This window comes from Streptomyces sp. DT190, from assembly GCF_049846985.1.
Lineage (GTDB): Bacteria > Actinomycetota > Actinomycetes > Streptomycetales > Streptomycetaceae > Streptomyces.
On the sequence record NZ_JBNCNM010000003.1, the window covers coordinates 407507 to 465177 of the forward strand.

Genomic DNA, 57671 nt, shown 5'->3' on the forward strand with positions numbered 1-57671 from the left:
TCCGTCGCTGGTGCTGTGGAACGGCAACAACGAGAACCTGTGGGGCTTCCGCGACTGGGGGTGGGAGCCGCGGCTGGCCGGTGAGTCCTGGGGCGAGGGCTATTACCTGGGCGTGCTGCCGCGGGTGGTGGCGGAGCTGGACCCGACCCGGCCGTACACGGCGGGCAGCCCCTGGTCCGGGTCGTGGCGGCACCACCCGAACGACCCGGCGCACGGCACGCACCACTCGTGGGAGGTGTGGAACCGCGAGGACTACGCCGGCTACCGGCGCAGTGTGCCGCGGTTCGTCGCCGAGTTCGGCTGGCAGGCGCCGCCGGCGTACGCCACCCTGCGCCGCGCGCTGCCCGGGGAGGATCTCGCGCCGGACTCCCCCGGCATGCTGCACCACCAGAAGGCCGACGACGGCAACGGCAAGCTGGAACGCGGACTGGCCCGCCACTTCGCCCTGCCGGACGGGGACTTCGGCCGCTGGCATCACCTCACACAGGTCAACCAGGCCCGGGCCGTCGCGGCCGGCATCGAGCACTGGCGCGCGCACTGGCCGGTCTGCGCGGGCACGATCCTGTGGCAGCTCAACGACTGCTGGCCGGTGACCTCCTGGGCGGCGATCGACGGGGACGGGCGCGAGAAGCCGCTGTACCACGAGCTGAAGCGGCTGTACGCCGACCGGCTGCTGACGCTCCAGGAGGCGCGGGACGGCCGGCTGGAGCTGGTCGCGGTCAACCAGGCGGCCGGGCAGTGGACGGGGACACCGGCCCTGCGGCGGATGTCCGTCGAGGGCGAGGTGCTGGGGCGGTGGGAGGCGCCGCTGGCGGCCGGGGCGCGGAGCGTGGCCCGGGTGGGGGTGCCGGGCGAACTGCTGCCCGCGGGGCCGAAGGAGTTCCTGGTCGCGGACCTGGACGGGCTGCGGGCCCTGCACTTCCCGGTGCCCGACCGTGAGATCGCCCTGCCGCGGCCGGAGTTCGAGGTCGCGCTGGCCCCGGAGGGGATCACGGTGACCGCCCGCACGCTGGTGCGCGACCTGCTCCTGCAGGTTGACCGGCTCGACCCGGGAGCGCGGGCGGACCGGGGGCTGGTCACGCTGCTGCCGGGCGAAGAGGTGACCATCGGGGTAAGCGGCTGGAAGACTCCGGACCCGGAACGTGCTCGATCCGCCCTGTACTGCGTGGAGCCCACCCGATGACGGCAACGCCTGCCCCCCGCGTCACCATCAAGGACGTCGCCGCGCGCGCCGGCGTGTCCAAGGGGGCCGTATCCCTCGCCTTCAACCACAAGCCCGGCCTGTCCGAGGCGACCCGGGACCGGATCTTCCGGGCGGCGCGCGAGCTGGGCTGGGCGCCGAGCCTCACGGCCCGTACGCTGGCCGGGTCGCGGGTGGACGTGGTGGGCCTCGCCGTGTGCCGGCCGGCCCGGATGCTCGGTCTCGAGCCCTGGTACATGGAGTTCGTCTCGGGCGTGGAGAGCGTGCTGGCCGAACACTCCTGTTCGCTGCTGCTGCGGCTGGTGCGGAGCCTGGACGAGGAGGTGGGCGTGCAGGAGGCGTGGTGGCGGGGGCGGCAGGTCGGCGGGTCGATCCTGGTGGACTTCCGGGCCGACGACCCCCGGGTGGGTCTGGTGGAGCGGCTCGGGCTGCCGGTGGTCGCCGTCGGGCACCCCTCGCTGACCGGCGGGCTGACCTCGGTGTGGACCGACGACGCCACGGCCGTCAGGGAGGCGGTGCGGTATCTGGCCGCGCTCGGGCACCGGCGGATCGCCCGGGTGGGCGGCGCGGCGGACCTGGGTCACACCTCGATCCGGACGGCGGCGTTCGACGAGGCGGCCGGAGCGCTGGCGCTGGCCGGGGCGTGGCAGGTGGCGACGGACTTCTCGGGGGACGCGGGGGCGCGGGCGACGCGGTCGCTGCTGACGGCCGCGCCACCGGACCGGCCGACGGCGATCGTGTACGACAACGACATCATGGCGGTGGCGGGTCTTTCGGTGGCGGCGGAGATGGGGCTGCGGGTGCCTCAGGACGTGTCGCTGCTGGCGTGGGACGACTCGCAGCTGTGCCGGCTGACGCATCCGACGCTGTCCGCCATGAGCCATGACGTGCACGGATTCGGGGCGGAGGTGGCCCGGACGCTGTTCTCGGTCCTCACGGGCGGTGCGGCCGCATCGCATCCCGTGCCCACTCCGGTCCTGACGCCCCGGGGCTCCACGGCGCCGCCGGAGGTGTGACCTTCACCGCTCCGCCCGTCAGGACTGTGCAGCTACGTTACCCACAAGTAGCATGGGCCTGAGCGCGCGCTCAGCGCACCGCAGCAGCACTGCAATCCTGACCCTGGAGGAGAGCCATCGTGCCTCGTACCGTCAGGGACGTCGTCTTCGTCGACGGCGTCCGCACCCCGTTCGGCAAGGCGGGCCCGAAGGGCATCTACCACGAGACCCGAGCCGACGACCTCGTCGTGAAGGCGATCCGGGAGCTGCTGCGCCGCAACCCCGGCCTGGACCCCAAGAAGATCGACGAGGTCGCCATCGCCGCGACCACGCAGATCGGTGACCAGGGCCTGACCATCGGCCGCACCGCCGGGATCCTCGCCGGCCTGCCGCAGTCCGTCCCGGGCTACAGCATCGACCGCATGTGCGCCGGCGCCCTGACCGCCGTCACCACGGTCGCCGGCTCCGTCGCCTTCGGCGCCTACGACATCGCCATCGCCGGCGGTGTCGAGCACATGGGCCGTCACCCCATGGGCGAGGGCGTGGACCCGAACCCGCGGTTCGTCTCCGAGAAGCTGGTCGACGAGTCCGCCCTCTTCATGGGCATGACCGCCGAGAACCTGCACGACCGGTACCCGCAGATCACCAAGCTGCGCGCCGACGAGTACGCCGTGCGCTCCCAGGAGAAGGCCGCCAAGGCCTACGCCAACGGCAAGATCCAGGCCGACCTGGTGCCGATCTCGGTGCGCCGCACCAACGCCGAGGCCGGTGAGACGGGCTGGGGCCTGGTCACCGCCGACGAGCCGATGCGCCCGGGCACGACCCTGGAGAACCTCCAGAGCCTGAAGACCCCGTTCCGCGTCCACGGCCGGGTCACCGCGGGCAACGCGGCCGGTCTGAACGACGGCGCCACCGCCTCGCTCATCGCCTCCGAGGACTTCGCGCGGGAGCACGACCTCCCCGTGAAGATGCGCCTGGTCTCCTACTCCTTCGCGGGCGTCGAGCCGGAGGTCATGGGCTACGGCCCGATCCCGGCGACGGAGAAGGCGCTGGCCCAGGCGGGCCTGTCGATCTCCGACATCGGCCTGTTCGAGATCAACGAGGCCTTCGCCGTCCAGGTCCTGGCCTTCCTGGACCACTACGGCATCGCCGACGACGACGAGCGCGTCAACCAGTACGGCGGCGCCATCGCCTTCGGCCACCCGCTCGCCTCCTCCGGCGTCCGTCTGATGACGCAGCTGGCCCGCCAGTTCGAGGAGCAGCCGCACGTCCGCTACGGCCTGACCACCATGTGCGTCGGCTTCGGCATGGGCGCGACGGTCATCTGGGAGAACCCGCACTTCGAGGGGGACAAGTGAGCACCACCGCCGAGCTGTTGAAGCAGGCTTCCGAACTGTTCCCGGACGAGGTCGTCACGAGTGCGCACGTACGCCACTTCGACCTGCCGCTGGGTGCCGGGCGCTTCGCGCTGATCACCCTGGACAACGGCCACGACCACACCAAGCCGACCACCTTCGGCCCGGCCTCGCTGGCGAACCTGAACACCGCCATCGACCAGGTCGAGAAGGAGGCGGCGGACGGCGAGATCGTCGGCGTCGGCATCACCGGCAAGCCGTTCATCTTCGCGGTCGGCGCCGACCTCAAGGGCGTGGAGATCCTCAAGGAGCACGAGCACGCGCTCGCCATCGGCAAGGGCGGCCACGAGGTCTTCAAGCGGCTGTCGAAGCTGGCCGTGCCGACCTTCGCCTACTACAACGGCGCCGCGATGGGCGGCGGTGTCGAGGTCGGTCTGCACTGCACCTACCGCACCGTCTCGGCGGCCGTGCCGGCGTTCTCGCTGCCCGAGGTCTTCCTCGGCCTGGTCCCCGGCTGGGGCGGCTGCACGCTGCTGCCGAACCTGATCGGCCCCGAGAAGGCCGTCTCGGTGATCATCGAGAACAGCCTCAACCAGAACAAGCAGCTCAAGGGCCAGCAGGTCTACGAGCTCGGGATCGCCGACGCGATCTTCGAGGGCGCGGACTTCCTGGAGCAGTCGCTGATCTGGACCTCCGCCGTCCTCAAGGGCGAGCTGCAGATCGAGCGCCCGGTGATCGACCGCGGCGAGGGCTGGGACCAGGCCGTCGCCAAGGGCCGCTTCATCGCGGACTCCAAGGTGCACGGCGCCGCCCCGGCCGCCTACCGCGCCCTGGACATCATCGCGGCCGCCAGGAACGGCGACCTGCAGCAGGGCTACGACGCCGAGGACCAGGCCCTCGCCGACCTCATCATGGGCGGTGAGCTGCGTGCCGGCATCTACGCCTTCAACCTGGTGCAGAAGCGCGGCAAGCGCCCCGCCGGCGCCCCGGACAAGTCCCTGGCCCGCCCGGTCACCAAGGTCGGTGTCGTCGGCGCCGGTCTGATGGCCTCCCAGCTCGCGCTGCTGTTCCTGCGCCGCCTGGAGGTCCCGGTCGTCCTCACGGACATCGACCAGGAGCGCGTCGACAAGGGCGTGGGCTACGTCCACGCCGAGATCGACAAGCTGCTCGGCAAGGGCCGCATCAACCAGGACAAGGCCAACCGCCTCAAGGCCCTGGTGACCGGTGTCCTGGACAAGGCCGAGGGCTTCGCGGACGCGGACTTCATCATCGAGGCCGTGTTCGAGGAGATGGGCGTCAAGCAGCAGGTGTTCGCGGAGGTCGAGGCGGTCGCCCCGGCGCACGCGATCCTCGCCACCAACACCTCCTCGCTGTCGGTGTCGGAGATGGCGTCGAAGCTGAAGCACCCCGAGCGGGTCGTGGGCTTCCACTTCTTCAACCCGGTCGCCGTGCTGCCGCTGCTGGAGATCGTCCGCGGCGAGCAGACCGACGACGCCTCGCTGGCCACGGCGTTCGGTGTCGCCAAGAAGCTGAAGAAGACCGCGGTGCTGGTGAAGGACGCCCCGGCGTTCGTCGTGAACCGCATCCTGACCCGCTTCATGGGCGAGATCCAGAACGTGATCGACGAGGGCACCCCCGTCGAGGTCGCCGAGAAGGCCGTCGAGCCGCTCGGTCTGCCGATGTCGCCGCTGGTCCTGCTGGAGCTGGTCGGCCCGGCCATCGGTCTGCACGTCTCCGAGACGCTCAACCGGGCGTTCCCGGACCGCTTCACGGTCTCCCCGAACCTCAAGGCGGTCGTCGAGGCGGGCAAGCGCGGCTTCTACGTCTACGACAGCGGCAAGCCCGAGCTCGACCCCGAGGTCGCCGCGCTGCTGAAGCAGGGCGACACCGTCCTGACGGAGGAGCAGGTGCGCGAGCGGGTGCTCGACGCGGTCGCGCAGGAGATCGGGCTCATGCTCGACGAGGGCGTGGTCGCCGAGGCGCAGGACATCGACCTCTGCCTCATCACGGGCGCCGGCTGGCCGTTCCACCTGGGCGGCATCACGCCGTACCTGGACCGCGAGGGTGTCTCCGAGCGCGTCAACGGCAAGCGGTTCCTGGCGCAGGGCGTCGCCAGCGTCCCGGCGTAACGCGTAACCCCTGAGGGGGGTGGGGCGTACGGTAACAATCCGTGCACCCGCCCCCCTCGTGGTATGTCCGCACGGATAGGATCCTCACACAATCCGACCATTGTTTACCTGGCTCTGACGGTCTCCACCCCGGGCCGCCGGTGTCTCAGAAGGAGTCTTCCGTGGCGTCCTCCCGCCGCCGACCGTCCGGACGACGGGTGTGGCCCAAGATCAGGCTCCTGCTCCTGGTGGCCGTGGTGGCGGCCGGCGGAACCGCGCTCTACCCGGTGTGGAAGGCGGCCAACCCGGACCCGCCCGAGCTGAAGGTCCGCTACCGCACCGACACCCCGGCCACGGCCGCTGCGGCCAAGCCGTCGCTGGAGGTCTTCAACGACACCGGCACGCCACTGCCGTTGAGCGACGTCACGCTCCGGTACTGGTTCACCGCCGACGGCTCCGCCTCGTACGCCTTCAACTGTGTGAACGCCGTCTTCGGCTGCTCGAACGTGGCCGGGCGGATCGTCGCCATGGACAAGCCCACCGACACCGCCGACCACTACCTGGAGCTCCGCTTCACGCAGGCGGCCGGCGAACTGGAGCCCGGCGCCAACAGCAAGGGCATCGACGTCCAGCTGTTCCGCACCGACCACAAGAAGCTCAAGCAGTCCGACGACCGCTCCTTCGACGCCGAGAAGACCTCCTACAAGGAGGCCGAGAAGGTCACCGCGTACAAGCGGGGCGTCCTCGCCTGGGGTGAGGAGCCGGACGGCACGAAGGCGAGCGACGAGAAGAAGGCAACGGCGAAGACGGCCCCCGGCCCGCTTCCCGCGCCGCCCGCCGGGGTGCTGTTCGACGACTTCTCCTACCTGGGCCCCAAGGACCCCGCCCTGTTCAAGCACGGCTGGCTGGTCCGCACCAGCAAGGGCGGCCCCGGCATCGAGAACACCTGGTCGGCCCAGGGCGTCAGCTTCCCCACCGCCGAGGGCTCCCACGCCGACGGCCAGGTGCTCAACCTGCGGGCGAGCACGGACGGGACCAGGGCCGGGACGAAGCAGGCGAGCCTCGGCACCGCCGCGAGCAAGTTCCGCGACGGCACCTACGCGGCCCGCATCCACTTCAGCGACGAGCCGGCCACCGGCGACGCGGGCGACCACGTCAACCAGACCTTCTACACCATCGGCGGCAAGGGCTCGAAGTACAGCGAGCTCGACAACGAGTACATGCCGAACGGCGGCTGGGGCCGGCCGGGCCCCAAGCTCGACACCGTGACCTGGTTCGACCACGAGAGCAACGACCGGGTCTACGAGACCACGAACAAGAGCCTCGACGCCTGGCACACGGTGCTGATCCGCGTGAAGGACGGCGTGGTCGCCTACTGGCTCGACGGCAAGAAGCTCTTCCTGAGCAACGGCAAGTACGCGCCGCGCGCGAACATGTCCGTGAACTTCAACCACTGGTTCATCGACCTGCCGTTCAAGGGGGAACGCGCCTGGGACATGAAGGTCGACTGGCTCTACTACAACGCGAACGACACGCTGTCGGCGGCGGAGGTCCAGGCCGAGGTGGCGGACTTCACCGGCGAGGGCAGGAACTACTTCGACACGGTTCGGGAGACCCGGTGAGGAACAGGCGGTCCGGCGCCCACAGGCACGCTGCCGAGGCAACGGAGAACAAACCGGTGGTGAGCAGGCGCTCCGCGCTGCTGATGGGCGGCGCGGGAGGCGTCGCGATGGCCGGTGGCGGCGCGTGGATGGGCAAGGTGATGGCCCAGCCCGCCGCGGCCCCCGCCGCCGAGGGAGCCATCGGAGGTCTCACCACGCCTCCGCTCTACGCCCCCTCCGGGCGCCGCCCCAAGTACCGCCGGGCCAGCTGGTCCCAGCAGTTCCAGTCGGGCCACGGCTGGACGCCCGGCGGCGCGGGCACGGCCTCGGCCGAGGCCAACGACACGACGCAGTTCGTGCGCGGCACGCAGTCGGTCCGGGTGACCACCAACGGCACCGGCAAGCAGTCCTACGTCCGCAGGACCGGCCTGAGCGCGATGAGCCTGAGCGGCAAGATGATCCGGCTCGTCTTCCGCGTCGACGACGTCACGAACCTGGCCAAGATGGTCTTCTACCTGGGCAGCGGCTCTCTCGCGAACCACTTCGCCTGGACCTTCCACGTCCACTCCAAGACGTCGGCCAACTACGTCCAGTCCGGCGAGTGGGTGACGGTCCACCTCCAGTGGGCGGACGTCAACGCGGCGGCCGGTACGTACTCGATCGGCGCCGACGGCAAGCCGTCCACGAAGACCGGCTTCACCGACATGTCGTTCGCCGTGTACGACAACGCGGGCGGCCCGGTGACCTACCGGCTGCAGGCCGTGGAGCTGATCCCGGACACGGTGTCGGTCTTCCCCAAGGGCGTCGTCTCCATCACCTTCGACGACTCCCACAAGTCGATCCACGACCTGGCCCGGCCGATCATGGACCGTTTCGGCTTCCCCGGCACCGTCTACAACATCGCCGACGCCATCGGCACCGGCAGCTTCCTGACGATGGGCCAGATGCGCTCCATGCAGGACTTCTCCGGCTGGGAGATGGCGGGCCACTCGTACGCCAACGCCGTGCACACGGCCAGCTACCCCAAGCTGACCGCCGAGCAGGCCGACGACGACTTCCGCAAGCTGCGCGAGTGGCTGGTGTCCAACGGCTTCACCAGCGAGCACTTCGCCTACCCGCACGGCGCGTTCCAGAAGACGTCCGACGGCATCCCGGTCGACCAGATCGCGAGCCGGCACTTCACCACCGCCCGGTCGATCATCTCCGAGACCATCGAGTCCTTCGCCCCGGCGATGCCCTACCGCCTCAAGGCGCTGACCGGCATCAACGACGGCACGGGCATCGGCGGTACGGCGCTGTCGAAGCTGACGGGCCCGGGCGGCCGGCTCGACCGGTGCGTGAACAGCGGCGACTGGCTGATCCTCTGCCTGCACAAGGTCACCGAGGGCGCGCCGGCGACCAGCACCGAGATCGGCAAGGCCGGTCTGGAGACGCTGATGAAGGCGATCGACGACCGGGACATCCCGGTGCTGACGGTCGAGGAAGCGATGGCCTCGTACACCTGAGACACCGGACGCACAGGAAAGGGGCGGCCCCCCGGCCGCCCCTTTCCCCGTTCCGCCGCGGCTCTACCAGCCGCCGCCCTGCCCGTAGCCCTGGCCATGCCCCTGCCCCTGCCCCTGGCCCTGCTGCCAGGAGGGGTCCTGGTAGGGGTAGCCGCCCTGCTGCGGGTCGGGCCCTTGGCCGGGGTACTGCTGCTGGTACGGATCGGGCCGGCCGTAGCCGCCGTCCTGCCACTGCTGCTGGCCGGCGGGTGCCGGGGCTCCCCAGCTGACGCGCTGCTGCGGCACGGCCGCGTGGTGCTGCTCGTCGTAGCCGGGGATCGGCTGCGGCTGGGAGGGGATGCCGCCCGCCGGGCGGGGCCGGGTGCGCAGGGCCACGCCCTCCAGCCGCATCAGCTGGAGCGTCTCGGTGACCTTCTTGTCGGAGTACGGGTCCTCTTCCTCGAAGATCTCCGTCACGTCGTGCTCGTGGTCACCGGCCACGGACACCTCGACGCCGCCCTGGCGCGTGCCCCAGCTGCCCTTGTGCAGGGTGAACAGGGCGTAGAAGCGCAGCGGGGTGAGCAGCGTCAGCTGGATCACGCCGTAGATCGGCGCGAGCAGGAACATGCCGAAGCGCTTGACGAAGCCCATGCCGCGGCGCGGGAAGTCCAGGTAGCGGACGTTGCGCAGGTACCCCATGAGCACCATGAAGATCAGGTAGTCCCCGATGTGGTTCAGGAACTGCTGCGGCTTGATGATGGGCAGGATGACCATCGAGTAGAACATCGCCGAGCCGAAGACCAGCCAGAGCGCGAGCTCCATGCAGGTCAGCCAGAAGGCCGGACGGTACTTCTTCTGATGGCGGAAGGCCCACAGGGACTCGCGGAAGAAGGACTTGTTCCAGCGGACCTGCTGGCGCAGGAAGTGCGGCAGCTTCTCGGGGACGGCCGTGTAGCCGACGGCCGTCTCCTGGAAGACGACCTGGCCCTCCATCAGGCAGTAGTTGGTCATGCGGCGGTCGTCGCCGAAGACGGCCGGCTTGCCCAGGAACTGCTGGTTGAGGAAGTCCGGCAGGTACTTGCGCACCAGCGTGCCGCGGTAGGCGGAGAGCGCGCCGCAGCAGCACAGCACCGACTTCAGCCGCGAGTAGGCGGCCCGCTCGAAGAGGAAGGAGTTGCCGTAGCGCAGGTCCTGCAGGCGCGTGAAGATGTTGCTGTCGTGGTTGAGCGCCAGCACCATGCCCGTGGAGGCCATGATCTTCTCGTCGGCCAGCGGCAGCAGCAGCTCGCGCACGGTGTCCCGGGACAGCACGGTGTCCGAGTCGACGCAGAGGAAGATGTCGGAGTACGGCGCGGCCTCGAAGCCCAGCGCCAGCGCCTCGCGCTTGCCCTTGTTCTCGGGCTGGACGCTGACGGTGTACTTGACGCCCTTGGCCTCGAACTCGCGGCGCAGCTTCTTCGCCGCGCGGATGCCGGAGTCGTTGGCGCTGGCGTCGTCGATGATGTGGATCTCGTTGGGCAGGCGGCTCTGCGCGAGGAGGCTGCGCATGCCCTGCTCGAACATCACCGGGTCCTCGTTGTAGATCGGGATGACCGCGGTGACCCAGGCGTTCTCCAGGTACTCCAGCTCCTCCCGCCCGGCCTTGGCCGGACGGTAGAACAGGGCGCCGATCATCTTCAGGGCCAGCAGGCCCATGGCGCCCATCGAGTACAGGTGGAGCGAGCCGGCGTCGAGCCGGGTGGCGATCAGCGCGGCCAGGCCCAGGAAGACGAAGTACGAGACCTTCAGGTGCCGCCGCTTGCGGTGGGCCCGACGGCCACCGGAGTCGACGGCTCCCGGTATGTACGTATCGTCGGCAGTCACAGCTTGACCACCCGCGGATGGTCGGCGGACCTGCCCCGGGTGTCGAACAGGGCCCGGGCCCGGTCGGCCAGCGCGTCCAGGTCGATCTCGCGGTGCGGCTGGAGCAGGATGGTGAGGTCCGCGTCCTCGGCGGCGGCGAGGTAGTCGCCGGCCCGCTCGACGGGGGCACCGCCGACGCTCCAGTCCTCGACCCGCGGGTCGAAGTAGGCCAGTTCGGCGCCGCGCGCCAGGAGGTTCTCCGCGACGGCCAGCGCCGGGCTCTCCCGCTGGTCGGATATGTCCGGCTTGTAGGTCACGCCGAGCAGCAGCACCCGGGAGCCGCGCACAGCCTTGCCCTGGTCGTTCAGCAGGTCGGCCGCGCGGTTGACGACGTGCACGGGCATCCGCTGGTTGATCTCCTGCGCCAACTCCACGAACCGGAACGGGATGCCCAGCGAACGCACCTTGTACGACAGGTAGTTGGGGTCGATCGGGATACAGTGCCCGCCGACGCCGGGGCCGGGGTAGAAGGGCGCGAACCCGAACGGCTTGGTGGAGGCGCACCGGATGGCGTCCCAGAGGTCGACGCCGATCTCCCGGCAGAACATCGACATCTCGTTGACGAGCGCGATGTTCACGTGCCGGTAGGTGTTCTCCAGCAGCTTGGCCATCTCGGCCTCGCGGGTGCCCTTGGCCTCGACGACGCGGTGGACGAAACGCTCGTAGAGGGCGCGGGCGGCCTTGGTGCAGTCGGCCGTGATGCCGCCGACGACCTTGGGCGTGTTCTCCAGGCCGAAGGAGGCGTTGCCCGGGTCGATGCGCTCCGGGGAGAAGGCGAGGTGGAAGTCGACGCCGACGCGCAGGCCGCCGGCCTCCAGACGCGGGCGGACGACTTCGTCGGTCGTGCCCGGGTACGTCGTGGACTCCAGCACGACGAGCGTGCCGGCGGTGAGGTGCGCGGCGATGTCGTCGACGGCGGCGTGCACCGCGCCGAGGTCGGGGGCGCCGTGGTCGGTGAGCGGGGTCGGGACGCACACGACCACCGCGGCGGCGTCGGCGATGACCGCGGCCTCGTCGACGGCCCTGAAGCCCTGCTCCAGCATGGCGCGTACGTCGGTGCCGGTGATGTCGTCGACGTGCGAACGGCCGGCGTTCAGTCCGTCGACCACGCGCCGGCTGCGGTCGAGACCGACCACCTTCAGACCCGCCGCGGCGGCGGATCTCGCCAACGGCAGCCCCACGTAACCGAGTCCGACAACGACAAGATCCACCGTGGAGGATCTGCTCACGACATCATTTCCCAACCCCGTTGCCACGGCGTCGGCCAGACGCAGCAGCAACCGGCCCCCCGAGCAAATCGAACAAGTCCGAGGAGGTTAACAAGACCTTCACTTTTTCACCATCTTGATACGAGGTGCCTCTTGTCACGTCCACATCCATACAACCCTTGACACACCTCGGGTGTCTGGTGCCACAAGACCCTCGGAACGAACGGCTCCCTTCCGTTTCCGTGCGGGCCGGAGACTCGGCTCAGATCTCCCGCCAGGCCTCCAGCGCGAGCCCCGGCTCGTCCTTGCGGCGGGTGAGCAGCAGGGTCCCGCTGGAGGGCGACAGGGCGGCGGCGACGACCTCCTCGTGCTCGTCCAGCGATACCGAGACCAGGGCGTCGGACGGCAGCCGCGGCCCCGACTCCGTCCACCAGGCCCCCGCCGACTCCTGCTCGGTCGGGTACGCGGCGAAGGCGACCCGGCCGCTCGCCGAGCGCTGCGCGAGCACCGTGCAGTCGTGCCCCTCGATGACGCAGCGCACCGCGGAGACCGGCCCCGGCCCGGCTGCCGCGAGCAGGGGCACCGGCTTCTCACCGGGACGCCAGGCGCACAGGTCCCCGGACGTGTCCGTGAAGAAGACGGTGGTGTGCTCCTCGGACGTGGCGAGGGCGCGCAGCGTCCCGGGGTGGACGTCGGCCTCCACCTCCTCGGCCCGCGCCGGCTTCTTGCCGTCGCTCTCCTGCCGCCAGTGCAGGATCGCGCCGGGCACGGAGGCGTACAGCTCGATCAGCCCCGACTCCCCCGCCACGGGCGCCAGCTGCTCGCCGACGTCCTGCCCGCCGAGGTCCAGCCAGCCGCCCCAGCCGCCCTTCACCTTCTGGTTGCGCAGGCTCACCCCGCCGCCCGCGTTGCGGACGAAGACGTAGCCCCGTCCCACGCCGTCGACGGCCACGGCCGGTGGTCCGGTGCGGTCGCCCTTCTTGTCGGGGTGCCCGATCGGCACCCAGTCCAGGGGGGCCAGCAGGGGCCGGAAGTGCGTGGTGTGCACCAGGCCCGACTCCCCCGGCACGGTGGGCCGCCAGGCCGCCAGGTGGGCGTAGCGGTCGGCGCCCTGTCCGACCGCCGCGCCCGGGTGCACCTTCTGGGTGCCGCCGACGGTCCGCGGGGCGTCCTCCCAGGGGCCGCCGGGGCCACGCTCGGCCCGGCACAGGACGGCTTCGCCGGAGGGCAGGTAGACGGTGAGGCGGCCGTCACGGCCGCGCAGGAGCCAGTCGCCGTTCACCAGTTCACTTTATGCGGGCTCCGCCGCCCCGTGTGTGCCGCCCCTGGCGTGGCGGGGCACCCGTCGTGCGACCCTGGCCGCATGAACGCCGCTGAGCCCCTCCTCGTCGTGGTCGACGCCGCGAATGTCGTCGGATCGGTGCCGGACGGGTGGTGGCGGGACCGGCGCGGGGCCGCGGAGCGGCTGCGGGACCGGCTGGCCTCGCACGGCGTGCCGGGGGTGCCGGGGCCGGTGGAGATCGTCCTGGTCGTGGAGGGGGCGGCCCGGGGCGTGGAGTCGGTGCCCGGAGTGCGGGTGACGTCGGCGCCCGGCAGCGGGGACGACCACATCGTCGAGACGGTGGCGGCCGCCGGCGACCGCTCCGTGCTGGTGGTCACGGCGGACCGGGAATTGCGCGGGCGGGTCGCCGCCCTGGGCGCGGAGACGGCCGGGCCGCGTACGGTGCGCCCGTAAGCGGCCCGATCGACTCCGGGCCGTGCGGCGCGCCGGGGTGACTGCGGACCGTGCGGCGCGCCGGCGGCAGTCCGTGAGCCGCGTGGCCACACCCGGTGGCGGCCCGGGGCCGTGCGGGGCGCACACCCCCGCGACCGACAGCGGCCAGGGGCGATGCCGTGCACCTGCATGACGGTGCGGAGAGGCTTCGGGACCGTGCGGAGCGTGCGTCACGACCCGGCGGCGGCTCAGGACCCCTCGCCCGCCCGGGCAGTGCCCGGCGGCGGCTCCGGGCCGGGTGTCCCCGGCGGCCCGGAGCCGTGGCGGCACTAGGGGGCCGTCGTGCCCCCGCCCGCGGCAGGCTGCTCCTCGGCCGCGCCGCGGCCCAGGCGGCTGTGGCCGCGGCCGTAGAGGAAGTACACGAGGAAGCCGGCGGCCATCCAGATGCCGAACCGGACCCACGTCTCGGCGGGCAGGTTGATCATCAGCCACAGGGAGGCGCACACCGACAGGATCGGGATGACCGGGACCCACGGAGTGCGGAAGGCCCGGGGCAGGTCGGGGCGGGTCCGGCGCAGGACGAGCACGCCGATCGCGACGACCACGAAGGCGAACAGCGTGCCGATGTTCACCAGGGCGGCGAGTTCGGTCAACGGCGTGAACCCGGCCAGGATCGCGATGATCACACCGAGCAGGATGGTCGGCCGGTGCGGCGTCTTGAACCGGGGGTGGACGCGCGAGAAGAACCGCGGCAGCAGCCCGTCACGGCTCATCGCGAAGAACACCCGGGTCTGCCCGAGCAGCAGGATCATGCACACCGTCGTCAGACCGACCGCGGCCCCGAAGCTGATGAAGCCCGCGTACCACGGGTGTCCCGTGGCCTTGAACGCGTCGGCCAGCGGCGCGTCCACGGACAGCCGGGTGTAGTTCTGCATGCCGGTGACCACGATCGAGACGAGCACGTACAGCGTGGTGCAGATCAGCAGGGAGCCGAGGATGCCGCGGGGCATGTCGCGCTGCGGGTTCCGCGTCTCCTCGGCGGCCGTGGCCACCACGTCGAAGCCGATGAAGGCGAAGAACACGACCGAGGCGGCGGTGAAGATGCCCATCACGCCGAAGTTCGACGGCGCCCAGCCGAACATCAGCTGGATCAGCGGCGAGTCGAGGCTCGCCCCGGCCTCCACCGGCTTCTCCTTCGGGATGAACGGGTCGTAGTTCTCGCCCTTGATGAGGAACGCCCCGGCGACGATCACGACGAGCACGACCGTGACCTTGATGGCGACGACGAGCGAGGTGATGCGGGCCGAGAGCTTCATGCCGAGGACGAGGATGACCGTGAGGACCAGGACGAGCACGGCGGCGAGGATGTCGAAGCCGAAGCCGTCGGCGCCCTCCCTGCTGCCCAGCGCCGCCGGCATCTGCCAGCCGGCGTTGTCCATGAGCGACTGGACGTACCCGGACCAGCCGACGGCCACCACCGCCGTCCCGAGCGCGAACTCCAGGACCAGGTCCCAGCCGATGATCCAGGCGGGGAGCTCCCCGAGGGAGGCGTACGAGAACGTGTAGGCGGACCCTGCGACCGGGACCGTGGAGGCGAACTCGGCGTAACAGAGGGCGGCCAGCGCACAGGCGATGCCGGCCGCCACGAACGCCAGGGCCACCGCGGGCCCGGCGTTGTCCTTGGCGACGGTCCCGGTGAGGACGAAGATGCCGGTGCCGATGATCACGCCGACGCCGAAGACGGTCAGATCCAGCGCGGACAAGGACTTCTTGAGCGCGTGCTCTGGCTCCTCGGTGTCGAGGATGGACTGCTCGACCTTCTTCGTCCGGAAGAGGGTGCTGCTCACGGGGTACCTCCCACGCTTGTCGTCCTCGACATGATCGAGAGGGGGCGTCCTCCATATGCCCCGACAGCGATGGAATCACGCCAATGGGCCGATTTCACCACCCTTGACGGGGGTGAAACCGGCCCATTCAGCGGTACCGGGGTGGGCGTCAGTCGCGCGCGGGCTCCACGGAGTCGACCGTGGCCCGCTCGTAGCGTCCGTCCAGCTTGGCGACCAGGCCGGTCACCTGCCGGGCGATGTCCGGCGCGGTGAGGCCGATCTCGGCGAGCACCTCCGCGCGGGAGGCGTGGTCGAGGAAGCGCGGCGGGATGCCGAAGTCGCGCAGCGGCACGTCGACGCCCGCGTCGCGCAGCGCCTGCGCGATCGCCGAGCCGACACCGCCGACCCGGCTGTTGTCCTCGACGGTGACGACCACGCGGTGCCGCTCGGCGAGCGGGGCCATGGCCTCGTCGACGGGTTTCACCCAGCGCGGGTCGACGACGGTCGTGGAGATGCCCTGCTTGTCGAGCAGGCCGGCGATCTCCAGGCACATCGGCGCGAGGGCGCCGACGGAGACCAGCAGGACGTCCGGCCGGTCGGTGCCGGGCTCGCGCAGCACGTCCATGCCGCCGACCCGGCGCACGGCCGGTACGGCGGGGCCGACGGCGCCCTTGGAGAAGCGGACCACGGTCGGCGCGTCCTCGACGGCGACGGCCTCGCGCAGCTGCGCGCGGACCTGGTCGGCGTCGCGCGGCGCGGCCAGCCGCAGCCCGGGCACCACCTGCAGGATCGACATGTCCCACATGCCGTTGTGGGAGGCCCCGTCGGTGCCGGTGACACCGGCCCGGTCCAGGACGAAGGTGACGCCGCACTTGTGCAGTGCCACGTCCATCAGCACCTGGTCGAAGGCGCGGTTGAGGAAGGTGGCGTACACCGCGAACACCGGGTGCACTCCGCCCGTCGCCAGGCCCGCGGCCGAGACGGCGCCGTGCTGCTCGGCGATGCCGACGTCGTAGACCCGCTCGGGGAAGCGCTTGGCGAACTTGTCCAGGCCCACCGGCTGGAGCATGGCCGCCGTGATGGCGACGATGTCCTCGCGCTCCTCGCCGAGCCTGACCATCTCCTCGCCGAAGACGGAGGTCCAGTCGGCGCCGGAGCTGGCGATCGGCAGGCCCGTGTCGGGGTGGATCTTGCCGACGGCGTGGAAGCGGTCCGCCTCGTCCTGGAGGGCGGGCTGGTAACCGCGGCCCTTCTCGGTGAGGCAGTGCACGATGACCGGCCCGCCGAACCGCTTGGCCCGGGCCAGGGCGGACTCCAGGGCCTCGATGTCGTGGCCGTCGATCGGGCCGACGTACTTCAGGCCCAGGTCCTCGAACATGCCCTGCGGGGCGATGAAGTCCTTCAGGCCCTTCTTCGCGCCGTGCAGGGTGTCGTAGAGCGGCCGGCCGACGACCGGGGTGCGCTCCAGGACCTCCTTGGTGCGGGCCAGGAAGCGCTCGTAGCCGTCGGTGGTGCGCAGGGTCGCCAGGTGGTTGGCGAGGCCGCCGATGGTGGGCGCGTAGGAGCGCTCGTTGTCGTTGACGACGATGACCAGCGGGCGGTCCTTGGCGTCGGCGATGTTGTTCAGCGCCTCCCAGGCCATGCCGCCGGTCAGGGCGCCGTCGCCGATGACGGCCACGACGTGGTCGTCGCGCTTCATCAGCTGGTTGGCCTTGGCGATGCCGTCGGCCCAGCCGAGGACGGTCGAGGCGTGCGAGTTCTCGATGACGTCGTGCTCGGACTCGGCCTGCGAGGGGTAGCCGGACAGGCCGCCCTTCATCTTCAGCCGGGAGAAGTCCTGACGGCCGGTGAGCAGCTTGTGGACGTAGGACTGGTGGCCGGTGTCCCAGAGCACCTTGTCCCTGGGCGATTCGAAGACCCGGTGCAGGGCGATGGTGAGCTCCACCACGCCGAGGTTGGGGCCCAGGTGACCGCCGGTCTTGGAGACCGCCTCGACAAGGAAGGTGCGGATCTCCTCCGCCAGCTGGTTCAGCTCCTCCAGGCTGAGCCGGTCCAGATCGCGCGGTCCCGTGATGCGGGTCAGCAGCGGCACCCGTGCCTCCTTGCAGTAGAGCTGATCGAGCTGTTGCCGGGCGTGTCGAGTCTAATGTTCCGCCCCTGGGGACTGCGCCGAGGCCGTGCGTCATACGTCACGCATTCGGCTGTACCCATTGTGTGCCGTGCCTACGACACGACTGTGCCCGGCACCTGCCGGTGCCGGGCACAGGGTGGGACTCGGGCGCTACGCGCGACCCGCGGTCTTCTGCGTCTTGCGCGTCACCGCGTCGATGACGACCGTGGCCAGGAGCACACCACCGGTGATCATGTACTGCACCGGGGAGGCGATGCCCTCCAGGGCGAGCCCGTACTGGATCGAGACGATCACGAGCACACCGAGCAGCGCGTTCCAGGTGCGGCCACGGCCACCGAAGAGGGACGTGCCACCGATCACCGCTGCGGCGATCGCGTTCATCAGCAGGTCACCGCCGCCGGCGCCCTGGTTGGCCGCCGCGATCTTCGAGGCGATGAACAGGCCGCCCACCGCGGCGAAGGTGCCGGAGATCGCGAAGACCGAGATCCGGACCATCTCCACGTTGATGCCGGCGCGGCGCGACGCCTCGACGCTGCCGCCGAGCGCGAACACCTTGCGGCCGTAGGCCGTGCGCCGCAGCACGAAGTCCGTGACCAGCAGCACCGCGATGAAGATCACCACGGCCAGCGGCAGGCCCTTGTACTGGTTGAAGACGATGGCGACGGTGAAGGCGAGGACCGCCAGCAGCACGGTGCGCACGATGGTCTCGCTCAGCGGCCGGGACGGCACGCCCGCGGCCTCACGGCGGCGGTTGCCGTAGAAGGAGCTGAGGAAGTACCCGGCGGTCACCACCGCGGCCAGCGCGTACGCGGCGGCCACGTCGGAGAAGTAGTAGCTGGTCAGCTGGGCCACGACCCCGTCCGGGTCGAGGTTGATCGTGCCGTTGTCGCCCAGGATCTGGAGCATGAAGCCGTTCCAGAACAGCAGACCGGCCAGGGTGACGGCGAAGGCGGGGACGCCGATCTTCGCGAAGAAGAAGCCGTGCAGCACACCGGCGACCGTGCCGGTGAGGATGGCCAGCACGAAGGCGAGCCACTCGTTCATGCCGTTGGTGACGTTCAGCACCGCGAAGCTCGCGCCCGCGACACCGGACACCGAACCGACCGACAGGTCGATCTCACCGAGCAGCAGCACGAACACGATGCCGACCGCGATCATGCCGGTGCCGACCATGGCGACGGACATGTCGGACAGGTTGCCCGCGGTGAGGAAGTTGGAGTTCAGGCTCGTGAAGATGAGCCAGATGATCGCCAAACCGATGACGACCGGGATGGAACCCAGGTCACCGGACTTCATCTTCCGCTTGAACTCGGTGACGTAGCCCGCGAGACCCTGCTCGCGGACCAGCAGCCGGGGGTCGACGACCGTGACGGCGGCCTTGGCCGCCTCGGGGTTCTCCACCACGTGGTCCTCGGGAGCTCCCGTGGCCGCGGAGGTCTTGTCGATGCTCACTTGGAACCCTCCCCGTTCGTGCGCGCCGCACGGCGGGTCACGGCGTTGTCGGTGGCGCCGGTGATGGCGGAGATGATCTCTTCCTGCGAGGTCGACTTGACCTCGAAGACGCCGTTGTTGCGCCCGAGGCGCAGCACGGCGACCTTGTCCGCCACGGCCTTGACGTCGGCCATGTTGTGGCTGATCAGGATCACGGCGTGGCCGCGCTCGCGCAGCCGCTCGACCAGGTCGAGGACCTGGGCGGTCTGCTCGACGCCGAGGGCGGCGGTGGGCTCGTCGAGGATGACCAGCTTGGGCTCCCCGAGCATGGACCGGGCGATGGCCACGGTCTGGCGCTGGCCGCCGGAGAGCGAGGCGATCGGGATGCGCACGCTGGGGATGCGGATCGACAGCGTGTCGAGCAGCTCACGCGAGCGGCGCTCCATCTCCACCTCGTCCAGGACACCGCGCTTGCGCAGCTCCCGGCCCAGGTAGAGGTTGCCGACGACGTCGATGTTGTCGCACAGCGCGAGGTCCTGGTAGACGGTCGCGATGCCCAGGTTCTGGGCGTCGTGCGGCTTGTTGATCTGGACGGACCTGCCGTCCCATTCGATGACGCCCTCATCGATGGGGTGCACGCCGGCGATCGTCTTGACCAGCGTGGACTTTCCGGCGCCGTTGTCGCCCACCAGGGCGACCACTTCACCGGCGTGGACCTCAAGCTCTACGTCGGTGAGCGCCTGTACGGCACCGAACCGCTTGGAGACCCCGCGCAACGCCAGCACGGGCGTAGCGGACACGTGAACCATCTCCTTCGCCGCCTGACCCGGCGGGAGGTTGTGCAGAAGTGTGGGAGGAGCGAGCGATCACTCCGGCGCCCCGCGGAGCTTGCGGGGCTGGTGTGGCGGGGCGCCGGAGGAACTCGGGGCAGCCGGTCCGTGCGCGTCCCGGGAGTCCTCGGCGGACTCCCGGCGCGGGCCACGGATCTGGCGGCTGCTTACTTGAGACCGATCTTGTCGCAGGCGGCCTTGTACTTGCCCGCGCAGATCTCGTTCACGGTGTAGATGCCGTCCTTGATGACGGTGTCGTTGATGTTGTCCTTGGTCAGCGAGACGACCGGGACGAGGACGGAGGGGACGGCCTTGGTGGTCGGGCTGTCGACCTTGTCCTTGGCGATCGAGTCGAGCGACTTGCCCTGGGCGAGGGCGACGGCCATCTCGGCCGCGACGTCCGCCTCCTGCGGGTAGGGCTTGTAGACGCTCATGTACTGCTCACCGGTGACGATGCGCTGCACACCCGCGAGCTCGGCGTCCTGGCCGGTGACCGGGATGTCGGCGATGCCGGCGGCCTTCAGGGCGGTGATGATGCCGCCCGCCATGCCGTCGTTGGCGGAGTAGACGCCGACGATCTTGTCCTTGCCCAGAGCCGAGATCGCGCCCTCCATGTTGGAGTTGGCGTTCTCCGGCTTCCACTCCTTGGTGTCGTACTCGCGGCCGATCTTGACCTTGCCGTCGAGGACGGAGTGCGCGCCCTTCTTGAACTGGGCGGCGTTCGGGTCGGTGGAGGACCCGTTCATCATGACGATCTGGCCGTCCTTGGCCTTGTCGCCCAGGGCCTTCAGCAGGGCCTCGCCCTGGGTCTTGCCGACGGTCTCGTTGTCGAACGAGGTGTAGGCGTCGATCGGGCCCTCGGCCAGGCGGTCGTAGGCGACGACGGGGATGCCGGCGTCCTTGGCCTTCTTCACCGAGCCGGCGATGGCCTTGGAGTCCACGGCGTCCACGATCAGCACGTCGACCTTGTTGGTCACCATGGTGTCGACCTGCTGGTTCTGCGTGCTGGCGTCCTGCTTGGCGTTGGCGTAGACGACCTCGCCCTTGCCGTTGGTGAGTTCCTTGACCTTCTTCTCGATGAGCGGCCGGTCGAACTTCTCGTAACGGGCGGTCGCGTTCTCGGGAAGGAGCAGACCGACCTTGATGTCGTCGCCCTTCTTGGCGGACCCCGCGGTGGAGTCGGCGTTGTCGCCGGACTCCTTGGCGCTGCCACAGGCAGCAAGCGAAACAGCCATCACACCGGAGGCCACTGCAACGGCGGCGCGACGCATACGCGTGTTCACTTCAAAAACCTCCCTGACGAGGCCGCGACGTTGCGGCCGAGGTGGCTGGAAGTCAACTCGGCCACACGTGCGACGTCAAGAAGTAAATCCTTAACGAGATGGCAACGGTGCCATCCGTTCTCTAAGTGAAGGCAGGGGTGGTGGCCTTCAGCGGGCCCGTGGCGGTGCCGTCCAAAAGGGTCGAATCACCCATCTCGCTGAGGGCGAGAGCGAGCGCTCCGAGCACCTCCGCACGGCCGCCGAGGGCCCCGGGGAGAACGGACAACTGGCGCGCCGCACTGGGGATGGCATAGCGGCCGACAGACTCCCGGATCGGCCCGAGCACGAGTTCACCGGCCTCGGCGAGATCACCGCCGAGCACCACCCGGCTCGGGTTCAGCAGGTTGCAGAGATTGGCCACTCCACTGCCGATGTGGCGGCCGACGTCGGCGATCACCCGACGGCAGCCCGGGTCTCCGTCCCTGGCGAGCCGTACGACGCCTTCCATGGTGAGGTCGGTGCCGTGACTGGACTGGAGGAGCGGCAGCACGTAGCGCGCGGCCGCGAAGGTCTCCAGGCAGCCGCGGTTGCCGCAGCGGCAGACCGGGCCGGATTCATCGAGTGTAATATGTCCGATTTCTCCAGCGGTGCCGCCGGGGCCGCGGTAGATCTTGCCGCTGATCACCAGACCGGCGCCGACACCGCTGGCGACCTTGATGTACGCCAGGTCGCGGACGCCTCGGCCGCTGCCCCAGACCATCTCGCCGAGGGCGCCGAGGTTGGCGTCGTTGTCGACGTGGACGGGGACGCCGAGACGGTCGCGGAGCTCCTCGGCGGGTCTGGTGCCGGTCCAGCCCGGGAGGATGGCGGTCGAGCCGAGGGTGCCGGACTCGACGTCGATCGGGCCGGGGACGCCGAGGCCGATGCCGGCGATCTTCGAGCGGTCCACGCCGGTGGCCTCGACCAGGCGCGTGACCAGCTGTTCCGCGCGGTCGAAGCCCTGGGTCGACGAGGCGTCGACGTCCAGGGGCTCGGACTCCTCGGCCAGGACCTGGTGGGCGAGGTTGCCGATGGCGACGCGGAGGTGGGTGTGCCCGAAGTCGACGCCGATGACGATGCCGGCGTCGCCGCTGAGCGACACGCTGCGGGCGCGGCGGCCGCCGGCGGAGGTCGGGGTGACCTCGACCGTGCCGCCGTCCTTCAACTCCCGGACGATGTTGGACACCGTCGCGGCGGACAGACCCGTCGTCCGGGCGATCTCGGCCTGGGTGAGGGAGCCCGCCAGGCGCACGGCTCGTACGACACGCTCCAGGTTGGCTCGGTGCAGCGACGACTGCGACCCCGGAGTCTCCACGACGACCTCCTGCGCACGGGGCCGCATCGGTGAGGCCCCGTCTATGTCCAACTAGTGAACTCTAAGCTGAGCCGTTCGGGTTGCCTCCCGTCAAGAGGTTGAACTGATTCCGGGGTGTGCGCGGGTCGTCGCGGAGCGCTATGCGGGGGTACGCGCTTTCTGCCTGCGGTGGCCCGTGCGGGTGGGTGGGATGCGCGTCTTCGCCTGACGTTGGGGGGTGGGTCGGGGCCGCGCCGGGGGGTGTCCGTCCTCGGAACGGCGCGATGGGGTTGGGTACCGACTCGCTGTTCGTCGACGCGCCAAGCGCTGCGGGCGGACACCCCCCGGCACGGCCCCTTGCGTCGTCCGGCGGGTGCGGGTGCGCGCTCTGCCCCAGCTGCGGGCAGTCGTGCCGCTGGGGCGGCACGGGTGGGCGCAGCGGCACCTCGTCGCGCCGGGTTGCGCTCCCACCCGGCCTCGGCCCCGGGCGACCCGGATTACTTCAGCGCCCCCGCTGTCAGGCCCTGCACCACCTGCCGCTGGAAGATGATGTACGCGGCCAGCACCGGCAGCATCGCCATGACCAGGCCCGCGAAGAGGCCCGACCAGTCACCCTTGTAGCCCTGGCTCACCGCCAGCTGCACCAGGCCCTGGGTGAGGACCCGCTTGTCGGGGTCGGTGTTGAGGACCGTGGGGAGCATGTACTGGTTCCACTGGCCCAGGAAGTTGAAGATGCCCACGCTGATCAGGCCCGGCTTGGCCATGGGGAGCATGATCTGGAAGAACGTGCGGCTGTGGGACGCGCCGTCGACGAAGGCCGCCTCCGCGATCGAGGTCGGCAGCGTGCGGAAGAACGCCGTCAGGAAGAACACCGTGAACGGCAGCGAGTACGCGATGTAGACCAGGATCAGGCCGTGGATGGTGTTCAGCAGGCCCATGTTGTTCACGACGTAGAACAGCGGGACCAGCGCCAGCATGATGGGGAAGCTCATGCCGCCGATGAACAGGTAGTAGATGAAGCGGTTGCCGGGGAAGTCGAAGCGGGCCAGGACGTAGGCCGCCATCGAGCCCAGGACCAGCGTGCCGATGAGTGAACCGCCGACCACGAGGACCGTGTTGAGGAAGTAGTCGCTCATGTTGGCCTGGGTCCACGCCCGCGACCAGTTGTCGAAGTGCAGCGAGTCCGGCAGCGACCAGGGCGAGCTGAAGATGGAGCGGTCGTCCTTGAAGGACGTCATGACCGCCCAGAGCAGCGGCATGACCACCATGATCGCCCAGATGACCAGGACGCCGTGGGAGAAGACGTTGAGGACCGTGCCCTCTTTCTTCTCCTTGGGCGGCGGGGCCGGCGGCAGGTCCTCCTTGGCCAGGGGCGCGCCGGACTCGGCCGGGAGCGGAGCGGAGGTTTCGGTCGTCTTCATCAGTACTCCAGCCGCTCGCGACGGCCCAGCCGCATCACCACGGCGGCGAAGGCCAGCGTGACGACGAGCAGGGCGACACCGATGGTGGTGGCGTAGGCGGCCTGCCCGTCCCGGAACGCCTTCTGGTACACGTACAGGACCATGACGGTGGTCGAGTAGTCGGGGCCGCCCGGCCCGGTCGTCATGATCTGCACGACCGCGAACGACTCGGCGCCCAGGGCGAGGATGCCCATGTAGACCCAGCCGGACTGCACCGTGTCCCACAGCAGGGGCAGGGTGATCCGGAAGAACGTGGTGAAGCGGTTCGCGCCGTCCAGCAGGGCCGCCTCGTACATGTCCGCCGGGATGGAGGCCATGCCCGCGGAGAAGAGGACCACGAAGAAGCCGACCGTGGACCAGACGAGGACCGCCATCACCGCCCAGAGGGCCAGATCGGGGTCGCCCAGCCAGAGCGGCTGGACGTCGCCGAGGCCGATGCCGCGCAGGACCGAGTTGATCGCGCCGCTGTCCGGGTTGTACGCGAACGCGAACAGCAGCGCGACGATGGCGATGGAGAGGACCTGCGGGAAGAAGTAGACGATCTTGTAGAAGGAGGAGCCGCGGACACCGGTGACGACCGGGCCGTTCTTTCTCTTTCTGCCGCCCACGTTGATCATGAAGGCGAAGAACAGCGCGAGGCCGATCGTCACCACCGGCAGCAGGAGGGCGAACAGCAGGCTGTGCTGCAACGACTTCCAGAAGATGTCGTCGTCCAGCATCCGGCTGTAGTTGTCGAAACCGACCATCTTGAATTCGGGGCTCAGGCCGGTCCAGTCCGTGAACGAGTAATAGATGGACTGGATGAACGGCCAGACCACGAAGAGCGCGTACAGTCCCAGGGGCAGCGCGAGGAAGCCCACGATGAACCGGTACTTGCCGTGCTGCATCGCCACTCCGGTGCCGTTGCGGAAATTGGGTTTCCGGTGCCTTTACTGGTGCTTGTAGTGCTTGATGGAGTCGTCCTTGGCGGCCTCGTCGGCGAAGCCCTGGATCTTGTTGATGGCTTCGGCGGGAGTGAGGCGGCCGGCCATCATCTCGCCGAGACCGGAGACACCGATCTTCTCCTTCTGCAACTGCACGTACCAGTCCTGCAGACGGGGGTTCACCACGTTCTCGCCGGCCTTCTCCAGCGCCGCGACACCCGACTTGAGGCCGGGGGTGAGGGCGATGCCGTCGGTGCCGCCGTTGTACGCGGTCAGCGACTTCACCTTGCTGGTGAAGTTCTTCGAGGAGGCCTCGCTGAGCATGATGCGCAGCTGCTCCATGCCGCCGGGGGCGTTCTTCGCCTTGGCCGGGACGATGAAGGGTTCGCCGCCGGAGGCCCAGATCGTGCCGAAGGGCATCTTGTCGGAGGAGTCCAGACCGGTGGGCGCGGAGACGGCCAGGTCGAAGTCCTTGGGAATGACGTTCGCCGACTCGTTCTCCACCCAGGAGCCGTTCGGGATGAACAGCGCCTTGCCCTCCGCCCAGGCGGTCTGCGACTGGATGTGGTCCAGACCCGGGGTGCCCTTGAGGACGTAGCCCTTCTTGTACAGCTCGTAGTAGGCCTCGAAACAGGCCTTGACGGCCGGGTGCTTCCAGGCGTTCGGCTCCAGGTTGTCGATGGCGTCGAGGACTTCACGGCCGCCGACCTTGCCGATCATCGGGTAGAGCGAGAAGGGGATGTAGTACGGGTACTTGCCCGCGTACGTCCAGCCCGCCATGCCCTTCTTCTTGGCCTTCGCGCAGACCGCGAGCATCTGGTCCCAGGTCTCCGGGTACTGCTCGTCGAGCGAGTCCAGGGCCTTCTGCGAGTACCAGACGCCGTACACCGTGTAGGCGTAGTACAGGATCCAGACCTTCTCGCCGTCGAACTGGCCCATCTCCACGATGCCGGGGCGCAGCGTGTCGCGGACCTTCTTGGCCGGGTCGTCGTAGGAGGGCGCGTCCAGCAGCGGGGTGAGGTCGGTGAGCTGGTTCTTGCCCACCAGGACGCCCATGTCCATCTGCTCGGCACCGGAGTTGTCGATGAGGTCCGGCGGGGTGCCCTGGTTGAAGCGGGGCTGGAGCGTGGACTGGATCTTCTGGGTGGCGGAGAACTTCACCTGTGCGTCGGGGAAGTTCTTCTCGTAGATCTTGACCGCGTCCTCGGCGTACTCCTTGCCGAAACCACCGTCGAACAGGACGAATTCCATGCCGGCCGTGTCGTTGACGGCGAGCGGGTTCTTCGCGGTCTTCTTGCCGGCCTTGGCCTTGTCCCCGCTGTCGTCGCCGCCGCTGCTCGCGCAGGCGGACAGGAAGCTCACGGTGGGGACGGAGATCAGCCCGAGCGCGGCGGATCGTTTGATCAGGTCACGGCGGCCGACACCCTCGGTGCCGCGGTTCTCGGCGGAAGTGGATCCCATGCTCAAGTCCTCGCCTTCTCCAGGACTCAGGCGGTGAACCGGATCCTTGCCGGCACCGCGATCGGGTCACGCTGGGTCGTGCAGGAAAGTGCGGGTGGTGACGTGCGGATGGTGTGAATCGCCCGACAGGTATAGTCCACTTCCCGCCAGCGGATCAAGATCGAACACAAGGTTGGTCACGGGTCTTATCCGAGTTGAGACCTCGCGGAAGTATGAGCGGCCTGTGTGTTTCACGACGGAAAATCCCGGTCGGCGCCCCCGAATGCCACAGGCAACACCCTTGACACGCCGCAGCACTTGAGCAACTACTGGTCCTTGCGCATTGAAGGTGACAACGTTGTCCACTGCGCAGGGAGGGTACCCGTTGATGCAGCGGAAAGCTCGGCACAGATGGGGTTCGGCGGTCGTGTCGACGACCGCCTTCGCTTTGGCCCTGGGTTCCCAGGGCGTTGCGGTCGCACTGCCCCAGGCTCCTGAGAGACCGGATCGGGGGTTCGCGTCGTCCTTCGAGGCGGACGATCCGCTTCCGGACTGGACGAACACGGTCGACACCGGCCCCGACGGCGGCAAACGCGCCTCGGGTGTCGACGGCGGCTACAGCAGCGGCATACCGGGCAATGTGACCGGCCAGGTCACCGACGTCCGGGCCAGCGCCGAGAACACCGGCGGCGGCGAGGTGAAGGAGAACCTCGTCGACCTCGAACCGAGCACCAAATGGCTCGCTTTCGAGCCCACGGGCTGGGTGGAGTTCGACCTGGACAAACCCGTCAAACTGGCGCGCTACGCGCTGACGTCGGCCAACGACGCCGATGAACGCGACCCCAAGGACTGGACGCTGAAGGGCTCGGCCGACGGCAAGGAGTGGACGACGCTCGACACCCGCTCCGGCGAGTCCTTCGCGGAGCGGTTCCAGACGAAGACGTACGACCTGGCCGAGCCCGCCGAGTACCGGCACTTCCGGCTGGAGGTCACCCGGAACAACGGCGGCGGCATCCTGCAGCTCGCCGACCTCCAGCTGTCCACGGGCGGCGACGAGGGGCCGGTCCCGCCGGACATGCTCTCCCTGGTCGACCGGGGGCCGAGCGGCTCCCCGACCGCCAAGGCGGGCGCCGGGTTCACGGGCAAGCGGGCGCTGCGCTACGCCGGCCGGCACACCGCCGAGGGGCGGGCGTACTCGTACAACAAGGTCTTCGACGTGAACGTGGCCGTCGGCCGCGACACGCAGCTGTCGTACCGGATCTTCCCGTCCATGGCCGACGGCGACCTCGACTACGACGCGACGAACGTCTCCGTCGACCTGGCCTTCACCGACGGCACCCACCTCAGCCGGCTGCGCGCCACCGACCAGCACGGCTTCCCGCTCACGCCGCAGGGTCAGGGCGCCTCCAAGGTCCTGTACGTCAACCAGTGGAACAACGTGGCCTCGCGGATCGGCTCGGTCGCGGCCGGGAAGACCGTGGACCGGATCCTGGTGGCCTACGACTCCCCCAAGGGCCCGGCCAAGTTCCGCGGCTGGCTGGACGACGTGAACATCGCCTCCGTCAAGCCCGAGCGGCCCAAGGCACACCTGTCGGACTACGCGGTGACGACCCGCGGCACCAACTCCAGCGGCGGCTTCTCCCGCGGCAACAACTTCCCGGCGACGGCCGTCCCGCACGGCTTCAACTTCTGGACGCCGGTGACCAACGCCGGTTCGCTGAGCTGGCTGTACGACTACGCACGGTCGAACAACGCGGACAACCTGCCGACGATCCAGGCGTTCAGCGCGAGCCACGAGCCGAGTCCCTGGATGGGTGACCGGCAGACCTTCCAGGTGATGCCGTCCATCGCCGGCGGGGCCCCGGAGTACGGGCGGGAGGCGCGGGAACTGCCCTTCCGGCACGAGAACGAGACCGCGCGGCCCTACTACTACGGGGTGCGGTTCGAGAACGGGCTGAAGGCCGAGATGGCGCCGACGGACCACGCGGCGGCGCTGCGCTTCACCTACCCGGGCGACGACGCGAGCGTCCTGTTCGACAACGTCACCGACCAGGCGGGGCTCACGCTCGACAAGGAGAACGGGATCGTCACCGGCTACTCGGACGTGAAGTCCGGGCTGTCGACGGGCGCGACCCGGCTGTTCGTCTACGGCGAGTTCGACAAGCCGGTGACCGAGGGCGACTCCAGCGGGGTCAAGGGCTACCTGCGCTTCAAGGCCGACGACCGGACCGTCACCCTGCGCCTGGCGACCTCGCTCATCAGCATCGACCAGGCCAAGGACAACCTCCGCCAGGAGATCCCCGAGGGCAGGTCCTTCGAGGCGGTCAAGAAGAGCGCCCAGCGGCAGTGGGACCGGCTGCTCGGCAAGGTCGAGGTCGAGGGCGCGACCCCCGACCAGCTGACGACGCTGTACTCCAGCCTGTACCGGCTGTACCTGTACCCGAACTCCGGTTTCGAGAAGGTCGGCGGGAAGTACCAGTACGCCTCGCCGTTCTCCCGCATGCCGAACCCGGACACCCCGACGCACACCGGCGCGAAGATCGTCGACGGCAAGGTGTACGTCAACAACGGGTTCTGGGACACCTACCGGACGACCTGGCCCGCGTACTCGTTCCTGACCCCGTCCCGGGCGGGTGAGCTGGTCGACGGGTTCGTGCAGCAGTACAAGGACGGCGGCTGGACCTCCCGCTGGTCCTCCCCCGGCTACGCGGACCTGATGACGGGCACCTCCTCGGACGTGGCGTTCGCGGACGCGTACGTCAAGGGCGTCGGCTTCGACGCGAAGGCGGCGTACGACGCGGCCGTGAAGAACGCGACGGTCGTCCCGCCGAACCCGGGCGTCGGCCGCAAGGGCATGGCCACCTCCCCGTTCCTCGGCTACACCAGCACCGAGACCCACGAGGGCCTGTCCTGGGCGCTGGAAGGCTATCTGAACGACTACGGCATCTCCCGCATGGGCCGCAAGCTCTACGAGGAGACCGGTGAGCAGCGTTACAAGGAGGAGTCGGAGTACTTCCTGAACCGCGCCCGGGACTACGTGAACCTCTTCGACAAGAAGGCCGGGTTCTTCCAGGGCCGGGACGCGAAGGGCGACTGGCGGGTCGAGTCGTCGAAGTACGACCCGCGGGTGTGGGGCCACGACTACACCGAGACCAACGGCTGGGGCTACGCCTTCACCGCCCCGCAGGACAGCCGGGGTCTGGCCAACCTCTACGGCGGGCGCAAGGGCCTCGCCGACAAGCTCGACGAGTACCTGTCCACCCCCGAGACGGCCTCGCCCGAGTTCGTCGGCTCCTACGGCGGTGTCATCCACGAGATGACCGAGGCGCGGGACGTGCGGATGGGCATGTACGGCCACTCCAACCAGGTCGCCCACCACGCCCTGTACATGTACGACGCGGCCGGCCAGCCCTGGAAGACGCAGAAGAACGTCCGCGAGGTGCTGTCCCGCCTCTACACGGGCAGCGAGATCGGGCAGGGCTACCACGGCGACGAGGACAACGGCGAGCAGTCGGCCTGGTACCTGTTCTCCGCGCTCGGCTTCTACCCGCTGGTGATGGGCAGCGGCGAGTACGCGATCGGCTCGCCCCTGTTCGAGAAGGCGACCGTGCACCTGGAGAACGGGCGCGAGCTGGTGGTGAAGGCGCCGCGCAACAGCGCCAAGAACGTCTACGTGCAGGGGCTGAAGGTCAACGGCCGTACCTGGTCGAAGACTTCGCTGCCGCACTCGGTGGTCGCCAAGGGCGGTGTCCTGGAGTTCGACATGGGCCCGAGGCCGTCGTCCTGGGGCACGGGCAAGGACGCCGCGCCCGTGTCGATCACCCAGGACGACGAGGTGCCCACGCCCCGGGCGGACCTGCTGAAGGGCGACGGCGCCCTGTTCGACGACACGTCGGCGACGGACGCGGCGGTGACCACCGTGGACCTGCCGGTCCGCGAGGGCGCCGAGGCCGTCCAGTACACCCTGACGTCGTCGGCGGACCGGGCGAAGGCACCGGCCGGCTGGACGCTCCAGGGCTCCGCGGACGGCGAGACCTGGCAGACGCTGGACCGGCGCACCGGTGAGTCCTTCGCCTGGGACCGGCAGACCCGCGCGTTCTCGGTGAAGTCGCCGGGTACGTACGGCAAGTACCGCCTGGTCCTCGACGGCGAGGCGACGCTGGCGGAGGTCGAACTGCTGGGCTGACCCTGTGCGTCGGGGGCCTCGTGCCGCTTCCCGTGCCCGTCCCGTCCGAGGGGGGGCCGCCGGACGCCGTTCCGGAGGCCGTGTCTTCTCGCGGAGACGGTGCAGGAGAGGCGGTCGAGGCCCCCCGGCGTTCGGGGGCCGGGTCGAGCGCGACGTGCCGGACGGTGGCGCTCAGCCGTTTACATTTCGGCCCCGGGGCGCTACGTTCCGCGGCAGGCGGGGTGGGAGCGCTCCCAGATGGCGGACCGGAACCCGCCCTCGGGGTCGCCCCCACCTCGCGCGGGTTGAGCCGTGAGGCCCGGGACGGGCACCCGCGGCGGGAGGCGCCCGGCGAGGGCGGGCGGTCGGGCGTGTTCCGCGCGTTCCTCGTTCCGTGCGCAGCGGCAAGTCAGCGGAGGCGGTGGCGGGGCAGCCGGGCGGGCAGGTCGTCACCGAGGCAGCCGGGTCCGGTCGTCCCGGTCCCGGGTGCCGAGCCGCACCTTGTGACCTGCCAGGCCGGGGGGCCGGTCGCGCGGCGGGTTCCGGACCGGTTCCGCGGTGATCCCGGTCGGTGTGCGGGTCATGCGGCGGGACCCTGGCGGGGTGGTGGGGCGGGCCCGTACCGGGAGGAGGTCCCGCCTGAGGCGCCTTCGTCCCCATATGTCGCCGTTATCCAGGTGTGGGATTCTGTTGGTGGGTGCCCTGCCGCTCACGTGCGGCGTGGTTCCGCCATGTCGGTGTGACCCGGCGCCGCCGGTCCCGTGCCCGCGTCGTCGTCGCCTGAGTTCCGGGGACTCCCACCTGCCGGTGGCCGCGGCATGGACGGGAGGTGGAAGCGGACATGCCCCAAGACGGCGGCGAGACCCGGGCCGGGGCCCCCGGACCCCGGGCCCCGGGGAGCGGGGACGCCGGTCCGCCTCGCCCCGCGCCGGAGCCGCCCGCGCGGGAACGGGTCCTGGCCTTCGCCGGGGTGGTGCTGGCGGCGGTGTACGTCCGCAGCGGGGACGGGGCGGAGCTCCGGGTGGTGGAGTCGGCCGGGGGCGATCCGCGGCGGTACCGGGTGCCGGACCGCGCGCGGCTTCCGGAGCGGCCGGGCGTGACGAAGGGTGGGGCGGCCCGGGGGACCGGTCCGGACGAGGGAGCGACCGGGCCGGGCAGCGGGCCGCGCGGGTCCGGCACGAGCACGCCCGGAGCGGGCCGCGCCCCGGGCTCCCCCGGCCCCGGAGCGCCCCGGCCCGACGGCACCGCCTCCCCCGGCCCGCGCACCGCCCCCGCGGGGCAGGATCACGCGGCCGCTGTCGTCGAGGCCTATCAGCGGGGCCGGGCCGTCTGGCTCGGCGGTGCGGGATTCGCCGCCCGGGGCGAGGGCGACGCCGCTCCGCGCGCCTTCGGGGCGCTGCCGCTGGGGGCGGCGGGCGGGTGGCTGGGGTGCCTGGTCGTGGTGGGCGAGGCCGGGGAGGGGTTCGGGGCCGAGCAGCGGGACTTCCTGGAGCGGTACGCCGAGGCGGTCGCCGGGCGGCTGCGGGGCGAGGCCGACCGGTCCGCGCCCGCCCCGTTGCTGGATTCCGCCCTGCGCGCCATGGGCGTCGGCTCGTTCGCCCTCGCGCCCGGCACCGGGCTCGTCGAGACGGATCCGCCCCTGCTCGAACTCATCGGCATCCCGCGGGACGGCTTCGACGGCAAGACCGACACCCTCCTGTCGTACAGCCTCCCGGAGGACGTCCCGGCCCTGATGTCCATCGTCGAGCCGTCCGCGCAGACCCCGGGCCGCCGCGAGCTGGAGTTCCGCATCCGCCGGCCCACCGGCGAACTGTGCTGGCTGCGCCTGGGCTGCCGTGTGCTGAAAGGGCCCGACGGCACCCCGCGGCGGGTGCTGGGCGTGGTCACGGCGGCCCCGGTGCTGCGCCGGGGCGCCAGTGACGTCGCCCGGATCCAGTGGCTGACGGCCGCGCTCGACGACGCGACGACGGTGCGGGACGTCAGCCGCGTGGTCGTCGCCGCCCTGCGCGAACCGCTGGACGCCGACCGGGTGGCGCTCGCCGAGGTGCTGGAGGACCGGCTGGCGGTCACCGTGCTCGATCCGCCGGGTGCCGACGCCTGGCCGCAGCTGTGGCGTTCGGAGTGGCGCTCGGAGTGGCCCGACGCGCCCGTCGGCGCCCTGCCCACGCTCCAGGCGGCGCTGCGGGACGGCCGGATGAGTCTGTGGCCCGCGGGCACCGAACTGGAACCGGGGCTCGCCGGGATCGGCCCCGGCGGGCTCGCGGTGCTGCCGCTGCCGGCGAAGAACGGGGTGGCCGGGGTGTGCCTGGTCGGCTGGGACGCCCCGCACGAGTTCGCCCCCGAGGAGCGGGCCCTGCTGACCGCGACCGCCGGACTCGTGGGGCAGGCCCTGAAACGCGCGCACGCCTACGACGCCGAGCAGGAACTCGCGACGATGCTCCAGCGCAGCCTGCTCCCCCGCCGTCTCCCCCGGCTGCCCGGCGGCATCGCCGTGGCCCGCTATCTGCCCGCCCGCCGCGGCCTGCAGGTGGGCGGTGACTGGTACGACGTGATCGCGCTGTCGGAGAACAAGGTCGCCCTGGTCATCGGGGACGTGCAGGGGCACAGCGCCGGGGCCGCGACGATCATGGGCCAGATGCGCACCGCGGTCCGCGCCTACGCCGTCGAGGGCCATCCGCCGGACGTGGTCGTCGCACACGCCAACCGGCTGCTCGTCGGCATGGAGACCGACCTGTTCGCCACGTGCTGCTACGTCGAGCTGGACATGGAGGAGGGCAACGCGCTGTTCGTGCGGGCCGGGCACCTGGCCCCGCTGGTACGGCACCCCGACGGGAGCACCGCGGAGATCGCGGTCGAGGGCGGGCTGCCGCTCGGGGTCCTGGCGGACGCGGAGTTCCCGCTGACGGCGCTGGCGCTGGCCCCGGGCTCGGTGCTCGCGCTGGTGACGGACGGTCTGGTCGAGTCGGCGGCCCTGCACCTGGACGAGGGCATGCGGCTGGTGCGGCAGGCGCTGGCTGCGGCCGATCCCGCCGACCCGGGGCGGATGGCCGACGAGCTGCTGGGCGAGGCCGGGCGGCGGGAGGACGACGTGGCGTTGCTGCTGCTGCGCTACGACGGGATGCGGGTCCGGCCGGTGCGGGCCGGCTGGGTGGTGTGGCGGCTGCCGGACGCGGTGATGCACGCCCGCCGGTTCAGCGCCCGCACGCTGCGGTCGTGGGGCGTGGTGGCCGAGGCGGACTCGGTGCTGCTGGTGGTGTCGGAGCTGGTCACCAACGCGCTGGTGCACACGCAGGGCGCGGTCCGGCTGGATCTGACGCTGGCGGCGGACCGGCTGCGGGTGACGGTGAGCGACTCCTCGCCGCGCGCGCCGGCCAAGCCGGTGGTCGTCGACTGGGAGTCGACGGGCGGGCGGGGGCTGTTCCTCGTCGAGGCGGTGTCGGCGGCGTGGGGCTCGGTGCCGGTCGGCGGCGGCAAGCAGGTGTGGAGCGAGATCGTCGTGTCCCGCCCGGAGGCGGAGCCGGGGCCGGATGCCGGGCAGGAGATGGCACCGGATCCCGAGCCGCCCGGGCCGGACCCGGCCGGGGACCGTACCGGCCGCTGGGGCTGGGGCATGAGCCGTGCCCGCGGACGGGGCCGGGGACGGGGCCGCGACCGCACCGGCGAACGGGACACGGACCGCCCCGCCGGCCGGGCGCACCGCGCGGACACGAACCCCGACCACCCCGACGGCCGCACGCACCGCGCGGACACGAACCCCGACCACCCCGACGGCCGCACGCACCGCGCGGACACGAACCCCGACCACCCCGACGGCCGCACGCACCGCAAGGGCACGGACCCCGACCACCCCCACGGCCGGGCGCCGCACCTCCCGAAGGCGGCCTCTGTGCCGGCCGGGGCCCAGGTCGTGGGAGCGGCTCCGGTTCCGGGGGCGGGCCCGGTGGGCGGGCTCGGTCACCCTCCGTCCCTCGGGGGCCGTGTCCGCGGCCCCCGAGGGCTGCGGCGGCCGGCCGAGGACGGCGGAACCGCTGTGAGCAGGCGTCCATGGCGTGCGGCCGCCCTCCTGATGGCGGCCGTCCTCGCGGCGGCCGGATGCACCGGCGACGGCGGCGGGGCGGGCGGGGACGGACTGACCGTCGGCGTGCTGCTGCCGAGCCGTGCCGTACCCCGCTGGGAGCAGTCCGACAAGCCCATGATCGAGAAGCGGGTGAAGGAGCTGTGCGCGGAGTGCACGGTGATGTACGCCAACGCCGAGAACGACGCGGCGAGCCAGCGGCAGCAGATGACGTCCATGATCACCCGGGGTGCCTCGGCGCTGATCCTGGACGTCGTCGACCCCCGGGCGCTGCGCTCCTCCGTCCGGGAGGCGCACCGCGAGGGCGTGCCGGTGATCGCCTACGACCGCCTCGCCGAGGGGCCGATCTCGGGCTTCGTCAGCTTCGACGGCAACCAGGTCGGCCGGCTCCAGGGCGCGGCGCTCCTCGCGGCCATGGGCCGGCGCGCCGACGGAGGCGGGATCGTGATGGTGAACGGCGACCCGTCGAGCCCCAACGCCGCCTGGTACGAGCGCGGGGCGATGACCGTCCTGAAGGACCGGGTCCGGGTCCTCAGGTCGTACGACACGCTCGGGTGGCGCACCGAGAACGCGCACGACCACATGTCCGCCGCGATCAGCGCCCTCGGCCCGCAGCGGATCGACGGGGTGCTCGCCGCCAACGACTCGATCGCCGCCGGGGTCATCGCGGCCCTCAAGAGCGCCCGGGTCTCCCCGCTGCCCCCGGTCACCGGCCAGGACGCCGACCTCGACGCCGTGCGGCGCATCGTCGAGGGCGAGCAGTACATGACGGTCTACAAGCCGTTCCGGCTGGAGACGGACGCGGTCGCCGCGCTGGCCGTCGCCCTGGCACGCGGCGAGGCGATCGAGGACCTCGTCACGACGACCGTGGACAGCCCCACCGACCGGGACGTCCCGGCGGTCCTGCTCAACCCGGCCGCGGTCACGCGGGACACCATCGGCCGGACCCTGGTGCGGGACGGCGTCTTCACGGTCGACCAGATCTGCACCCCGAAGCTCCGGCGCGCCTGCGACCGGGCCGGGCTCACCCGGTGAGGGAGGTGGTCGCCGTGATCCATCCGCCCGTGCTGGCGTTGCGCGGCATCTCCAAGCGGTTCGGCGGCGTCCAGGCGCTCGTGGACGTGGACCTCAAGGTGCGCGCCGGTGAGGTCGTGGCCCTGGCGGGCGACAACGGCGCCGGGAAGTCCACCCTGATCAAGGTGATCTCCGGGGTGAGTCCCGCAGACCGGGGCGTGATCGAGTGGGAGGGGCGCCCGGTGCAGATCAAACGCCCGCACGACGCCCACAGCCTGGGCATCGCGACCGTCTACCAGGACCTCGCCATGTGCGACAACCTCGACGTCGTCGGCAATCTCTTCCTCGGCCGGGAGATCGACCGGGTGGGCATCCTCGACGAGGTGGAGATGGAGCGGCGCGCCCGCGACCTGATGCGCGCGCTGTCGATCCGCATCCCCGACGTGCGCATGCCGGTGGCGGCACTGTCCGCCGGGCAGCGGCAGGCCGTCGCGATCTCCCGCTCGCTCATGGCCGCGCCGAAGGTCCTGTTGCTCGACGAGCCCACCGCCGCGCTGGGCGTGGAGCAGACCAGCCATCTGCTCGACCTCATCGAGGAGGTCCGCGACCACGGCATGGCGATCATCCTCATCAGTCACGACATGGGTGACATCAAGGCCGTCGCGGACCGGGTGGCCGTGCTGCGGCTGGGGCGCAACAACGGCCTGTTCGACGTGAGCACGGTGACGCAGGAGCAGATCATCTCCGCCGTCACCGGGGCGGCGGACAACGCCGTGGCCCATCGTGCGCGCGGGGACGAGGAGGCGTGGCCGTGAGCCGCGGCGGGCCGCAGCGCGACGGCCCGGGGGCCGGGCGGGTCACGACCGGCCGGACGGAGCGCGGCCGTGGCTGGCAGGAGAGCCTGCGGGGGTACGCCGCCGAGGTGCGCGGGAGCGTGCGGTCGAACGAGCGCGGGCCGGTCCTGGTCATCGCCGGTCTGGTCGTCATCTGGGGTGTCTTCCAGGCGCTGGACGACAAGTTCCTCTCGCCGCGCAACCTGTCGAACATCGGCGTGGACATCGTCGGGACCGGTCTGGTCGCCGTGGGCATCGTGTTCGTGCTGCTGATCCGGGAGATCGATCTGTCGGTCGGTTCGGTCAGCGGCCTGGCGGGGGCGGCGTTCGCCGTGCTGAACGTGAACCACGGGGTGCCGGAGTGGTTCGCGGTGATCGTGGCGGTGGCCGCGGGCACCGCCGTGGGGGCCTTCCACGGTGTCTTCCACGCCTGGCTGGGGGTGCCCGCGTTCGTGGTGACGCTCGCCGGACTGCTGGCGTGGAACGGTCTGACGCTGTACCTGCTGGGCGCGAGCGGCACGATCAACATCGACGAGGAAGGGCTGGTGGCGTCCCTGACCAGCCGGCACTTCGGTGCCGACGCGGCGGCCTACGCGGTCGCCGCGCTCGGCACGGCCGGGTACCTGCTGGCCGCGCGCCGCCGGCGCAGCCGCCACCGGGCCGCCGGCATGCCCTACCGGCCGGAGGGCGAGATCTGGCTGCGCACCGTCCTGCTCGCGGTGGTCGCCTTCGCCGCGGCCCACACCCTCAACCGCTTCCAGGGCCTGCCGCTCGCGCTGCTGATCTTCCTGGTGGTGCTGGTCGTCGCCGACTACGTGCTGCGGCGCACCCGCTACGGGCGGCGGGTGTACGCGCTCGGCGGCGGGGTCGAGGCGGCGCGGCGGGCGGGCATCGGGGTGGAGCGGGTGCGGGTCGCGATGTTCATGGTGTCGGGGACGCTGGCCGCGTTCGGCGGGCTGTTCGTGGCGTCGGGGCTGACCTCGGCGAGCCCGACCACGGCCCGGGCCGCCGGTTCCGGGATGCTGCTGATCAACGCGATCGCGGCGGCCGTGATCGGCGGCACGAGCCTGTTCGGCGGGCGGGGTTCGCCCTGGTCGGTGCTGCTCGGGGTGCTGGTCATCCAGTCGATCGCCTCGGGCATGGGACTGCTGGGGGTGCAGGACGCCGTGCAGTTCATGATCACCGGTGGGGTGCTGCTGGCCGCCGTCGCGGCCGACGCCCTCTCCCGGCGGGCGGCGGCCCGGAGCGGCCTACCCTGATTCCCGGCACTTTGTACGCTTATGTCTAGGAAAGACTTGGATGGGTAAGGGCCGGTTGTCATGACACGGAGCCGCCTCGCCAGGGTGGCCGTGGCCGCCACGGTCGCCGCGGGCCTGGCCCTCGCCGGGTGCGGGGACACCGATCCGCCCGGCGCCGGGGAGCGGGCCGACCTCACCGTGCTCGCCGCGGACGGCCCCCAGATGCAGACCCTGGAGAGGCTCACCAAGCGGCACTTCACCGCGAGGACCGGCATCACGGTCGACTACACGCTGCTCCCGGAGAACGAGGCCCGCGAGCGGATGAACAGCGAGTTCGCCACCCAGGCCGGGACGTACGACGTGGCGAGCGTCAGCGCGTACGAGGTGCCGATCTACGCGGACAACGGCTGGCTCGCCCCGCTGGACTCCTACGTGAAGGCGGACGAGGACTTCGACCAGGAGGACATCTTCCCGAACCTGGTGGCGTCGCTGACCGGGGAGGACGGCCGGCTCTACGCCGAGCCCTTCTACGGCGAGGGCTCCTTCCTGATGTACCGCAAGGACCTGTTCCGCAAGGACGGCCTGACCATGCCGGCGAAGCCGACGTGGCAGCAGGTCGCCGACCTCGCCGCCCGGCTCGACGGCACGGACGGCGCGAGCGGCATCTGCCTGCGCGGCCTGCCCGGCTGGGGCCAGAACCTCGCCCCGATCAACACGGTCGTCAACACCTTCGGGGGCACCTGGTACGACATGGACTGGAACGCGCGCCTGACCTCGCCCGAGTTCCGGAAGGCCGTCGGGTTCTACGTCGACCTGCTGCGCTCCCACGGCCAGCCGGGCGCGGAGCGGATGGGCGTCATGGAGATCCTCGACCGCTTCGTCGAGGGCGGCTGCGCCATGATGTACGACGCCACCTCGCTGGCGTCGACGGTGGAGGCCGACACCTCGGCGGTCAAGGGCAAGGTGGGCTACGTCCCGGCCCCGCACGAGCGGACCGAGAAGGCCGGCTGGCTGTGGACCTGGGCGTGGGGCGTCCAGCAGGCCTCGCGGAACAAGGACGCCGCCTGGGAGTTCATCTCCTGGGCCTCCTCCAAGGAGTACCAGGAGCTGGTCGGCCGGGAACGGGGCTGGACGTCGGCGCCGGCCGGGAACCGCAGGTCGCTGTACGCCAACCCGGAGTACCAGCAGGCGGCCGCGGCCTGGTACCGGCAGGAGTACACGGCGGCCACCGACTCGGCCGATCCGCACAACCCCGGCGTCGCCCCCCGGCCCTACGACGGTATCGGGTTCCTGGGCATCCCCGAGTTCGCCGTGCTCGGCACGGCGGTCTCGGAGCAGATCGCCGCGGCCATCGCCGGGCGTCAGTCGGTGGACACGGCGCTGGAGAAGTCCCAGGACCTCGCCCAGGCCGCGGCGGCGAAGTACCGGGGCGGGTGAAACGGCGCGGGCCGCGCCCCCGGATCACCCGGGGACGCGGCCCTCGAACCGCCTGAGCGGCCCTGCCGGTCCGCCTACTTGCGGATCAGGTTGCGCAGCACGTACTGCATGATGCCGCCGTTGCGGTAGTAGTCCGCCTCACCGGGGGTGTCGATGCGGACGACCGCGTCGAACTCGACACCGGTGTCGGTGGTGACCTTCACCGTGCGCGGGGTGGTGCCCTCGTTGAGCTCGGTGACGCCGGCGATGGAGAAGGTCTCCTCACCGGTCAGGCCGAGGGACGCGGCCGACTGGCCCTCCGGGAACTGCAGCGGCAGGACGCCCATGCCGATGAGGTTCGAGCGGTGGATGCGCTCGTAGGACTCGGCGATGACGGCCTTGACGCCGAGGAGCGCGGTGCCCTTGGCCGCCCAGTCGCGGGACGAGCCGGAGCCGTACTCCTTGCCGGCCAGGACGACCAGCGGGATGCCGGCGGCCTGGTAGTTCTGCGAGGCGTCGTAGATGAAGGAGACCGGGCCGCCCTCCTGCGTGAAGTCACGCGTGTAGCCGCCCTCGGTGCCCGGCGCGATCTGGTTGCGCAGGCGGATGTTGGCGAACGTACCGCGGATCATGACCTCGTGGTTGCCTCGGCGCGAGCCGTAGGAGTTGAAGTCACGACGCTCCACACCGTGCTCGGTGAGGTACTTGCCGGCCGGGGTGTCGGCCTTGATGGCACCGGCCGGGGAGATGTGGTCGGTGGTGACCGAGTCACCGAGCTTGGCGAGCACGCGGGCGCCGGAGATGTCGGAGACCGGGGTGGTCTCCATCGTCATGCCCTCGAAGTACGGGGGCTTGCGCACGTAGGTGGACTCGGGGTCCCACTCGAAGGTGTTGCCGGTCGGGATCGACAGCGCCTGCCACTGGGCGTCGCCAGCGAAGACGTCCGCGTAGGACTTGGCGAACATGTCCTCGCCGATGGCGTTGGCGACGACGTCGTTCACCTCGGCCTCGGAGGGCCAGATGTCCTTCAGGTAGACCGGGTTGCCGTCCTGGTCGGTGCCCAGGGCGTCCTTGGTGATGTCCACCTTCATGGAGCCGGCGATGGCGTACGCGACGACCAGCGGCGGGGACGCCAGGTAGTTCATCTTGACGTCGGGGTTGATGCGGCCCTCGAAGTTCCGGTTGCCGGAGAGGACCGAGGTGACCGCGAGGTCGTGGTCGTTGACGGCCTTGGAGACCTCCTCCGGCAGCGGGCCGGAGTTGCCGATGCAGGTGGTGCAGCCGTAGCCGACGAGGTTGAAGCCGACCTTGTCGAGGTAGGGGGTCAGGCCCGCCTTCTCGAAGTAGTCGGTGACGACCTTGGAGCCCGGGGCGAGGGTGGTCTTGACCCACGGCTTGCGGGTCAGGCCCTTCTCGACCGCCTTCTTGGCCACCAGGGCGGCGGCGACCATGACGTACGGGTTGGAGGTGTTGGTGCAGGAGGTGATGGCCGCGACCGTCACCGCGCCGTGGTCGATCTCGTAGGAGCTGCCGTCGGGGGCGGTCACGGTGACCGGGTTGGACGGGACGGCGGCACCGGTGCCGTCGGCGTGCTGCGGCGCGCCGGCGCCGTTCTCCTGGGTGCCGTAGGCCGGGGCGTCGGAGGCCGGGAAGGACTCGGCGCTGGCCTCGTCGACCGGGGAGGCCGAAGCGGCCGCCTGCTGGGCGACGGGCGCGTCGACGTAGTTGAGGACGTCCTTGGCGAACTGCTCGGCGGCGTTCGCCAGGACGATGCGGTCCTGCGGGCGCTTCGGGCCGGCGATCGACGGGACGACCGTGGCGAGGTCGAGCTCCAGCTTCTCGGAGAAGTCGGGCTCGGCGGCCGGGTCGAGCCAGAGGCCCTGCTCCTTGGCGTAGGCCTCGACGAGCGCGACCTGCTGCTCGGAGCGGCCGGTCAGGCGCAGGTAGTTCAGGGTCTCGTCGTCGATCGGGAAGATCGCGGCGGTGGAGCCGAACTCCGGCGACATGTTGCCGATGGTGGCGCGGTTGGCGAGGCTCGTCGCGGCCACGCCCTCGCCGTAGAACTCGACGAACTTGCCGACGACGCCGTGCTTGCGCAGCATCTCGGTGATGGTGAGCACCAGGTCGGTGGCGGTGGTGCCGGTGGGCAGCTCACCGGTCAGCTTGAAGCCGACGACGCGCGGGATCAGCATGGAGACCGGCTGGCCGAGCATGGCGGCCTCGGCCTCGATGCCGCCGACGCCCCAGCCGAGGACGCCGAGGCCGTTGACCATGGTGGTGTGCGAGTCGGTGCCGACCAGGGTGTCGGGGTAGGCCTTGCCGTCGCGGACCATGACGACACGGGCCAGGTGCTCGATGTTGACCTGGTGGACGATGCCGGTGCCGGGCGGGACGACCTTGAAGTCGTCGAAGGCGGTCTGGCCCCAGCGCAGGAACTGGTAGCGCTCCTTGTTGCGGCCGTACTCCAGGTCGACGTTCTGCTGGAAGGCGTCGTTGGTGCCGAACTTGTCGGCGATCACGGAGTGGTCGATGACCATCTCGGCCGGCGACAGCGGGTTGATCTTGTTCGGGTCGCCGCCCAGCTCCTTGACGGCCTCGCGCATGGTGGCGAGGTCGACGACGCAGGGAACACCGGTGAAGTCCTGCATGATCACGCGGGCCGGCGTGAACTGGATCTCCTGGCTGGGCTGGGCCTGCGAGTCCCAGCCGCCGAGGGCACGGATGTGGTCGGCGGTGATGTTCGCGCCGTCCTCGGTGCGGAGCAGGTTCTCCAGCAGGACCTTGAGGCTGTAGGGGAGGCGGGCCGAGCCCTCCACCTTGTCCAGCCGGAAGATCTCGTACGACTCGTCGCCCACCTGCAGCGTGCTGCGGGCGTCGAAGCTGTTCGCCGACACGACAGTCTCCTTCATTGATGTGCGCGTACCACCACGATCCTGCCGCCATGGCCTCTCGACCGATCCGCTAAGGTAAGGCTAAGTTAGGTAACCCTTACCGGGGTGGCGACTGCGGTGCTCCTCGGCAGATATCTCGATGTCGAGATAACTCTAGTACACCCGGCGCGGTTGGTCATGCCCGGGCGACACCCGAGCCGCATCCCGTATGGCCGAAACACGCCGGTACGCCCCCGGGGGTGGGGTGCGAGCCGGCGGCTGCGCGTCGGCGGCGGTGCCCACCGGACCGCCCCGCTCCCCCCACGAGGCCGGCAGAACGGCTTCAACGGGGCCATCAGAACGGGAACTCGGGGTAACCGAACGGAACCGGGGACCCCCGGTGACACCGAAAGGAGCCCCTGAATGCCCCTCACGTTCCGTAAGAGTTTCCGGATTCTTCCCGGCGTGCGGCTCAACATCAACAAGCGCTCCTGGTCCATCACGACCGGCGGCGGGAAGAACGGCCCCCGGCACACCCGCAGCAGTACCGGACGTCGTACGACTTCGATGGATTTGCCCGGACCTTTCGGGTGGCGGCGCACCACGACGTCCAAGCGACACTGAGGCTGCGGGGCGGGATTGACGACCCCTCACCCGTACGGACCCCCCGTTCGGGCCTGATCTCATATCTGAGATAACCTCAATCCCATGGCAGACGACTACCTCGTACGCATCGGCAAGCTCATCCGTGACGCCCGGCAGCACCGTGGCTGGACGCAGTCGCAGCTGGCCGAGGCGCTCGGTACCAGCCAGAGCGCCGTCAACCGGATCGAGCGCGGAAACCAGAACATCAGCCTTGAGATGATCGCCCGTATCGGGGAGGCCCTCGACAGCGAGATCGTCTCGCTCGGCTACGCCGGTCCGATGCATCTGCGGGTGGTCGGCGGCCGCCGGCTGTCCGGCGCCATCGACGTCAAGACGAGCAAGAACGCGTGCGTGGCGCTGCTGTGCGCCTCACTGCTCAACCAGGGGCGCACAGTACTGCGCCGCGTCGCCCGCATCGAGGAGGTGTACCGCCTCCTGGAGGTGCTGAACTCCATCGGCGTGCGCACCCGCTGGATCAACGACGGGGTCGACCTGGAGATCGTGCCGCCGGCCGAGCTGGACCTGGCGGCCATCGACGCGGACGCGGCCCGCCGCACCCGCTCGATCATCATGTTCCTCGGCCCGCTGCTGCACCGCATGGACCACTTCAAGCTGCCCTACGCCGGCGGCTGCGACCTCGGCACGCGCACCGTTGAGCCGCACATGATCGCGCTGCGCCGGTTCGGCCTGGACATCGCCGCCACCGAGGGGCAGTACCACGCCCGGGTGGACCGCTCGGCAAGCCCGGACCGCCCGATCGTCCTGACCGAGCGCGGCGACACGGTCACCGAGAACGCGCTGCTCGCCGCCGCCCGGCACGACGGCATCACCGTCATCCGCAACGCCTCCTCCAACTACATGGTCCAGGACCTGTGCTTCTTCCTGGAGGCGCTCGGCGTCAAGGTCGACGGCATCGGCACCACCACCCTCACCGTGCACGGCGTGCCGACCATCGACGTCGACGTGGACTACTCCCCCTCCGAGGACCCGGTCGAGGCGATGAGCCTGGTGGCCGCGGCCGTGGTGACGGAGTCGGAGCTGACGGTCCGCCGGGTCCCCATCGAGTTCCTGGAGATCGAGCTCGCGGTCCTGGAGGAGATGGGCCTCGACCACGACCGCACGCCGGAGTACTTCGCCGACAACGGCCGCACCCGCCTGGTGGACCTGACCGTACGGCCCTCCAAGCTGGAGGCGCCGATCGACAAGATCCACCCCATGCCGTTCCCCGGCCTGAACATCGACAACGTCCCGTTCTTCGCGGCCATCGCGGCGGTCGCCCAGGGCAAGACCCTCATCCACGACTGGGTCTACGACAACCGCGCGATCTACCTCACGGACCTCAACCGCCTCGGCGGCCGCCTCCAGCTCCTGGACCCCCACCGCGTCCTGGTCGAGGGCCCGACCCGCTGGCGCGCCGCCGAGATGATGTGCCCGCCTGCGCTGCGCCCCGCGGTGGTCGTCCTCCTGGCGATGATGGCGGCCGAGGGCACCTCGGTGCTGCGCAACGTGTATGTCATCAACCGGGGTTACGAGGACCTGGCGGAGCGGCTGAACTCGATCGGGGCGCAGATCGAGATCTTCCGGGACATCTGACCGGCGGTCGCCACGTGTAGCCCGGCGGGGACGGGAAAGTCCGCCCCTGTGGACGCTGATCTGCTGACCTTCGGACACAGCACCGCCGGGCGGGAGCGGATCGTCGGGCTGTTGCGGGAGGCCCGGGTCGTGGCCGTCGTGGACGTGCGGATCGCTCCCGGCAGCCGGCGTGATCCCGACCTGCTGCGGGAGCGGCTCGGGGTGTGGCTGCCCGCCGGGGGGATCGGGTACCGGTGGGAGCCCGCCCTGGGCGGGTTCCGGCCGCTGCCCGCGGACAGTCCGGACGTGGTCTGGCGCAACAAGTCCTTCCGGGGGTACGCCGCCCACACCCGCTCGCCCGAGTTCGTCACCGCGATGGACCGCCTGCTGCGCGAGGCCGCGGACGCCCGGACGGCCGTGATGTGCAGCGAGGCCGTCTGGTGGCGGTGTCACCGCCGTCTGATCGCCGACTTCGCGGTCCTCGCCCGCGGCGTGCCCGTGCACCATCTCATGCACGACGGGCGCCTCACCCCCCATACGCCGACCGCGGGCGTACGGCTCCGGGACGACGGGCTGCTCGTGTACGACGGCTATGACGGGGAGGCAGCGGGCGGCTGAGGCGGGACCTCGCCGAGTCCGGCGATCGCGGCCGGGGCGTGGCCCGCGGTCGGCAGCGGCCCGCGGATGTCCTCGTCCAGGTCGGACCGTAGCCCAGCAGGACGTCCGCCGGGCCCTCGATGCGGATCTCGCCCAGGGCCGCCGGCAGGAGCAGGGTGCGGGCGCGGTCCAGGGTGCCCGTCCAGGGGCCGGAGGTGACGGCGACCGGGGCGCCCGCGTTGGTGAGGATCCGGGCCGTGGAGAAGATGTGGCGCAGGGCTGCCTGCGTGCCGGCCGTCCAGCGTTCCAGGGCGAAGAAGGGCCCGCGCACAGGATCGTGCGCCGTACACCGTCGTCCACGCGGATGCTCAGGCCCGGGTGGAACTCGGGGCGCGGCTCCGGACGCCACTCGTCGAGGAGGCTCTGGCCCGGGGTACCCCTGGTGCGGGTGGTGCATGCGTGCGGCGGGGGCTCTGCCGGACGGACGGGGAGCATGGCCGGGCGCCCGGCGTGCGCCGCCTGCTCCGGTCGTGATCCGCTTCGCACCGGCCGCAGGGCAGGCCCCGGCCTTACAGGGCGTAAAGCGACCGAAGAATGGATATGGGTCATACGGCGACACGCGGGGAGTGTCCGACGTGCCCGGATGCCGGGCGCAGCGGCTTCAGGGGAGGGAGCGCGCATGCACGGCCGGCCCTTGTATCTCGAACCGCGGAATCCCGAACAGCGGAATCCCGACCTGTCGGATGTCGAACCATCGGATGTCGAAGCCTCGAATGCCGAACCGTCGGATGTCGAAGCGTCTGGTACCGAGCCGTCGGGTGTCGGAGCGCCGACCGCCGAAGCGTCCGCTGTCGGAGCGCCGGCTGCCGATGCCTCGACCGCCGAAGCTTCGGCCGTCGGCGCGTCGAGCGTCGAACCTCTGTATCTCGCGCCCCGGTTGGCGCCACGCCTCGCGTCGCTCCTGGCCGACGCCGGGACCCTGCACGCGCTCACCGGTGCCCTCGGCTCACCGCTGCACGTGGTCGTGCCCGACCAGATCGCGGAGAACCTGGAGCGGTTCCGGTCGGTGTACCGCGCGCACCATCTGGCCGGGCAGGTGTTCTACGCCCACAAGGCCAACCGGTCCAGCGCGCTGCTGCGCCGCCTCGCCGCCACGGACGCGGGCGTGGACGTCGCGTCGCTGGAGGAGCTGCAGCACGCGCTGGGCGCGGGTTTCGCCCCGGCCCGGATCATGGCCACGGGCCCGAAGAACCCGGAGTTCCTGTGGCTCGCGGCCCGCACGGGCGTCACGGTGGGCGTCGACGGGCCGGAAGAGCTGGACCGGCTGGCCGCGCTGGTGCGCGAGCACGCGCTGGACCGGGTGCGGGTCCTGCTGCGGCTGTCCGGGTTCGAGACCACGGGTGTGCGGGTGCTGAGCCGGCGCAGCCGGTTCGGTACGCCCGTACGGGAGTCGGAGGCGTTGCTCGAGGCGGTCGAGCGGCACGGCGACGCGGTCGAGGCGACCGGTGTGGCCTTCCACCTCGACACCACGAGCGTGGCGGAGAAGGCGACCGCCCTGGAGGGGTGCCTGGCGGTCCTGGAGGCCTGCCGGAGCCGGGGGTTACGGCCCCGGGCCGTGGACGTGGGCGGCGGGTTCGGTGTCAGCTACCTTGCCGAGCGCGAGCAGTGGGACACCTACACGAGCGAGCTCACCGCCGCGGTGCTGGGCCGCCGGCCGCCCCTGACCTGGGGCGGGCACGGCTACGGGCTGCGCGAGGAGTCCGGCACCCTGCGCGGCGCGCTCGGCCTGTACCCCGCCCACCGGTCCGTCGCCGGCGCGGCCTACCTGGACGAGGTGCTGGCCCAGCCGGCCCCCTCCCTGGGCGGCCGGCCCCTGGCCGCACTGCTGCTGGAGCACCTGTACGACCTGTACACGGAGCCGGGGCGGGCCCTGCTGGACCAGTGCGGGGTGACGCTCGCGAAGGTGCTGGAGGTCCGTACGCAGGGCACCGACGGGACCCTGCTCGTACGGCTGGCCGCGAAGGCGGACGACATCGCCCTGGAGGACCACGGCGTGCTGATGGACCCGGTCGTCGTCCCCCGGAGCCCGGGCGCGGAGGCCGACGGGCCCGTCGCCGTGCACCTCTTCGGCAGCCTGTGCCTGGAGACGGACCTGATCACCCGGCGCACGGTGTTCCTGCCGCGCCGCCCGGCCCCCGGCGACCTGCTGGCCTTCGCCAACACCGCCGGCTACGCCATGGACTTCCACGCCACGCGCGCCCAGCAGCAGCCCGCCGCCCGCAAGGTCGCCGCCTGGCAGGACAGCGACGCCTGGCGGTGGTGTCTCGACGACCAGTTCTGGCCGATCACGCCTTCGGGGGGAGTCCAGTGAGGTACGACAGCATCACCGAGGCGATAGGCAACACCCCGCTGGTGCGGATCGACCCGGCCGTGCACGGTCTGCGCCACATCGACCTGTACGCCAAGCTGGAGATGCTCAACCCGTTCGGCTCGGTCAAGGACCGGGCCGCCTGGAACATGGCGCGGCCTCTGCTGGACGAGGCGGTCGAACGGGGCAGTCAGGTCGTGGAGTTGTCCAGCGGCAACACGGCGAAGGCCCTGGCGGTCGTCGCGGGCATGCACGGCCTGGGCTTCAAGAGCGTCACCAACCGGATGCGGGTGCCGGAGATCAAGGACCTGTTGCTGCTGCTCGGTGCGGAGATCGAGGAGCTGCCGGGGCAGAGCGAGTGCCTGGATCCGACGGCGACGGACGATCCGCTGACCCTCTTCCACCGGACCCTGTCGGCGTCCGGCGGCGCCTATCTGCACACCGACCAGTACTTCAACCCGCGCAACACCGAGGCCCATCTGACCGGCACCGGCCCGGAGATCGTGAAGGACCTGGACGGGCGGGTCCCGGACTGGTTCGTCGCCTGTGTCGGCACGGCAGGTTCCTCCACGGGGGTGGCCCGGGCGCTGCGCGAGGAGGACCCGTCGGTGCGGGTGGTCGGCCTGGTCGCGGCCAAGTCGGACTTCATCCCCGGGATCCGCACCATCGACGAGGTGCAGGAGGTCGGCCTGTTCGACCCGGACACCTACGACACGATGGAGTCGGTGAGCGCCGACGAGGCGATCGAGGGGATGCTCACGCTGAACCGCCGCTGCGGCATCCTGGGCGGGCCGACCGGCGGGGCCGCGTACTTCGGCGCCGTCCGTCATCTGCGGGCCCTGGACGAGGAGTCCGAGGAGCGGCGCACGGCGGTGTTCATCGTCTGCGACCGGGTGGAGAGCTATCTGAGCTACGTCCGGCAGCGGCGGCCCGACCTGCTGGGCCGGCCGCCCCGGAAGAACTCGCCGGCCGACCTGTCGGAGGCGGAGGTGGGCCGGGCGCCGTCGGTGACGGTGGCCGAGGCCCGCCGCTGGATCGACACCGACGGGCCGCTCGTGGTCGATCTGCGCAGCCCGTACGCGTACGCGGCGCTGCACATCGACGGGTCGGTCAACATCGTCGACGAGCTGTTCGGCGAACTCGTCCGAGGAGGGCTGCCGTTCAGCCGGAGCCGGCCGGTGCTGCTGGCGTGCCCGGTCGGTGAGCAGTCCGCCCGGTACGCGGCGCTGCTGACCCGGATGGGCCACCCGGACGTGCGCAGCCTGGCCGGCGGCATCATCGCCTGGCGGGACGCGGGCGCGCCCCTGGTGCGGGAGTGACGGCCGTGACCGGGAAGAGCGCAGCAGAGGATCCGGGCCCGTGGCAGCGGGGGCTGCGCGCCCAGTTCCCCATCGTCACCGGGCACCCGGAGCTGGCGTACCTGGACAGCGCGGCCACGGCGCAGAAGCCGCGGGCGGTCCTGGACGCCGTGCAGACCTACCTGACGACGTCGAACGCCAACTCCGCGCGCGGCACGTACACCTGGGCGAACCGGACCACGGAACTGGTGGAGCGCACGCGTGAGCGCGTCGCCCGGTTCCTGGGCGATCCCGAACCCGCGGAGTCGGCCGTGCACTTCACCGGCGGCACGACCGAGGGGCTGCGCACGATCGCCCGCGACTGGCTGCCGGGGTTCCTGCGCGACGGCGACGAGATCGTGGTGCCGGAGGCCGACCACCAGGCCAACATCGCGCCCTGGCTGGAGGCGCGGCAGCAACTGGCCCGGGAGGGTGTGCGGGTGCGGGTGGTGCCGATGCCGTACCAGAGCGGCTCAGGCGACTACGACCACCGGGCTCTGGCGGAGCGGGCCGGGCCGCGCACCCGGTTCGTGGCCACCACCCATGTGCACCACGTCTACGGCGGTGACATGAACGTGCAGCGCATCCGCCGGGCGGTCGGCCCGGACGCGGTGATCTGCCTGGACGCGGCGCAGAGCGTCGGTCATCTGCCGGTGTCGGTGGCCGAGTTGGACGTCGACTTCGTCGTCTTCTCCGGGCACAAGGCGCTGGCCCTGCCCGGCACGGGCGCGGTGTGGGCGCGGCAGGCGCGCGGTCCGGCGTTTGTGCCGGGCGGGTGGAGCGGCACCCCGAACACGGTCGGCATCGCCTCGCTCGAAGCGGCCCTGGACTGGCTGGACGCGGCCGGGGTGGACCGGATCGAGCGGTGGACGGCCGACCTGGCGTCCCGGCTCACCGACGGGCTGCGCCGGCTCGACGCCTACGAGGTCCTCGGCTGCCCGCTCAGTCTGGCCGCCGACTCGCCGGTGCAGCGGCGCCGGGGCATCGTCTCGCTGCGGCACCACGCCATCGACTCGGGTGACCTGGGGTTCATTCTCTTCAGCCACGGCTTCATGGTGCGCTCGGATCACCACTGCCAGGGCGACGCCGGCGAGAAGACCGGTTCGGTGCGGGTGAGTCTGCACGTGTACAACACCGTTGAGGAGATCGACCGGCTGCTGTCCGTTCTCGCCTCACTCTCCTGACGGGGCCTGTTGGGCGTAATGAGAACCGTTTCCACCTGTAGGCTCGGTCCGGCAGGAGTCGGGTGCGAGACGGCAAGGTGGAAACGTCCGGATGGGGTTGAGTCTGGCGACGGCGGAGCGGTGGGTGGAGCGCTGGGAGCTCCAGCAGCAGCGGTACGCCGTCGACCGCGAGGAGCGGTTCACGGTGATCGCAGACGTGGTCGAGCACGTCACGGCGGGGCGCGGGAGCCGGCCGCTCGTGGTCGACCTGGGCTGCGGGCCGGGCTCGCTCGCGGCCCGGCTGGTCCGGCGCCTGCCGCGGGCGGAGATCGTGGCCGTGGACCGGGACCCCCTGCTGCTGGAGCTGGGCCGCACCCACCACCCGGACGCCGCCCGCTACGTCGACGCGGAGATCGGCGCGCCCGGCTGGACCGACGCCCTCGGTCTGGACCGGCCGCTGGACGCGGCCGTCTCCACCACGGCCCTGCACTACCTCGACCGGGCCACCCTGCTGCGCACCTACCGGCAGCTCGCCGGGCTGCTGCGCCCCGGCGGTGTCCTCGTCAACGGCGACCACCTCCCGCAGGACGAGGCGGGCCCGGCCGGGATCGCGGCGCACGTCGGGCGGTGCCGGGCCGGGCGGCAGCGGGTGTTCGCGCACGAGGACTGGGGCTCCTGGTGGGCCGCCGTCGCCGAGGAGCCCGAGCTGACGGACCTCCTCGCCGAGCGGCGGCGCCGAGCGGTGGCCGGTGCCGGCACCGGCCACCCGGCCGAACTCCCCGTCTCGGCCCACCTGGAACTGCTCCGGCGGGCGGGCTTCGCACAGGCCGGACCGGTCTGGCAGTACGGCGACAGCTGCGTGGTCGTGGCGGTCCGCTGACCCGTCCCGGTCACCCCTCCGCAGCCGCCGGCTGGAGGGGGCTGCCCCGCCCCGTCAGCCCTTCCGCACCCGCCGGACGCCAGACGGCACCCGTCCGGCAGGTTCCTCCGCGCCCGCCGGACGGCGGGCGGCACCCCGTCCGGGTCGCCCCTCCCCCACCGGCGACTCACTGACGGCGAACCCATCCGGCAGGATCCTCCGCGCCCGCGGACGTCAGACAGCACCCGCCCGGCTCCCTCCCCGACCGGCGACTCACAGACGCCGAACCCATCCAGCAGGATCCTCCGCGCCCGCGGACCTCAGACAGCACCCGCCCGGCTCCTCCCCCACCGGCGACTCACAGACGCCGAACCCATCCAGCAGGATCCTCCGCGCCCGCGGACCTCAGACAGCACCCGCCCGGGCCCCTTCCCCGGCCGGCGAAGGGCGGACGGCGGACGTGGCCGGGTCACCCCTGCGCGGCCGCCGGATGGCGTGCGGCGGTGGGCCGCCGGATCATGCATGCAGGGGATCGCCCCACGCCGGTGCCGCCCTGCCGGTACGGGCCGCGGCGGACCGGCGGCCACCAGCCCTCCCGAGGAGCCCTGATGACCACCGCCGAGCACGTCACCCACCAGGATCACGCGCACGCCCACGGCGACGACTGCGGCCACGTCGCCTTCGGACACGACGACCACACGGACTACGCCCACGACGGCCACGTGCACCGGATGCACGGCGACCACGTCGACGAGTGCGCCCCCGCCGGCCACACCGTGCACCTGAACCACGACCACCAGCACGGCGACGGCTGCGGCCATCTGGCCGTACGGCACGGCGACCACACCGACTACGTGCACGACGGCCACCGCCACGCCGCCCACGAGGGGCACTGGGACGACCACTGACCCGAGCCGGTCTCAGGACAGGGCGTCCCAGTGGACCGTCCGGTCGCACCAGCGTTCCAGCAGCGTGCGGTCGTGGCCGACGGCCAGCAGGGCGGCGCCGGTCGCGGCACGGTAGTCCTCGACGGCCGCGACCAGTGCGGCGGCCGTGGAGGCGTCGAGCATGGCGGTCATCTCGTCGCACACCAGCACGCGCGGGCGCAGCACCAGGGCGCGGGCCAGGCAGGCCCGTTGCAGCTGGCCGTCGCTGACCTCGTGCGGCCGCCTGGTCAGCAGGTCCGGCGTGAGACCGACGGCGGGGGCCAGCTCGGCGATCCGGCCGGGGATCTCCCGCGCCCGGCCGGTGGCGCGCAGGGGCTCGGCGATCAGGTCGGTGAGCGCCAGCCGGGGGTCGGCGGAGAGCCTGGCCTGCTGGAAGACGACCCCGAAGGCGGTGCGCTGATCGCGCGGGGCGCGGTGGCGCCAGTGCCGTACGGGTGCGCCGTCCAGCAGGAGGGTGCCCGAGTCGGGGCGGTGCAGCAGGGCCGCGACCCGGGCCAGGGTGGACTTGCCGCAGCCGCTCGGGCCGAGCAGCCCGACGGATTCGCCCGGGGCCAGGGTCAGGGAGACGTCCCGGACCACCGGGGCGTTCCTGGCGTATCCGGCGGTGATGGAGCGCAGTTCAAGCACGGACGTCCTCCGGCACGTGCGGGTGGTGGCAGGCGACCGCGCCGGGCGGGGGCGGCTGGCTGGTGCAGGTGGCGGTGGCCCGGGCGCAGCGGGGCGCGAAGGCGCAGCCGTCGGGGAGGTCGCCGAGTTCGGGCGGCATGCCGGGCACGGGGGTGAAGGCGCGGTCGGGCAGGGCCTGGAGAAGGCCGCGGCTGTAGGGGTGGCGGGGGCCTGGGTCGCCGAAGAAGGCGCTGGCGTCGGCGAGTTCGACGATCCGTCCCGCGTACATGACCGCGACCCGGTCGGCGATCCGCTCCGCTGCCGCCAGGTCGTGGGTGATCATCAGCAGGGCCCGTCCCGCGCCGTGCGTCCCGGCCGGTTCGTCGACGTGCCGGCGCAGTTCGTCGACCGTACGGTCGACCAGGTCGCGGTCGAGCCCGGTGGTGGGTTCGTCGGCGAGCAGCAGGGGGGCGTCGCCGACCAGGGCGAGGGCGGTGGCGGCGCGCTGGGCGAGGCCGCCGGAGAGCTCGTGCGGGTACCGGTCGAGGTGGGAGGCGGGGAACGCGGCCCGTTTGGCGGCCGTCCCGACGGCGGCGTCCAGGGCGGCACGGCCCCGGGTCGCGGTCAGCGCGGCGATCGTCTCCCGGAGGTGGGAGCGGACGGTGCGCACGGGCGTCAGGTGGGCGGCCGGGCTCTGCGGTACGAGCCCGATGAGCCGGCCCCGTACGGTGCGGGCGAGGGTCCGCTCGCCGGCCGTGAGCAGGTCCAGGTCGCCCAGGAGGGCCGAGCCGGCGGTCTGCGCGTTGCCGGGCAGCAGTCCCAGCAGGGCCGACGCCAGCACGGACTTGCCGCAGCCGCTCTCCCCGATGAGGGCGAGGCACTCCCCCGGCAGCACGTCGAAGCGGGCCCCGGTGACGGCCGCGACGCGCCGCCCGCCGGGCATGAGGAAGCGCACGGACAGGTCGCGCACGGACAGCACGGGGTCTCGGCGGGGAGCGGGGCCGGTCTGCGTGGCGGCCGGCCCCGGCCCGGTTCCGGTGCTCACAGCATCAGCTCCGATCGGTGACGGGGATGGAGCCGCTCCCGCCAGGCACCCGCCAGGCCCGCGATGGCCAGGGTCGGCACGATGAGGAAGAGGCCCGGGAAGAGGGTCGGCCACCACTGGCCGGCGAGCAGGGAGCCGCGGGCGGTCTGGATGAGCGTGCCGAGGCTCGCCGTGTGCGTGGGCAGGCCGAGGCCGAGGAACGACAGCGCCGACTCGTGCCACATGGCGTGCGGCACCATCAGCACGGCGGCGAGGGCGGCCTGCGGGAGCACGGCCGGCAGCAGATGCCGTACGGCCACCCGCCACCGGGACGCCCCGCCGGAGACGGCCGCGTCGATGTGGGGCCGCGACCGCAGCGACAGCACCTCGGCGCGCACGATCCGGGCCGTGGACAGCCAGTGCGTGAGCGCGACCGAGATCACCACCGGCCACACCCCGGGCCGGAACATCGCGACGATGAAGATGCCGAGCAGCAGGTGCGGGACGGACGAGAACGTGTCGACCACGCGCATCAGGGCCCGGTCGGCCCAGCCGCCCAGCGCACCGGCCGCCGCGCCGACGGCGGTGCCGACGACCGTCGCCGTGACCGCCGCCGCCACGCCGACCAGCAGGGACACGCGCAGCCCGTAGACGCAGCGCAGCAGCAGGTCGCGGCCGACGTCGTCGGTGCCGAAGGGATGCCGGAGCGAGGGCGGCTCGAGCTTGGCGGCGAGGTCGACGGCCTGCTGGTCGAGCTGGACCAGGGGCGGTACGAGCAGCACGGCCAGGGCGGTCGCGGCCACCAGTACGGCGGAGGTGCGCACGCGCAGGGCGCGGGTGGAGCGGCGCCTGGGCCCGTGCGAGCGCCAGGCGCTCTCGGGCGGGGTGCCGGCGGCTGCCGGCGCGTCACATGTCACTGAGCTTCACCCTCGGGTCGAACAGTCCGTAGAGCAGGTCGGCGAGCAGGTTGCCGGCGAGGACGGCGGCGGTGGCCAGGGCCGTCAGGCCGGCCAGCAGCGGGAAGTCGACGGCGGTGGCGGCCTCGACGGTGGCGGCGGCGATGCCCGGCCAGCTGAAGACGCTCTCCACCAGCAGCGCCCCGGTGATGAGTTCGGGCACGCGCGAGCCGATCAGCGTGAGCACCGGCAGCAGTCCGGAGCGCAGGGCGTGCCCGAGCAGTACGGTGCCTTCGCTCAGGCCGCGGGCGCGGGCGCCGCGCACGGGGTCCTCCGCCAGGGCGTCGCCGACGCCCTGGCGGACGTACAGCGTGAACCAGGGCAGCTGGGAGACGGCCAGGACACCGGCGGGCAGTACGAGGTGGCTCGTGACCTGCCCGAAGGTCACCTGTTCGCTGCCGGTGTCGGTCAGGCCGCCGGCCGGCAGGACGTCCCACCGCAGGGCGAACAGCCAGATCGCCAGCAGCGCGATCCAGAAGACCGGGGCGGCCTCCAGGGTGTAGGCGATCGAGGTGACGGCCCGGTCGACGGCGGAGCCGGGGCGGCGGGCGGCGAGCACGCCGAGGACCGTGCCCACCAGGACGGCGGCGGCGAAGGCGACCGCGCAGAGCAGCGCGGACCACACGAGCCGTTCGCCGATCACCTGGGCGACCGGCTGCCGCAGCACGCTGGAGTGGCCGAGGTCGCCGGTGACGGCGGAGGTGAGCCAGTCCCACCAGCGGACGGCGAACGGCCGGTCCACACCGAGGTTCTCGCGCAGCCGGTCCAGGGTCTCCTGGTCGGCGCCGAGCGCGGCGGTGCCGGCGTAGGCCTTGACGGGGTCGAAGGGGGAGGCGGCGGCGATGGCGAACACGCCGAAGGTGACCACGAGCAGGACGGGGACGGCGAACAGCGCCCGCCGCCCCGCCAGCCGTGCCATGGCTCCCCAGGGCACGCGGCTCACTTCTTCGGCTGCCAGTCCTCGAGGTTCCACCAGGGGCCGCTGGCGAAGCCGTGCTCGTGCGGCTCCAGCTGGGTGGTCAGGCCGTCCCAGCGGTCGGCCAGCACGTAGAGGTGGTCGATGTGGGTGAGGAAGGTGTAGCCGGGGTCCTGCACCAGGGCGCGCTGCACCGTGGCGTAGGCGGAGCGGCGCTTGTCGGGGTCCTGGCTGCGGCGGGCCTCGTCGAGGGCGCGGTCGACGGCCGGGTTGTCGTAGCGGGCCATGTTGTTGAAGCCGTCGCCGGCGAGGGAGGAGTGCAGCAGGGTGTAGAGGCCGAAGTCGGGGTCGCCGGTGCTGCCGAAGCCGGCGAGGACGGCGGTGTCCTTCATGCGGGGCTCGATGACCTCCCAGGTGGCGCTCTCCACCCGCACGTCGATGCCGGCCTTCTTGGCGTCGGAGGCGTAGGCGAGGGCGTGGTCCTGGCGGACCTTGTCGCCGGAGGGGTAGAAGAGGCGGAAGGACGCCCGCTGTCCGTCCTTGGCGCGGATGCCGTCCTCGCCGGGCTTCCAGCCGGCCTCGTCGAGGATCTTCTTCGCCCCGGCGAGGTCGTGGGCGCGTTCGACGGCCTTGCTGAACGCCGGGTCGTCGACGGGCAGCGGTCCGTACGCCGGGCGGCCGGCGCCGTCGAGGATCCGGTCGACCATGGCCTTGCGGTCGACGGCGGCGTCCAGGGCCCGGCGGATCGCGCGGTCGCCGGTGACCTTTCCGGCGGTGGGCAGGGTGACGGCCCGGAAGTCGTAGGAGCGGGCCTGGTAGGTGCGCTTGCCGTCGTCGTTCTTGAAGGTGGCGGCGAGGTTGGGCGGCAGGACGGCACCGTCGAGGTCGCCGGAGCGCAGCCGGGTGGCGCGGACGTTGTCGTCGGCGACGATGGCCATGGTGAGGCTCTTGACCTTCGGCGCGCCGCCCCAGTAGCGGGGGTTGGCCTTGAAGGTGAGCTTCTCGCCCTTGCTCCACTTCGTCAGGACGTACGGTCCGGTGCCGACCGGTTTCGTGTTGAAGGAGCCGGTGTTCGGGTCCTGCTCGCCCGCGATGTGCTCGGGGACGATGGGCAGGACCGTGCGGGCGGCGAAGGGGGCGTAGGGGTACTTGAGGGTGAAGACGACCTTGTCGTCGCCGCTCGCCCGGACTTCCTCGACGGCGTCCAGCTCGCTCTTGAAGGTGTTGTTCGTCTTCGGGTCGAGGGCGGTGCGGTAGGTGTAGACGACGTCGTCGGCCGTGAAGGGCTCGCCGTCGCTGAACTCCACGCCCTCGCGCAGGGTGTAGGTGTACGTGCGGCCGCCGTCGGTGATCTCGGGCAACGCGGCCGCCAGGGCGGGCTTCAGCTTCAGGTCGGCGTCGCGGGCGAGGAGCCCGTCGAAGATCTTGGAGTTGCCGTCCCTGCCGTAGCCGAGCAGCGGGCTCAGCGTGTCCGGTTCGGAGGGCACCCCGATGACGACGGACGCGGCGGACGCGCCGTCGCCCGAGCCGCCGCCGGGAGCGGAGCAGGCGGTGACCACCGCGGCCAGCGCCGCCGTGACGGCGGCCCCTCGTATCCGACGGGTCGACATGTGACCTCACACCCTTGTTGCGCTAGTCAGGTTGTTGCCAAGACTTCGCAATTAAACAGCCAAGGGGGGTGGTCGCGCACCACCGCGGTGCGGAAGAGCCAGGTCACGGACGCGCCGGACCGGCGGCGGTGCCCTTGAAGCCGGGCCCGCAGCCGGTCCGTTCCCCTCGCGAGCCAGCCCGGGCCGGTCCGGGGCGGCCCCGGGTCGGCCCCGGGTCAGCCCTGGGTGAGGGTGACGGCCTGCCCCGAGGTGGCGTGGAAGGCGGGCAGCGGCAGGCCGCTGAAGGTGCGCAGTTCCAGCAGCGTGGCCTCGACGTGGGCCGCGCCGGGCACCAGCGCCCCGGGCGTGGCCCGGCCCGTGTTGACCCAGCGGTGCACGGCGCCGTCGCACACGGCCCGGGTGCCGCCGATGCCGTGCCGGGCGGTGAGGACGCCCTGGCTCACCGAGGAGCTGACGAAGACCGGGCCGCTGGAGCCCGCGCAGCGGTAGGTGCCGGACAGGGTGACGGTGCCGTCGGCGGCGATCCGGCCGACCGCGTCGACGGTGACGGACTCGCCGGGGGCGGCGGCGGACGCGGCGGCGGGGGCCGCGCCGGCGCCGGTCAGCGCCAGCAGCGCGGCGACGGCCGTCGCGCCGAGAAGGGGACGTGGACGCATGGGGGAAACCTCCCGAAAGGAGTGGAATGTCCTGACTCCCACAGGTACCGGCCCGCCGGTCCGCCGCCCGTGACCCTCACCCCTTCGGTGGCGAGTTGGCGCCGGGCGTCGCGGGACCGTCCGGGGATTGTCCGGGGCGTGTCACGCTTGCGGCCGCACCGTTCCGACGAGTCCGGGACGGGAGGATGGTCTGTCTGTACGAGCCGTTCGAAGAGTTCGGACGGCCCTACCGACGTGGAGGTGCGCCATGTGTGCCCACGAGCCCCTGTGCCCCGCGACCGGCTCCCCCGCCCCGCACGTCGTCGCCGCCCGGCCCGAGCAGGGCTGGAGCCTGCTGTGCGACGGGGCGATCGTCTTCGACGACACCGGCGAACTGCTGCCCGACGGACGCGTGGTGGAGCCCCGCCGGGTGGGTGTGGAGGCGCTGGCCGTCGCGGCCTGAGCCGCCGGCCGCGTCAGGGCAGGATCGCGAAGCCGTCCAGTTCCACCAGTGCCTCCTCGTCCCACAGGCGGACCACCTGGACGACCGCCATGGCGGGGTAGTCACGGCCGGCCAGTTTCCGCCACCGGGCGCCCAGTTCGCGGGCGTGGGTGCGGTAC

At 71.4% G+C, this 57671-nt stretch carries 41 protein-coding genes and 2 pseudogenes (2 of these 43 running past the window's edge); 22 read left to right on the forward strand and 21 right to left on the reverse strand.

Annotated features, from left to right (window positions below; genetic code table 11):
• The 6 genes from ACPXCS_RS08675 to ACPXCS_RS08700 form a co-directional block, all read left to right on the forward strand.
• A protein-coding gene (locus ACPXCS_RS08675) for a glycoside hydrolase family 2 protein (protein WP_425944778.1) crosses the window boundary here: on the forward strand, window positions 1-1183 show its end. It extends 1190 nt beyond the left edge of the window; only the last 1183 of its 2373 coding nucleotides appear in the window; the start codon falls outside the window, past its left edge; it ends in the stop codon at window positions 1181-1183.
• Entirely contained in the window at window positions 1180-2217 is a 1038-nt protein-coding gene (locus ACPXCS_RS08680) for a LacI family DNA-binding transcriptional regulator (protein WP_425944779.1), read from the forward strand. The genes ACPXCS_RS08675 and ACPXCS_RS08680 overlap by 4 nt, the downstream gene beginning before the upstream one ends.
• Window positions 2218-2336: 119 nt before the next feature.
• Complete coding sequence (locus tag ACPXCS_RS08685) at window positions 2337-3554, forward strand: thiolase family protein (RefSeq protein ID WP_425944780.1); 1218 nt, start codon at window positions 2337-2339, stop codon at window positions 3552-3554.
• Entirely contained in the window at window positions 3551-5680 is a 2130-nt protein-coding gene (locus ACPXCS_RS08690; RefSeq protein WP_425944781.1) for a 3-hydroxyacyl-CoA dehydrogenase NAD-binding domain-containing protein, read from the forward strand. Before ACPXCS_RS08685 ends, ACPXCS_RS08690 begins: the two co-directional genes overlap by 4 nt.
• 161 nt (window positions 5681-5841) lie before the next feature.
• On the forward strand, window positions 5842-7281 hold the full coding sequence (locus ACPXCS_RS08695; protein ID WP_425944782.1) for a cellulose binding domain-containing protein: 1440 nt from the start codon (window positions 5842-5844) through the stop codon (window positions 7279-7281).
• 59 nt (window positions 7282-7340) lie between these two features.
• A complete protein-coding gene (locus ACPXCS_RS08700; protein ID WP_425944783.1) occupies window positions 7341-8765 on the forward strand; it encodes a polysaccharide deacetylase family protein in 1425 nt (474 codons plus the stop codon).
• Window positions 8766-8828: 63 nt separating this feature from the next.
• On the opposite strand, the gene ACPXCS_RS08705 is transcribed toward ACPXCS_RS08700, so the two are convergent.
• The 3 genes from ACPXCS_RS08705 to ACPXCS_RS08715 all read right to left on the reverse strand — a co-directional run bounded on the left by ACPXCS_RS08705 (window position 8829) and on the right by ACPXCS_RS08715 (window position 13136).
• Entirely contained in the window at window positions 8829-10607 is a 1779-nt protein-coding gene (locus ACPXCS_RS08705) for a glycosyltransferase (RefSeq protein WP_425944784.1), read from the reverse strand.
• The gene (locus ACPXCS_RS08710; RefSeq protein ID WP_425944785.1) at window positions 10604-11875 is read right to left on the reverse strand and encodes a nucleotide sugar dehydrogenase; all 1272 of its coding nucleotides are present in this window, start codon (window positions 11873-11875) and stop codon (window positions 10604-10606) included. The genes ACPXCS_RS08705 and ACPXCS_RS08710 overlap by 4 nt, the downstream gene beginning before the upstream one ends.
• Window positions 11876-12116: 241 nt before the next feature.
• A complete protein-coding gene (locus ACPXCS_RS08715) occupies window positions 12117-13136 on the reverse strand; it encodes a hypothetical protein (protein ID WP_425944786.1) in 1020 nt (339 codons plus the stop codon).
• Between the two features lie 81 nt (window positions 13137-13217).
• Here ACPXCS_RS08715 and ACPXCS_RS08720 point away from each other — a divergent pair, with 81 nt between their 5' ends.
• On the forward strand, window positions 13218-13589 hold the full coding sequence (locus tag ACPXCS_RS08720; protein ID WP_425944787.1) for an NTP pyrophosphohydrolase: 372 nt from the start codon (window positions 13218-13220) through the stop codon (window positions 13587-13589).
• Between the two features lie 308 nt (window positions 13590-13897).
• On the opposite strand, the gene ACPXCS_RS08725 is transcribed toward ACPXCS_RS08720, so the two are convergent.
• The 9 genes from ACPXCS_RS08725 to ngcE form a co-directional block, all read right to left on the reverse strand.
• Window positions 13898-15415 carry an amino acid permease gene (locus ACPXCS_RS08725; protein ID WP_425944788.1) on the reverse strand — a complete coding sequence of 506 codons (1518 nt, stop codon included), beginning with the start codon at window positions 15413-15415 and terminating at the stop codon, window positions 13898-13900.
• Window positions 15416-15563: 148 nt separating this feature from the next.
• The gene (dxs, locus tag ACPXCS_RS08730; protein WP_425944789.1) at window positions 15564-17486 is read right to left on the reverse strand and encodes a 1-deoxy-D-xylulose-5-phosphate synthase; all 1923 of its coding nucleotides are present in this window, start codon (window positions 17484-17486) and stop codon (window positions 15564-15566) included.
• Window positions 17487-17675: 189 nt separating this feature from the next.
• Window positions 17676-18977, reverse strand: a complete 1302-nt coding sequence (locus ACPXCS_RS08735) for a sugar ABC transporter permease (protein ID WP_425944790.1) — start codon at window positions 18975-18977, stop codon at window positions 17676-17678.
• On the reverse strand, window positions 18974-19765 hold the full coding sequence (locus tag ACPXCS_RS08740) for an ATP-binding cassette domain-containing protein (protein WP_425944791.1): 792 nt from the start codon (window positions 19763-19765) through the stop codon (window positions 18974-18976). The genes ACPXCS_RS08735 and ACPXCS_RS08740 overlap by 4 nt, the downstream gene beginning before the upstream one ends.
• 188 nt (window positions 19766-19953) lie before the next feature.
• Window positions 19954-21057, reverse strand: a complete 1104-nt coding sequence (locus ACPXCS_RS08745) for a sugar ABC transporter substrate-binding protein (RefSeq protein ID WP_425944970.1) — start codon at window positions 21055-21057, stop codon at window positions 19954-19956.
• A 133-nt stretch (window positions 21058-21190) separates the two neighbouring features.
• The gene (locus ACPXCS_RS08750) at window positions 21191-22402 is read right to left on the reverse strand and encodes an ROK family transcriptional regulator (protein WP_425944792.1); all 1212 of its coding nucleotides are present in this window, start codon (window positions 22400-22402) and stop codon (window positions 21191-21193) included.
• 476 nt (window positions 22403-22878) lie between these two features.
• Entirely contained in the window at window positions 22879-23802 is a 924-nt protein-coding gene (locus ACPXCS_RS08755) for a carbohydrate ABC transporter permease (protein ID WP_425944793.1), read from the reverse strand.
• Complete coding sequence (locus tag ACPXCS_RS08760) at window positions 23802-24728, reverse strand: carbohydrate ABC transporter permease (protein ID WP_425944794.1); 927 nt, start codon at window positions 24726-24728, stop codon at window positions 23802-23804. Before ACPXCS_RS08760 ends, ACPXCS_RS08755 begins: the two co-directional genes overlap by 1 nt.
• A gap of 42 nt (window positions 24729-24770) precedes the next feature.
• Window positions 24771-26225 carry an N-acetylglucosamine/diacetylchitobiose ABC transporter substrate-binding protein gene (gene ngcE, locus ACPXCS_RS08765; RefSeq protein WP_425944795.1) on the reverse strand — a complete coding sequence of 485 codons (1455 nt, stop codon included), beginning with the start codon at window positions 26223-26225 and terminating at the stop codon, window positions 24771-24773.
• A 367-nt stretch (window positions 26226-26592) separates the two neighbouring features.
• Between ngcE and ACPXCS_RS08770 the strand changes: the two genes are divergently transcribed.
• The gene (locus ACPXCS_RS08770; protein ID WP_425944796.1) at window positions 26593-30390 is read left to right on the forward strand and encodes a GH92 family glycosyl hydrolase; all 3798 of its coding nucleotides are present in this window, start codon (window positions 26593-26595) and stop codon (window positions 30388-30390) included.
• 428 nt (window positions 30391-30818) lie between these two features.
• Here the strand turns inward: ACPXCS_RS08770 and ACPXCS_RS08775 are convergent, their stop codons facing one another.
• Entirely contained in the window at window positions 30819-30953 is a 135-nt protein-coding gene (locus ACPXCS_RS08775; protein WP_425944797.1) for a hypothetical protein, read from the reverse strand.
• 371 nt (window positions 30954-31324) lie between these two features.
• Here ACPXCS_RS08775 and ACPXCS_RS08780 point away from each other — a divergent pair.
• From ACPXCS_RS08780 to ACPXCS_RS08800, 5 genes and pseudogenes are all read left to right on the forward strand, one after another.
• Window positions 31325-33901: pseudogene (locus tag ACPXCS_RS08780) on the forward strand (SpoIIE family protein phosphatase); the annotation flags it as partial.
• Window positions 33902-34513: 612 nt separating this feature from the next.
• Window positions 34514-35479, forward strand: a pseudogene (locus ACPXCS_RS08785) (sugar ABC transporter substrate-binding protein); the annotation flags it as partial.
• A gap of 14 nt (window positions 35480-35493) precedes the next feature.
• A complete protein-coding gene (locus ACPXCS_RS08790; protein ID WP_425944798.1) occupies window positions 35494-36273 on the forward strand; it encodes an ATP-binding cassette domain-containing protein in 780 nt (259 codons plus the stop codon).
• Entirely contained in the window at window positions 36270-37550 is a 1281-nt protein-coding gene (locus ACPXCS_RS08795; RefSeq protein WP_425944799.1) for a sugar ABC transporter permease, read from the forward strand. Before ACPXCS_RS08790 ends, ACPXCS_RS08795 begins: the two co-directional genes overlap by 4 nt.
• Before the next feature lie 60 nt (window positions 37551-37610).
• On the forward strand, window positions 37611-38966 hold the full coding sequence (locus tag ACPXCS_RS08800) for an ABC transporter substrate-binding protein (protein WP_425944800.1): 1356 nt from the start codon (window positions 37611-37613) through the stop codon (window positions 38964-38966).
• Between the two features lie 74 nt (window positions 38967-39040).
• Here ACPXCS_RS08800 and ACPXCS_RS08805 read toward each other — a convergent pair whose 3' ends face one another.
• Window positions 39041-41839 (reverse strand): aconitate hydratase, encoded by a 2799-nt coding sequence (locus ACPXCS_RS08805; protein WP_425944801.1) that lies wholly within the window; start codon window positions 41837-41839, stop codon window positions 39041-39043.
• A 399-nt stretch (window positions 41840-42238) separates the two neighbouring features.
• On the opposite strand from ACPXCS_RS08805, the gene ACPXCS_RS08810 reads away from it, so the two are divergent.
• From ACPXCS_RS08810 to ACPXCS_RS08845, 8 genes are all read left to right on the forward strand, one after another.
• Window positions 42239-42439, forward strand: a complete 201-nt coding sequence (locus ACPXCS_RS08810; RefSeq protein WP_094053964.1) for a DUF4236 domain-containing protein — start codon at window positions 42239-42241, stop codon at window positions 42437-42439.
• Window positions 42440-42523: 84 nt separating this feature from the next.
• Entirely contained in the window at window positions 42524-44053 is a 1530-nt protein-coding gene (locus tag ACPXCS_RS08815) for a helix-turn-helix domain-containing protein (protein ID WP_425944802.1), read from the forward strand.
• Window positions 44054-44101: 48 nt separating this feature from the next.
• Window positions 44102-44650, forward strand: coding sequence for a DUF488 family protein (locus ACPXCS_RS08820; RefSeq protein WP_425944803.1), 549 nt, complete (start codon window positions 44102-44104; stop codon window positions 44648-44650).
• Between the two features lie 916 nt (window positions 44651-45566).
• Complete coding sequence (locus tag ACPXCS_RS08825; protein WP_425944804.1) at window positions 45567-47000, forward strand: Y4yA family PLP-dependent enzyme; 1434 nt, start codon at window positions 45567-45569, stop codon at window positions 46998-47000.
• Window positions 46997-48316: a pyridoxal-phosphate dependent enzyme gene (locus ACPXCS_RS08830; RefSeq protein ID WP_425944805.1), complete on the forward strand. Its 1320-nt coding sequence runs from the start codon at window positions 46997-46999 to the stop codon at window positions 48314-48316. Before ACPXCS_RS08825 ends, ACPXCS_RS08830 begins: the two co-directional genes overlap by 4 nt.
• A 5-nt stretch (window positions 48317-48321) precedes the next feature.
• Window positions 48322-49518 carry an aminotransferase class V-fold PLP-dependent enzyme gene (locus ACPXCS_RS08835; protein WP_425944806.1) on the forward strand — a complete coding sequence of 399 codons (1197 nt, stop codon included), beginning with the start codon at window positions 48322-48324 and terminating at the stop codon, window positions 49516-49518.
• Between the two features lie 91 nt (window positions 49519-49609).
• Window positions 49610-50377, forward strand: a complete 768-nt coding sequence (locus ACPXCS_RS08840) for a class I SAM-dependent methyltransferase (RefSeq protein WP_425944807.1) — start codon at window positions 49610-49612, stop codon at window positions 50375-50377.
• Window positions 50378-50964: 587 nt separating this feature from the next.
• Window positions 50965-51264: a hypothetical protein gene (locus tag ACPXCS_RS08845; protein WP_425944808.1), complete on the forward strand. Its 300-nt coding sequence runs from the start codon at window positions 50965-50967 to the stop codon at window positions 51262-51264.
• 12 nt (window positions 51265-51276) lie between these two features.
• Here ACPXCS_RS08845 and ACPXCS_RS08850 read toward each other — a convergent pair whose 3' ends face one another.
• The 6 genes from ACPXCS_RS08850 to ACPXCS_RS08875 all read right to left on the reverse strand — a co-directional run bounded on the left by ACPXCS_RS08850 (window position 51277) and on the right by ACPXCS_RS08875 (window position 57071).
• Entirely contained in the window at window positions 51277-51930 is a 654-nt protein-coding gene (locus ACPXCS_RS08850; protein ID WP_425944809.1) for an ABC transporter ATP-binding protein, read from the reverse strand.
• The gene (locus tag ACPXCS_RS08855; RefSeq protein ID WP_425944971.1) at window positions 51923-52852 is read right to left on the reverse strand and encodes an ABC transporter ATP-binding protein; all 930 of its coding nucleotides are present in this window, start codon (window positions 52850-52852) and stop codon (window positions 51923-51925) included. The genes ACPXCS_RS08850 and ACPXCS_RS08855 overlap by 8 nt, the downstream gene beginning before the upstream one ends.
• Before the next feature lie 98 nt (window positions 52853-52950).
• A complete protein-coding gene (locus ACPXCS_RS08860) occupies window positions 52951-53850 on the reverse strand; it encodes an ABC transporter permease (protein ID WP_425944810.1) in 900 nt (299 codons plus the stop codon).
• Window positions 53840-54808, reverse strand: a complete 969-nt coding sequence (locus ACPXCS_RS08865; RefSeq protein ID WP_425944972.1) for an ABC transporter permease — start codon at window positions 54806-54808, stop codon at window positions 53840-53842. The genes ACPXCS_RS08860 and ACPXCS_RS08865 overlap by 11 nt, the downstream gene beginning before the upstream one ends.
• Before the next feature lie 20 nt (window positions 54809-54828).
• A complete protein-coding gene (locus ACPXCS_RS08870) occupies window positions 54829-56415 on the reverse strand; it encodes an ABC transporter substrate-binding protein (RefSeq protein WP_425944811.1) in 1587 nt (528 codons plus the stop codon).
• Between the two features lie 215 nt (window positions 56416-56630).
• A complete protein-coding gene (locus ACPXCS_RS08875; protein WP_425944812.1) occupies window positions 56631-57071 on the reverse strand; it encodes a DUF6299 family protein in 441 nt (146 codons plus the stop codon).
• A gap of 247 nt (window positions 57072-57318) precedes the next feature.
• On the opposite strand from ACPXCS_RS08875, the gene ACPXCS_RS08880 reads away from it, so the two are divergent.
• The gene (locus ACPXCS_RS08880; RefSeq protein ID WP_425944813.1) at window positions 57319-57513 is read left to right on the forward strand and encodes a DUF5999 family protein; all 195 of its coding nucleotides are present in this window, start codon (window positions 57319-57321) and stop codon (window positions 57511-57513) included.
• 13 nt (window positions 57514-57526) lie between these two features.
• Here ACPXCS_RS08880 and ACPXCS_RS08885 read toward each other — a convergent pair whose 3' ends face one another.
• Window positions 57527-57671, reverse strand: partial view of a RidA family protein gene (locus tag ACPXCS_RS08885; RefSeq protein ID WP_425944814.1) — the final stretch only. The gene runs 254 nt beyond the window's last position; the window shows 145 of its 399 coding nt (coding positions 255-399); the start codon falls outside the window, past its right edge; its stop codon occupies window positions 57527-57529.

Excerpts from the sequence above, each read along its gene's own strand:
- ACPXCS_RS08880 (WP_425944813.1), top strand. The coding sequence starts at position 57,319 with ATGTGTGCCCACGAGCCCCTGTGCCCCGCGACCGGCTCCCCCGCCCCG.
- ACPXCS_RS08875 (WP_425944812.1), bottom strand. The coding sequence starts at position 57,071 with ATGCGTCCACGTCCCCTTCTCGGCGCGACGGCCGTCGCCGCGCTGCTG.
- ACPXCS_RS08840 (WP_425944807.1), top strand. The coding sequence starts at position 49,610 with ATGGGGTTGAGTCTGGCGACGGCGGAGCGGTGGGTGGAGCGCTGGGAG.
- ACPXCS_RS08760 (WP_425944794.1), bottom strand. The coding sequence starts at position 24,728 with ATGCAGCACGGCAAGTACCGGTTCATCGTGGGCTTCCTCGCGCTGCCC.
- ACPXCS_RS08755 (WP_425944793.1), bottom strand. The coding sequence starts at position 23,802 with ATGAAGACGACCGAAACCTCCGCTCCGCTCCCGGCCGAGTCCGGCGCG.
- ACPXCS_RS08745 (WP_425944970.1), bottom strand. The coding sequence starts at position 21,057 with ATGCGTCGCGCCGCCGTTGCAGTGGCCTCCGGTGTGATGGCTGTTTCG.
- ACPXCS_RS08815 (WP_425944802.1), top strand. The coding sequence starts at position 42,524 with ATGGCAGACGACTACCTCGTACGCATCGGCAAGCTCATCCGTGACGCC.
- ACPXCS_RS08845 (WP_425944808.1), top strand. The coding sequence starts at position 50,965 with ATGACCACCGCCGAGCACGTCACCCACCAGGATCACGCGCACGCCCAC.
- ACPXCS_RS08865 (WP_425944972.1), bottom strand. The coding sequence starts at position 54,808 with ATGGCACGGCTGGCGGGGCGGCGGGCGCTGTTCGCCGTCCCCGTCCTG.
- ACPXCS_RS08810 (WP_094053964.1), top strand. The coding sequence starts at position 42,239 with ATGCCCCTCACGTTCCGTAAGAGTTTCCGGATTCTTCCCGGCGTGCGG.
- ACPXCS_RS08855 (WP_425944971.1), bottom strand. The coding sequence starts at position 52,852 with ATGCCCGGCGGGCGGCGCGTCGCGGCCGTCACCGGGGCCCGCTTCGAC.
- ACPXCS_RS08800 (WP_425944800.1), top strand. The coding sequence starts at position 37,611 with ATGACACGGAGCCGCCTCGCCAGGGTGGCCGTGGCCGCCACGGTCGCC.
- ACPXCS_RS08740 (WP_425944791.1), bottom strand. The coding sequence starts at position 19,765 with ATGGTTCACGTGTCCGCTACGCCCGTGCTGGCGTTGCGCGGGGTCTCC.
- ACPXCS_RS08680 (WP_425944779.1), top strand. The coding sequence starts at position 1,180 with ATGACGGCAACGCCTGCCCCCCGCGTCACCATCAAGGACGTCGCCGCG.
- ACPXCS_RS08720 (WP_425944787.1), top strand. The coding sequence starts at position 13,218 with ATGAACGCCGCTGAGCCCCTCCTCGTCGTGGTCGACGCCGCGAATGTC.
- ACPXCS_RS08770 (WP_425944796.1), top strand. The coding sequence starts at position 26,593 with ATGCAGCGGAAAGCTCGGCACAGATGGGGTTCGGCGGTCGTGTCGACG.
- ngcE (WP_425944795.1), bottom strand. The coding sequence starts at position 26,225 with ATGGGATCCACTTCCGCCGAGAACCGCGGCACCGAGGGTGTCGGCCGC.
- ACPXCS_RS08870 (WP_425944811.1), bottom strand. The coding sequence starts at position 56,415 with ATGTCGACCCGTCGGATACGAGGGGCCGCCGTCACGGCGGCGCTGGCC.
- ACPXCS_RS08775 (WP_425944797.1), bottom strand. The coding sequence starts at position 30,953 with ATGACCCGCACACCGACCGGGATCACCGCGGAACCGGTCCGGAACCCG.